A 43,451-nucleotide genomic window follows, 5' to 3' on the forward strand; every position below is an offset into this window, starting at 1 on the left:
GCCGCTGCGGACCGGTGCGGGTTCGGAGGATTCGCTCCACTTTTCCGTCACGGACAGATCGAAGTGGTCCGCCACTGCGTTGAGGGAACGGCGAATATCCACGGACTTCCAGCCGCCGTGGCGATTACCGTCAATGAGAAGTTCAACCCGTGAAGACATAAGGCCCGCTTGCTTGTGGCCCCCGGCGCGGGCTGGCCGTCGGGGGCCTTCAAAAAAACTCTGGTAATCAGCCCGTAGAGTCGGTTTAATGGTGGCCTGATCACGCAGTACCAAAGGGCCTGAAGCCCTTCAGCCTTTTCTCTATTCCCCCAGCACTTCCAGTTCATCGCCCGCCGGCACACGCCCCGGATGGGCTACCCGATTGCGGGTAACAATCTCGTCAGCACGAGCCGCATCCCCATAGAGCTTCTGTGCCACCACCAGCGCCGGCAGAGGCTGCTGTAGCGTCACTGAACGCAGTTGAGGAAGCCGGGCTCCACGTTCCTCCAGGTCACGCACCACGGCAGCCCGGACGGCGGTCAGGCGGGTGTAGACCTCATTGGCGGGGATAAAATCGGAAGTGAGCTGCGTCTCGATGCCGGCAGTGATGGTATCCCGGGCACCGATCGCGTCGTCCGCTGCGCTCCAGTCCGTATCGCCTGCCACCTGGGCAGCCTGCAGCACGGCCGCCCGACGCACCAGGTTGTTACCAGCACGGATCGCGGTCATTTGCAGCTGGCGGGGTTCCGGATCCAGGGGTGACGTCACCGGCGGTTCATCGCCGGCACTGAACAGGTCGTCGTAAACACCCAGGGCGCGTAGAGGCTCATTGATCAGATCACGCACCGAGGCAATGCTTTCCAGGATCTGTGCTCCGAGTTCTGCCGGCGTCCGGATCAGCTCCGATATGGGACCCGTAACATCGCCCACCGTGCTTTCAATGCCTCGCAGTGCGTTCTGCAAGGCAGTCTCGACGGCCGCCACCCGATCGGTGGCCAGGTCCAGGACGTTGTAGTTCTCCTCAAAGTCATCGAGCACCGCCTGTTCCGCCTCGGCCACGGTGCGCTGCACCTGGCGCTGGGTGTCCTGGGTGACCCTGGGCAGGCGCGGTTGGTCATCCGCACGGACCACCGTGAAGGACACGCGGGCAATACCTCCCTCCCGTGTGGTCTCGCGGATCCGGATACCACCGACCAGCACGACCTGGTGTGTGCCGTAATAGGGATGGACCAGCTCACCCGCACCTGGTGTTTCCGCAGCATCGGCCAGGCGCTGCCGGGCCAGATCGTAATCCGGACCGATCAGAAAGCCTTCGATCTGCCACTCACGCTTATTCCGGCCCAGATCCTCCGCGTATGGCTGATCCCGTAGCGGATACTCGTGGACCTCCACCCTACGGCCAGGGTTTTGGCTGGTGCGTTCCAGGTGAATCTCAATGCCTCGAAAGGTGGCGACGGCTTCACCGATTCGATCAGACCAGGGCATGGGAACCTCTCTTGTTACGTTTGGCGGCGGGTGTCACGGCATCATGTATGACATGCCGCGTTCGACCTCCATGTCCGGGCCGTCGTTACCCCGTGTCGGCGTTACTTCGGTTACTCTGCCGTCCTGGTTAACCTCGATCTTCAGGGTGCCGGCATCACGGCGTTCATTGATGGCCACCGCCCTCTGGGCTTCGTCATTGCCGAAAAAGGCCAGGGTCTTGGCGACGGCCTCTCCGATCGAGTCGCCAATCTTTCGGCCAGTCTCAGTGCCGAGCGGGCCCTGGTCGGTGAGCAGGTAGTCACTGATCATGGTTCCGGCCCCATAGCCGGCAGCCCCGGCGCCAGTAACCGCCACTCCAGCGGTACCCAAAACTCCGACGCCGGCGGTCGGTAACATCCGCAGGGACGGCGCCTTCCGAGCCATGCGCCAATTGCTTACCCGGTTCGATCGGCGGCTATTGCCAGTCGCACGACCGCCACCCCGGCGCCTGCCACCTTCACCAAAACCGCCTGGCATGTTGACGACGTACACAGGAACAGGTGCCGCACCGGCGACGGCGCCACCAAGGGCACCGGCGACCCCACCTCCACGACGCCCACGGCCCATCAGCCGGCGACCGCCCTCGAACAGGTCTGCCCCCAGCTTTGTCACATAGCGACCGGCAGCAGCGGCGCCGACGATGCCGACAAGGGCACCTCCAATCTTCAGCCACCGGTCCACTGTCTCAGGATCCAGGCTGTTAAGGGCGTCAGCCGCCGATTGGACGGTGTCCGTCAGGTTGTCATCCGCAAAGTTGTTCCAGGCTGCCCCGAGGCTTCGCATCGCCCCGGCCATTGATCCTGCGGCCCTGGCCGAGTCCGTCATGGTCGCGGAACCGTCACCATGCACATCCATGAACTTCTCCAGGCTGGCAACGGACCCAGTCCGCTGGAACTCCCCGGCAGCGGCGTTGAAGGACCGCATTGCCTCCGCATCAAATACCGAGGAAAGCCGGGTCGTCTGGCCATCCACGGCCTGGATTATCTCCACCATCAGCTCGTTGATGGGCCGCAACACCTGGCGTCCCTTTTCCAGCTCTTCAGGGTCAAACACCTGGATGCCGCCCCGCTGCAAGGCCTTCACCTTGTCGGCATTCTGGAGCGTACGCAGTAGTGCCTCAAAAGCGGTGGCCGCCTGTTCCGAGCTGCCGGTACCCATGCGAATCACCTGCAGCGCAGCGCCCATTTCCTTGATGGCTCCGGAGCCTTCACGGCCCATGGCGGTGTAGGCGGTAACCACTCGTGGCCCGAGGGATGCCAGGTTCTGGAGTGTGAAAGCACCTTGCTTGCCCTGTTGGTTCAGGGTGTCGATGACCCGGAGTACTTCAGCGGACTCGCTGATATCCATCTTCTGGAACTCGGCCATAATCTCGCCGATGTTCTGGCCAGCCGCCCCAGTGGCGGAGATGGCCAGGCCGATGTTGCGGATGTTCTCCCGGGCGAATTCCAGATCGCCGGTCTTCTCGACGATGGACTCGATGGCGCTGGTGATCTCGGAGGGATCCACGCGGATATCCGGGGCCCGGGCGGTCTCGAAGATTGTACGGCGCAGCCTCTCCATCTCTTCCTCGGAGCGCTGGGCCTGAATGCCCAAGCGGGTGAACCGTTCTTCCATGCGGGTCAGGGAGCGCAGAGTACCGAAACCAGCGGCCCCGGTGATCAAGGCGGTATAGCGATTACCCATGCGATCCAGGCCGCGCCCGACTGCCCGGGCGGAACGGCGAACCATGCCAAGCTGGCGATTGGTCTGGCGGCTGAAATTGCCCATGGCGCGGGAGTAACGGTCCGCCCGCTGCTCGAAATTACCGGTCAGATTAAGGGCAACACTGGCGGTCATTTCACTCATGGGTGTCTCTCGAGATTCGGAGGGTGTTGATCAGGCGGCGCAGGGGCAGGCTATCGATGTCGTGTGGGGCCCAGCCGGTGGCCCGGGCTACCCACACAGTGGCGCGGTCAAGATTCGGCCTGGCCCTCATCAGCTCGCCCCCGCTGCGCCACCTCGCGGGACGCAATGGAGGCGATCACCGCCTGTTCCAGCTTCATGCTCTCTTCCTGGAGCAGCTCCAGGTCGACCGGGTGCAGCTTGCGCATCTCCTTGAGGGAAAGCGGTCCGTCCAGGTCGCCGATGCAGACGATCTGACGGCGCAGGGTATGGATACCCACCGCGCTGGGACTGGTCACCAGTTGGGGACCTTCCTCCGTCTGGATCACACGCTCGGCCTCGGCCTGGGCATCGAAGATATCCCCAGCAGTCAACTCCCGGATCCTGGCCTTTTTGTGAGTCTTCTCACCCACCACCAGGCCTTCTTCCAGTTCAACGTCTACCTCAGCCATCACACACGCTCCAGGGCCAGGCCAGACATCTCAAGCTGAACGGTACCGGCCCCCATATCCAGTGGTGTGGGGCTGGCGCAGAAAGCCCCACGCAGCATCCAGGTCTGGCCACTATCGGTTTCCAGCAGGATGGTGGCGTCCGTCAGGTTGGACAGCCGCACGATGTCGGTGTCCTGGGTGTGGTGGATGACAATGCTCAGCGTCGGCGCCACCGGGTTCTCGCTGAAGCCAACGGTGCGGCGGCCGTTCATCTTGGCTTCACGCTCAAACCCACCCGGGTTGAGGGTACCCTTGCCGTCGGTCAGCAGCTCTTCGCCACCCTCACGAACGGTCACGTTGCCGGTGATTTTCATAACGGTTTACTCCTGTCTCAAACCGGTTTTACGCAGCCCTTAAAGGCTACTTCCGGAACTGTGTCTGCATGGCGTGGATGCGGTACTGACCAACCAGCTTGGGCGAGTCGATCACGTTAAGGCGGCCCGGGTTCTCGGTGTCCACCGCCGCGTCCAGTGACTCGGCATAGCCCTCGTAGTCCTGGGTCCAGCCCCGGCTGATGAAATCCCGGTACAGGCTCAACAGCTCCGCCTTCACCACGTTGGGCGTGACGATCGGCTGGCCTGCGCCGAAGTTGCCGGCATCGGCGTCCTCGGCCAGCTTGTGGCGCGGGTACCGCTGGAGGATCCGGGCACGCTGGTCATAGCGCACACGTTCCAGGGTTTCCGCCACATTGATGTCCAGGTAGGAATCGCTGGGCACGCCGCTGTCGGTCTCCTGGAAGGTGGTCACCTGGCGCTCGATGCTCACGGTGCCATCGCTGGCCACCTTGAACGTGGCAATGCCGTCGTACAGCAGCAGGTTGCGCTCGGTGTCGGTGAAGCGATCGGCTTCCTTCGGGCCCAGGATCAGGGGCAACTGCAACGTCTGCAGCGGGCGGGCCGGATCGGTGGCGAGGGCCTGGCCGGCCACGGCAGCGTTTACCGCACACCACAACCAGGTGGGGCTGACGGCCTGACCCGTCCCCATCACCGTCAGGTGCGGGCTGTTGTGGTCGCCACCGAAGGTGCCGGTTTCACCATGGGTGCCCCGGAAGGCGGCAAAGGCCCGGCCACCAATCTGGCGCATCGGCCCATAGCGATCGTCCAGCTCATCCTTGAGCGCGGTCAGGTTGGCGGTGTCGGTGTAGGGGCAGGCAATCCAGTTGTACTGCTCCGGACCCAGGGCAGCGATCGCGCCGACCAGGTCCGGGTTGCTGGCGCCGCCGGTCATCTCGGTAATGGTCGGGGTAACGCCGGCAATACGATCCTCGCCCAGGGCGGCAAACCGGATATCGATATCGTCCCCGGTCTCGCCGGCCCAGCGGCATTCCAGGTCCACTTCCGAGGCGGTGGTACCATTGACGGCGGCCGTCACCGGCAGCCGGGTGTCGGCATTGATCGCATCCACCAGCGCCTGGGCAATGGCCTCGCCATCGTCTCCCACCGCCACGCCAATGCGCACCCGGTACCCGGCGATGTACAGCACCATGGCGCCGGCGGCGCTGGCACTGCCAGCCAGGGCGATCTTGCCCGTGGCCTTCACACCGCCGGACCCAGACTCCACGTCATCCAGGGGCAGCGCCCAGGTTTCCAGGTAGGGCTGCGCGTTCAGCGCATGGCGCAGCATCTCGGCCAGCATGGAGCCCCGACCATAGTAACGGTCGGCCTGGTCCGGATTGGTGACCCGGCTCAGCTCCAGGGCCTCCCGCTCGCCGGTGTCCAGGCGCTGGCCCATCACCAGCAGCCGGCCCTGGAAGGCGGAGTTGCCCGCCAGGCGGTCGTCGAATTCGATGTAGACGCCAGGCACCCGCAGCTGTGCGGGGATATCGTTGAAAATTCCGGCACTGATCATGGCTTATGCCTCCTTGATCTCAGTGGATTTGGCTTTGGCCTTCGCCTTCCGGGGGGCCTGGGCGGCCACCACGTCCTTGTCCCGCAGGCGGCGGCGCCAGAATGAGTTCAGAGGCACGTGGCGTCCTTCCGCCGGCAGCGGCCTGCCGTTCTCCTGGCGGATCCGCAGACCTTCACGGGGTTTCACGTAGATGGTGTCTTTGCTCACAGTCATTACTCCTGGGGCAGTTCAACCCGGTCTTCGGCAACCGGGCCGTCACCCACTTCATGGGTGGCGGTATAAAGGGTGAAGTCCGCCAGTTCGGCGATATCCGTGGCCCGCAGGCTGATACCCTGCTGCCAGCTTACCGCCCACAGCGCCATGCCATGGCGGTCCACGTTGCCGCTGTACAGGTTCTCGGCGGCCACACGCTCGGGTTTCTGGGCGTTGTCCAACGACCAGGTGTTTTTCCGCACCAGCCGCAACAGGGCCTCGGAAAAGTCCAGGGCGGCCACATCCCGGGTGGCCTGGGGCGTGTCGCGGGTAACCAGGTAAGCCACCCAGCGCACCTCGGCAATGCGGGTAGCGTCATCGGCAATGGACGGTACCGAGACAGCAGCCACCAATACGGCGGGGGCCTGCTTGCTCCAGCGCTTCAGCTCGCCCAGGTCAAAGCGACCACCGTGGGCTTCACAGGTGTACAGGCCCGGCACGGCATCCTTGATCGCCTGCACGATGGTGTCCCGTGCCTCTTTGATATCGCCGCTCATGCCGCCTCCAGATGGTTGTCCAGCCAGCGGTCAGCCACCGCCTCGATCTCGTCCAGGTTGTCCTGGTTGAAGCCGAGGGATTGCCGGGCCGGAATACCCGCCGGCCCCGGCGCCATATCCGGGGTACCCCCGAAATTGTGGATGGCGAAATACACCAGGTTGGAGCCGGTCAGTGCCTGGTCACCGTCAATTTCGCTGGTCACGCTATCGATCAGTCCGCCGTCACCTTCCAGCAGCGACTGGCCACCGTGCCGGGTGGCGGCATAGTCAGAGGTCCAGGCCTGCCAACGCTCACCGTCCGGGGACTCCTTTTCCTCGCTGATCCGCCGGCGGACCTGGCTCTCAACGACACCGGCCAGCTGCTCCAGCAGCTCGCGCCGATTGACCCTACCCAGGCGCTCAATCCGCTCCTGCAGACGGCCCACACTGGCGAGGTCGAACGTCAGGCCGATGCTCATGTCAGCCTCCGGTCACGGCCCCAGCGGCGGGGCCGGGAAGTCACTTCGGGCTTGATGCTCACCGGGCTCTGCTGGGGGATGCCCAGGCTGACCTCGCCCCTGGCAATGCGACGCAGCAGGGCGATGGCGTTGTCGTAGCGGGTCTTGCGATGCTCGGTGGCCGTGTCGGCCTCCGGTGACAGCGTGTGAAAGGCAATGTCCACCGCCAGCTTGGTCAGGATGCGCGGCACCGTGGGCAGCGGCAGCTTGTACTGCTGGCCCACGTAGGTATCGATCTCGGCGTCTGCATCCAGCAGGGCCTTGTCGACAACGTCCGTGTCCATCTGGCCATCCCGGTCCCGATCGGACGCCACGAGGACGGCATCGTCCCCGAAGCGGTCAATCAGATCCTGGAGCGTGGCGTAGACAGCCATATCAGGCCTCCTGGTCCCCGCCCGTGGTCAACGGGCGAACCACCAGGCGCGGCTCTTCCTGGATGGCCTGCAGCTGCTCGTCGGTCAGCCGGCGAACATCCAGGAAGGTCTCGGTGCGCCCGAACTGGAAACCGGCCCGGCGGAAGCTGGGGGTGGTGGATCGAACCCCGATGCGCTTCACCTCCGGTGATTCCTGGGTCTGCGTCTCGCCGCCCGTTTCCGGTTTCGCTTGCGGATCCTTGGTGTCGCCACTGTCGCCCCCATCCGCCGGTGATGCCTGATCGCCTCCTGCCGCGTCCTGGGCCTCGGTGTTGCCCTGGTCCTGGCTATCCTCGCCGGCCTGATCCTGGCCCTGGTTGTCCTCGCCCTGACTGGTGTCCTCGGGCTTGGTGGCATCCTGGGTCTGGTTGTTGTCCTTCTCGGCAGTGGTGTCCTTGCTGGCCTGGTCCTGGGCCTGCTTGTCCTCGCCCTGGGTGGTTACCTCGGGCTTGGCGGTGTCCTTTTCGGCAGCGGTGGTCTTGCTGGCCTGGGTGGCCTGCTTGGTGGAACGTGCCTTGCTGGTTTTGGTGGCAGCCATGGTGCCCTCCCAATGATTGTTCGGTTCAAAAATGGCCGGGCGCACCCGGCCATTTTCAGATCACGCGCCGGCGGGGCTTAGCCCTGACCGGTGGAGCCGTAGGCCATCTGCCAGAAGCTGAACCCGGCAGCACCACGGGCTTCCGCGCCGTAGCGATACTTCTTCTGCAGGAACACGCTGTCGCTATCCATGTTGGTCTGGGAGACGAACACGGGTGCCTTGCGTTCCTGGAAGATGAAAGGCTTGACCGGCTTGGTGGTGTCCAGCAGGAACCAAGCGGTGTCGGAGGTCAGGCGAGAGGAGACCACCACTTCGGCCGCATTCTTGTACGGGTTGGGCTTGCCGTCCTCCAGGCGGTCGACGCTCACCAGCGCCTTGGCCGTGTCCTCCAGGGCCGCCGGTACCAACAGCAAATTGGGGTTGATGTTCAGCGGACGTTCCTCGTCGTCCTTCATCTTGCGCAATGCCGTCCTGGCCGCCCCAAGGCTGGCCTGTGCCGCTGCCAGGGTGGCGTGGCTCAGGGCCGCAGTCCCCTTGTTGGAGACGCTGATGGTGGTGCCATCCTTCTTACCCACCGGGTGATCGGTGTCGAAGAAAGGCTGGCCGTCGTAGGCCAGTTCGGTGAAGCCGGCGTTGACCAGGTCGAACACCAGCTCGTCCGGCAGGTGGGCGGAACTGTAGCCGGCCATCTCGGCCTCGGGGCCGTAGATGCCCAGGGTCTCGTCCTCGATGTCGTTACGGTCCACCTCAATGGTGGCCTCGTAATCATCGTTGATGATGGTGTAGCCCTGCGCCTTCAGCTGCTTGACCACCTTCTCGCCCGCCCACTTACGCATGGCCGGGAAACGCTCCATCCACTTGTAGCGGTTCTCGGAGGAGCTGGAGGTCACCTTCATGGCGATCTTTTCCCACTCCGGCTCTGCGGCCTTCAGGGCGCGGTTGAACGTGGTCTTCAGGTTGAAGAACACGCCGTCGAGTGCTGCCTTGTTTACGATCACTGTTGTTCTCCTTACTGGACCCAGACGCCGGCAGACTCGACAACCAGCACGGTACCGGACTCGGAACGAGTGCCAGTGCCATCCGTGCCGGCGACGGTCTCGTCGTCCAGGATGTAACAGGGTTTACCGACCAGGTCCTGGCCGACGGGATCGGCGTCGTCGTTCTTCCAGAGGAAGGCTTTGCCACGACGGACAAGAACAGTCTTGTCGCCATCGGCGCCGTCGGTGTTGTCCACGTGCGCCTCGGCCCGGCCAATGTAGGTCAGGCCAGTCGCTTCATTACCAGCCACCAGGAAGCCGGAGGCGTTTACGGCCACCTGGGCCCCCAGGAAGATCTGCTGGCCCGCCGCGATGGCGAAGGGCATCAGCTCACCGTCACGGCTGGCGGTCATGCGGTCTTGAGTCAGTGGCATCAGTTGACCCCTCCGTATTTCTTGAGGTCCTCTTCAGAGTTGCCCATCATGCCGGCAATCTGGAGGGTCTCGGTGTTGAGCGCCTTGTCAGCCCCCGGTGTCTTGCGGCCGTCCAGGCCGGAATCGCCGGTGATGGCCGGGGCACTTTCGACGAAGGCCTTGAAGCGATCCAGGCCACCCTCGGTGCGGCACTGGGCCTTGTGGTAGTCGACCGTGGCCGGGGCAATCTTGCCGTCTTCCACCGCCTGGTTGATGGCGGAATCAATGGCCTCGTCCTCGCGCTCCTTGCGCAGGGTGTCCAACTGCTTTTCCGCATTGGTGGCACGCCGCTGGGCCTGGTCGAAGTCGGCACGGGGCACGTACTTGTCGAGGCTCGGGGTCGACTCCCGGTTTTTCGCGGTCTCCAGGTCTGTCTGGAGCTGGTTGAGGGCAGTGATTGCCTGATCCTCAGTCGCATCCTCGGGCAGACCCAACCGCTTGAGCAGTTCTTTCACGGTGGATTCCTCTTGGTGGGGTTGCTGGTTATGGAGTTGCTGGTTATGGGATTGCTGGTTGAGCGCCTTGAGCACCAGGTTGGGTTGGTTGGTAAGGCCCGCGTTGGTAAGCCGGACAATCAGGCGCTCGTCGCGGGTGAACAGGAATACGGGGGACAGGTAACGGTACTCTTTGCCTTCGAGCTGGGCGGCGGCCTTCTTGGTCCACTCCACCCGGCCCCACACGGCACCATCGCGCACTTCCATCTGCTTGACCCAGCCCGCCGCCGGGGCGTCCTCACCCTTCGGGGCGCGGTGCTCACTGGCATGCTCCCAGTCAATGACCATGTCAATGCCGGGGTGCATGGAGGCTTCCACCACCGCCTGTGGATCGCGGTTGCGCCAGGTGCGGCCGTCGCGACCAGTCAGGATCTCCCCGGCAGGCAGCAGCTCGACCCACTCCGGCACTTCGCCGGGGGGCAGTTCAACGTTCAGTGCCAGGCGATCGCCCAGTACCGGTTCGGAGTTGATGGCCTTGGCCAGGCCAGTGAGGCGGAGTGCGTTTGTGTTGTCCATGCCGCCACACTATCGGCGGTAGGGTGCAGGCATGGGCCTGAGACAATTCAGGGGTGTTGGTCGGGTGCGGGATAGTGTCGGGGAAACCGGGTCACGGATCCGGCGGGAAGGTGGAAAACAGATTATCGGACCCGGCCATCGGTTGGCAATCGCCGAGAACGCATTTAAACCCCATTTAAAAACGACGAACGGGGTTTGACCCCGGCCATGGTAGCGCCATGGCCGTTATCGGTCTTCTAGGGCGTCTGAGGGCGCTCTGTGATGCGAGCAAGATTTGACCAGATCAGAGCTGTTCTGAGGCGCGGATCACCTGGCCACGGCTGCGGGCCTGTTCCAGCTCCTCGTCAGTGGCCACACGGTAGTCGGTAAGGTACAGCTGCCGGTTCTCACCGCCGCGCCGGACGGTGGCCAGCCACCATGGATTGCCGGTGTCACCTTCACGGCTTCGGAATACCATCAGCCGGTCATCGTCCTGGGCGATCAGTATACCCCGGTTGATCACGTCCGGCAGCCGCCTGTAGTCCTCGACGGCCAGGCTGTCCGGATCCGGCAGGCGTCCCGGTGCCAACCGCACCACCTGAGTGTCGGCATCCAGGGCGCCTTGGGCGCGGCGATCGATCACTCCGGCGGGAAGTTCACCATCAGGGCGGCGTACCCAGTCGGTCAGGATTGGGCTGTCCATCACGTCGCGGGTGGTGACCTGGGCCAGGCGCTGGTCCAGAGTGTCCACCTTCCCGGTCATGCGATCACGCAGGACACGCACACGATCCTGCCCCGGGTTGCCAGCCCAGGCCGGGTGCAGGCCCTGGTCCACCTGGGTGATCTCACCGGTACGCTTATTGGTGTAGCTGACCATCCTGGTGGGCGGGGGCTCACGGCGTACCGGCATGGTGCGCCGCTGGCGCCGTCCTGTGGGCAGGCCGGTCTCCGGGTCGGTCTCCAGTTCCGCTTGCGGATCCTGCACGCCCTCACGCTCCAGGCGTTCCGCCTCCATCCGCGACACCTGGCGTACCCGGCACTTGCAGCCGTAGCCGTTGGGTGTCATGCGGGTTCTCCACCAGGGGTGGTCTACCGGCAGCAGCGTCCCCGCCCAGGCCACGTGCTCTTCCCGGTGGTTCTCGCTGGGGCCCAGCTCATACAGCAGGTATGGCAGGCTTTCCTTGGTGCGCTGGATACGCTGCCACTGGCCCGCCGAGCGGGCACTGCGCAGGTTGGAATCGTAGATGGTCTTCAGCCGGCGTGGGGAGCCCAACTGTACCTGGCGTCGCTGGCCGGTGTTGGGGTCGACCTGCTCCTTGATACCCCACCAGCCTTTCTCCTGCAGCTTGGGTTTGACGTTCCGGGCAAAGTCCCGGAAGGTCTTACCCTCGGCCAGCGCCTCGTCCAGGCCGGCGCGGATATCGTCCAGGATGTCCAGTTTCATGGCCTTGGCCACGGTGAACGAATGGGCGTGCTCCTGGCCCCAGACATCCTGGAAGTCAAACCCGACCCGCAGATCCTTGTCGCGGAAGTAACTCAGGGCATCGCGTGGTACCGGTCCGGCGTCAAAGTTGGCCATCAGTCATCCTTCGCATCGCCCAGGCCCCGGGCCTTGAAGGTGCTGGACGCGAGCCGACGCACCAGCTCGGTCTCGTCCATCTCCTCCAGCACCTCGCCAAGCTGCTCCAGGAAGTCGTTTTCGTCACCGCCTTCATCGGCGATGCGCCGGGCCAGGCGTTCAATCGGATCAATCATCGGCGCCAGCTGGGGCTGCCAGTCGTCCTCCGCCTCGGCGATATCGGCGAAGTCCGGATCTTCCTCATTGACCACGGACTCACGGTTTTGAGCCCGCTTTAAAGCCCGGTTAGCGGCGCTTTGCTGGCCCGGTAAAACCGCACCAGGTGGTTGCAGAACCTCCGCATCGTCATCCGGATCCGGCAGGCCCAGCTTGTCGGAGACCACCGAGCGCTCCACCCGAAGCCCCAGCGGTACCAATCTTTCCACTGCATCGACCAGCTGCTTGAGGTCTTCCGGCTCCGGTATGTGGATCCGGATGGTGGGATACCGGCGCTGAACGCCGTAGTTCAAATCAATGAACGGCTTTACCAGGTCACGGGCCAGGGTGTAGTTCAGGTGCTTGGCGTCCGCCCGCTGGATGTCTTCCCGCACATCGTTGTGCACCGTGGCCTGTGCCTGGCTGGAGCCATCGTCCGTGGTCATGGTCTGGCCCAGCACCGCCTTGCTGGTCTGCTTGTCGACCCACTCCGCCAGGCCCTGGAACAACTCGGCACCACCCCGGGTATTGGCAATCTCCTGGAACTCGATCTTCATGCCCTCGGGCAGGATCGCGGCGGCATCCGATCCCAGGTTGGCGACGGCCGCCCGCAGGATATCCACCTCATCCTGCTTGGCATTGGCGTTGTAGCGGCCCAGGCGCAGCGGCATGCCAAACACCTCGGCGAAGGCCAACCAGTCGGTCAGGGTGTAGCTCTTGGCCATGTACGACACCGCCACCAGCCGGGCCAGGCCACCCCGCAACGGGATGCCGGTCTTGAGCCGGGGCCTGTGTACGATGAACTTGTAGGGCTTCAGGGGGATGCCCTCGGCCACGTTCTCCGGGTCGATCAGGCGCAGCTCGCGGCCTGTGGCCTGGTCAAACCGGAAGAAGCGCGGATCCCGCCACACGTATTCGCGGGGCCACCACTGGCCACTGCGGGTGTGCCACATCATCTCGGCCACCGAATACCCTTTACCCAGGCCGTCCAGCAGGTCCTCGATCAGGCTGCCGAAGGCGGCATCGCGCACCAGGTCCCGCACCGCATCCGCCAGGCGCACGTCCGCCGGGTCATCGGATGCGGACTCCACTACCACGTCCAGGCCACTGACCGCCCGTTTGCGGGTGCCCAGTACCGAGGCATAGTGGGGTTCGCGTTCCTCCATTTCCTCGGCCAGGGTCAGGTAGTCGTGGCCGTCGTTGTTCTCTGCCGCCCGCAGGATCGACCCGAGCCGGTCCGGGGTCAGGTTGCTGGCGATGCCGTTGTGCCATACCTGGCGTACACCGGTGAGCGATGGCGCTGCCAGTTCTTTCTTCAGGTCGGCCTTCCGGATCGGACGGCCGCTTGTGTCCACAATGGGTGATTCCGCCATTACAGCAGTCCTCCTCGGTTACGGAAGCCAGCGGTGGCGCGCACCGGGCGGTGGTGTCGTTGGTCGGGCCCGGTGCGGACCGCCTCATAGCCGTATTCCAGGGCGGCCTGCTGGAAGCTGGCGTAGTAGGCCAGGGCCAGCGCGATCGCGGCGTCACCGTGGCGTTTCTTGTCTTCGCCGGTCTTCGCGTCCGGCAGCTTGGGGATGCCCTTGATCACCTGCAGGGCGCGGAGGTCATCCAGCACGTCGCTGTCTCGGGGAATCTCGATGCCATCGTCTTCAAAGGCGGACTTGAACCGGGGCATGGCATCCAGGTACCAGGCCTGGGAAAGCATGACCGCCTCGATGCGATCGGGGCCGTACTCATAGACGGCCTGCTCAGCCAGGTACTGGCCGTTGCCCCGGGCATCCAGGGCGCCGTACTGCAAGCCAGGCAACCGGTCAACGATGTAGAACAGAACCTGTTCCTGCTGCTTGAAAGGCACGTTCCTCAGCTCAACCAGGAACGGTGTCCGCCGCTTGAGTTGCTGGCTGATGGCCATGGGGGCGATGACCGTCAGGTCACCACTGCGCCCGAAGTCCTCACCAAAGCAGTGGCGCTCTTCCGGGTTCAACGCCTTCAGCAGCGGCAGCAGCTCGCTCTCGCACCAGTCGTGGACCTCGGCCTGGCGCAAGTGCTCCGGCCAGGCATTGAACTCAGCGGTCCCTTCAAAGCGCACCACCGGGGCATCCACCATCCGGGCCTCGATCAGGGCACGGGATATGTAGGCGCCGCCACCGGATTTCGGAACACAGTAGTATTCCTCCAGGGCGTCCTCGCGGGTGGCTGTGTCCCGCAGCAGGTTGTCCTTCCACTGTTTCTCGGCTTCCAGGCTCCAGGGTTTGCCGCGCACCTGGCAGATACGCTGGTACAGGCCCTGGTCACAGGCATCGTCCAGGGTAAGCCGGTGGACGCTGTAGCGTTTCTTGCCGGCGCGGCTGTCCTGGATCAGTTCGTTGAACAGGTTCTCGGCACCGTTGTGAGTGCTGATCAGGCGAACCTTCGAGCCCCACATGGTCAGTGCCAGGGCGGCCTTGAGCACTTCGGCCAGCTCGGCATGGAAGGCGGCCTCGTCGATGGTGACGTTACCCTGGCGGCCCCGCAGGTTGCTGGGGCGGCTGGACAGTGCCTGGATCTTGAAGCCACTGGAGAAGCGGATATTGAAGGTGAGGATATCCTTGTCCTCGTCCTCGATGACCTCTTCCTGGACGGTGGAGGCGGCCCGGTCGAAGGCCCGCGCCCACATGGCGCAGGCATCGATGAACTCGATGGCCATTTCCTTGTTGGAGCCGACGTAGAAGTGGTTGGTCCCGCCGGCGGATTTTGCAGCGCTGGCCGTCAGCACGGCGTCCGCCGCCTCGCCCCAGGTCAGGCCGGTGCGGCGGCTTTTCTCGGCGATCTTGAGTTCGGACTCGTCCTCAATCCACGCCTTCTGGTACGGCAGCAGGACCGAGTCAGGCAGGGTGTCACTCATCACGCAATGCCCAGGATGTCGCGCTTGATAGCGTCGATGGACTCGCGGGTCATGCCCTGGCTGGCCATGGCCCCTTCGGCGGCCTCGGCGGCTTCCCGGGCCACTTCCAGTCGCAGCTCCCGCGCCCACTTCTTCTGGCCCAGTGAGACCCGCCCGATCTCGGCCAGGGCCCGGGTCACGCTGCCCAGCTGCTTGGCGGCCTTGGCCGGATCGTCCTCGGCTTTGCGCATGGCAATGGAGATCCGCAGCAGCTGGTCCTGCACGATGCGGGCGGTGGCGTCGATCAGGTGGCCGCTCTCGTCCTCCTGGTCCGTGGCCATGGCCTTGGCCAGTTCGGTGGTCTTGCGCACATCCCCCATGGCCTCCTCGAACTCTTCCTGGAGATCCTGGCCATACCGGTGCACGGCGGAGCGTGAGAGCTTGAAGCCGCGCTCTTCCAGCCAGCCGGTCAGGCCGTCGTAGTTCTGGAAGCCGGTGCTGACCAGCCGCTCATTCAGCTCCTCACGGAGATCCTGGGGCAGATCGTAAATCTTTGAGCGCGGCGGCATGGTTATACCCCCGGCCTGGGCTGGGCGATACCCGGTACCCGGGCCCGGCCCTCGGCCACATCACCACCACGGCTGGTCAGGGTGACGATCCAGCCAGCCCGGGGCTGCTGGCAGATCACCAGGCCCTGTTCCTCCAGCCAGGCCAGGTCAGTGTGCAACTGATCCCGGCTGACCACGTGGCCGTAGTTGCCGCCCAGCTCATCGCTGAGACTGTACTCATTGGTGGTGAACTGGTTACGCCGTGACAGGATGCGGAGAATGCCCAGACGGCGACCTTCGGTCTGAAAGTCCTGGTAGCTCATTTGTGGTCTCCCTTGTTGTTCAGCAGGTACTGGTTGACCATCGACAGCTGGTGCGAGAGGGCGCGCATCTGACCGGACACGCCGGACAGGTCCTCCGCCACATCGTTAAGCCGTTCGTAGACCTTGGACAGATCCTGGTGCGTGGGCGCTCCATCCAGCTTGCTCTCGAAGACGTCCTGCCGCCGCTCGGAACGGCTGACCCGCTCCTCCAGGTGGTCGTACTGTTGCTCCATATCACCGCGCACCGTGTTGATCGCACTGGCATTGGCCTTGGATTTGTTGGTCAGGTGCGTGTAGATGAATAACGCAACTAGGGCGACCAGCTGGATAAACCCCATCCAGAACCGGGCAGCCTCGTAGTTGAACTCCAGCAACTCCATTACGCCCCCCTGCGGTCATGGTCGGTTTGGCACTCAACGCATCGCACAGCGTTGGGGTTGGCCTCCAGGCGGGCCCCGCCCAGGGGGCAGTCACAGTCCAGGCACAGGCGCTGGCCGTTGTATTCCAGCGGCGCCTCCAGGTGAACTTGGAGCGCCTGCTCCACCCCGGCCCGGGTGAGGCGCTCGGTCAGCGCCTGAGCTTCCTCATAAGCTTTCTCATCGATCGCCACTACTGATCCTCACCTTCTGATTCGGCGGTATTTGGTTCGTGTTTTTCTTTGCAGCGTTCGTTGCGCTGCCTGGCCGATGCCAATTTCTCCCAGCCCCGGGAGCCCCAACGATGCAGGCGGGCCACGTAATCGCTCACATGGCGCTGGGTGTAGTCTCCGGTTGGCCGCACCGGTTCGGGCTCCGGCTTTGTTATGCCCTGATTCAGGTCGCAGACAACGGGAGCCGGCATGTGTTCGGGTGTGGGGATCGGTTCGGGGGTGGTGCCGCAACCGGCCATCGCAAAAGCAAGTACCAATACCAGCAGCCACCTCATGGAAGGCCCTCCAGGGTCTTTCGAAGTACCGGTGCCACCGGTCCATCGTCGCTCTCAGGTGCCGTTTGTATCCGCTGCCACAGTTCCTCGTAGGCGGCATCCTTCTGTTCCAGCCGGGCTTCCAGTTCGAGCATTGCAGCTTCCGCCGCTCTGACGTCCTGCCGCACCTGGTCCAGTGCCTGCTTCCGGCGTTCCGCTTCTGCCTGCCAATGGCTGAGGCTGCTGCGCAGGTCGGTTGATTCACCGCGCGCTTCGGCCAGGCGCTCTTCCAGCCGGCCGGTCTGCCAGTCATGCCAGAGCCAGCCACCACCCATAGCCAACAAGGCGGCCAATGTGCCACCTCCCAGCCATCGCATGACCACACCGCTGATTATCTTGAACATGGGTCAATCCCCTGCCAGCCGGCCTTGGCGTAGCGCGGCGTCAGTTCCCGGAGTATTCGCCGTGGGTAGTGGCGGTTCTCCCGCTTTGCCCAGTCGGCGCGATTGGTGAAGTGCTCAACGTGACCCCACCAGAGATCGGGGTTGTGACCGGCAGCCCTGGCCAGACGCCGGTCACGTGACACCCACCCTGGGCCGCCGTTATAGCCACTCAGGGTGAAGGCCCACAGGTCACAGGCAGGTACATCGCGCGCGTACCACGGCTTTACACGCTCCATGATATGGCGGTCGTAACGGACCATCGCTCGCATTGCCCAGCCGGGGGAGTACGGCGCGGCCTGGCCAAGGTCGGGGTAAATATCGGCGATCCAGTCGGCGGTGGCTGGCATGAACTGAGCTATACCCTGGGCGCCAACAGGGCTGTCAACGCCGGGGCGCCAGCCGCTCTCCTGGTGGATTTGTGCAGCGTAGACGACCACCAACCCGTCCAGGCCTTGCTCCTGCTGGACAATGCGGGTCAATTCACGCTGATAGTGATCGGCAGCACCAGGTATCCCCTGGGCGTTGGCCGCAGCGCAGAGAAAGAGTAGTAACAGCGCCACCAGCAGTGCCTCAGCAAGACATACCCGAATGTAGGTACCGGTCGGAACAAGCGCGTCGCGTTCCATGTCCCGCACAACTCGATGGAACAGCGGCATGGTCAGACCCCCAGTCCAAGGGCAAGGATGGCAGCGGCCATGATGAGTGCGCGTCGCATCATGCTGCCAATGATCAACAGTGCAGTGTCTATGTCCTTGTGACAGATGTCGCCAGGACGGCCGTAGTAGAAGATCGAGCGGTCAATCCAGTAACCGAGGTATGCACCGGCTGACAGCTTGGTCAGGCTCCAGAGCAGAACGCCCAACTGGTGTGGGTACAGGAAGCCGACAACGGCAGCCATCACAATCGTGACGATCAGCCAGGGGCCAGCGCGGAACTTGTCGAGAAAGGTTTGTTTATCCATGGCCGCAGGTTAGCGGCGGGGAGGGTCAGGTCTGGGCCTGAAGCCCTTCAGGGGCGTGACTTGCACCCCTGAAAGACGATGGGCAAAGATTACTCAGACCTGGAAGATATGGCAAGTTATCAGTAGCCAAGCGTCAGCTGTCGGGCCTCAACACCTGCTCTAAATCGTTCAGCAGCCGTTCATCGTAACGATCAAAGAAACCCTGCAACCGTGCGACGTTGTTACGGTCGACCAAGTGCATGTCAAAGGAGGGTGAGGTCAGGTCCGTGATCGCGCTCCGGCAGGCCTGCACCTCTCGCAGTTCCTCCATCAATTCCTCTGGGGTGGGCTTCTTCGGCATAGACATCTCCTGTTGTGTACGACTGAAACAGAGCATAGTGCGATTTTTCGAAATCGTAAGCAGAAATAGTTTAACCGCTCAGAACACCGGAAAACCGCGCTTACCCCCATTGGCTTACGGGGTGTCGAAAATTAGGATACAGCCGGTTTTTCAACTGCAACCTGAGGAACAGACATCAGCTAATGCGGAAACACAGGAGAGTTTTGTGGAGGGGTGACGCCGGGCTAATCGGCTATGGCCAACCATATCCGAGGCCCAGCGAAAGCGAGTCAGTGCGGGGGACTCCTACTGGATCTGGTCCGCTAACTGGCACCTGGATACCCAGTCTTCACGGCCCGACTCAAATTCATAGCCCTGGAATTCCTGTCCAGTAAGCTTGGTGAACCGCTCTTCCGCACGCTTGTAGGCGGCGTTTACCCATTGGCTTCTTGCCTCATATTCGGAATCACTCAGCGTGCTGGTCCGACCATAAATTCTGTTGGCCGCCAAGGAGACCATGCCTTGGGCAGTGAAGGTATCGCACCACTCCTCAAAGTAATCTTCCGAAGCACTGGCTACGGTCGAAGTCATGACCAAGACACAAGATAACAGCAGGTATTTAATCGACATTTCGTTCTCCTCAAGTGATGGTTAACTCAGTGTAACCGTTGGTCACGACTCATTGAACATATCCGCCTGCCGATCATCCGGCACACTCTCGGCCAGGATCTCCCACACCCGCCGCTCGGTGAGACGGTACCGCAGCGCCAGGCGTCGAACCGAGATACCTTCCACCTGGTGTTCCTCCCGCATCTTCCGGTTGCGTGCGGCCTTGGTGGCGGCGCTGCCGGTGGGTACGTCGACGCGCTCCAGGGCGTAGTGCTGGGACAGCGTCCGGGCGGCTTCCACGCCGAGCAGTTCCGCCAGTGGGTGGTCGTCCCGCATCTTGGCCGGCACCGTCAGCCGGGTGCCCCCGTAGACACTGACCAGTGCCTGGGTGGCTTCCAGGCCGATCACGTCAATCAGTTCCTTCAGCGATGTGGGTAGGTAATCGGTATCCCAGTCGGTCATATCAGCCTCCGGATTTCGGCCTGGTGGTGTACTTCTCGGGGTCAACACCCAGCTTGCGCATGTGCTCTTCCCACTTGCGCTGGGATTCCTCCGGGCTCTCTTCCATGCCCTGTTTCTTCTCGGTCACGTTGGGGCGGCGGTTCTCCGTCTCAGCCGCTGGACGTCTGGCTTCCGGCGCCACTGTGGCCAGCACCTGCTTCAGGTAGTTGTGATTCTTGAGGGGCTTGGTCTCGCCCCGCTGGCGCTTCTCGTGCAGGCTGCGGATGGTGTCCTGCAGCGCCGCTGTCAGGCTGTCCCGGTCGGCCAGCGCCAGGGTCTCCTGGGCCAGCTTGAGGGCCCGGGCATTGCTCAGGTCGCTCTTGGCCGGGCGGAACAGGCCCAGATACTGGACCAGGGGCCGGGCCAGCGGTCGGCCAAGGCCAGACAGAACACCCAGCAACTCGCTGCCGGCGTCGTCCTGGATCAGCGCTTCCAACTGGATATGGCTGTGGCAGATGGGGCAGCGGCCTAACTTCATGCGCCACGCTCCGCGTAGTGGTCAGCCAACAGGTCCAGGGTCAGTCGATGGCGACGCCAGCCCTTGCGGATGTTCGGGAATTGCTGCTCCACGTCTTCCAGCGTTAACCCGCTCTCAGCCAGTTGCCGCTCCAACAAGTCCAGCTTGCGGCGCTTCTCCAGCTCCACGTCCAGTGCCGCAATTAGCGACCGCAGGTGTTCCGGCTTCTTCAGCCATGCCACCCTCTCGATACCGGTCTGGCGCTGGGCGATCGCGTCGGCGTAACTCCAGGGCGCCTTCAGCTCGGCCAGCAGGGCCTCCACCTTCTGCAGCATCGGCTCCCAGTCCAGGTTGTGCGGGGTACCCGGGTGCTGCGCCACCCGCTTGCGGGGCCGGGCCTTGAAGCCCCGTTCCTTCATGTGCTGCAGCACCTGGTACAGCTCCGCCACAGTGCAGTCGGCGCAGGACCGCTTGCCGCCCGTGGCCAGGGCAATGGCGTCACGGTAGGTCTCCTCGTCCAGGCCCAGCTGCTTGCGTGCGATGTGGACCTGGGCGGTGACCTTTTTGCGGTTGTCCTTAGCCACCGGATACACCCCTGTCTTTGCCGGGCCGTTGTGCCCCAATATCGAGAGCTTCCACTTCGACAAGCTTGCGCGATAGCCAGCGAATCCTCTCTTTCGCAGCAGTGAGGTTTCCGATGTGTGGGTACAGGTAAACCTCGTTCGCCAGCTCGTCATCGGTCACGTCGCCACGGCACAGAGACGCCCGTTCCCCGTTGTATCTTTCGCCGTGCGGGTCAGGCTCGCCGTTCTCTCGCCACCGGGCTGCCGGCGTTCCACCAGCCGGGGCGGTGGGGGCGGCGGTGAGCATGGCCTCTCCAAGATCAGCCAGCATGTTCATGGGGTGGCTGTCCGCCAGATTGTCGTCTCGCTTCCAGCAAAGATGCGCGTCTCTTGGGGAGTCGATTCGGATATGGTTGTCAGCATCCTTCCAGACTGCCCACCCCTCCGGCACCACCCCGGCGCTGGCCTGGGCGCGTGCTTGCCATGTCAGCCATGCGCGATTTGTCTCGTGGCACAGGTACTGCTGATCCTCGTCTCTGGTCATAGGGTATTTAGTTCGGGCCAGATCAAAGACCCCGGTATTCATGGTCCGACGCCAGAACGCCTCAAACGCTTCCCGCTCAATATCGTTACTCACGGCTGAGCCTCCTCTTTAATCTCCAGATCCGGGAAGTGTTTCCTCAGGTGCGCCACTGCGGATCCCTCGGTACCGAAATCTGGGACAAAGCCAATTACCTGGGGCGTCACCATCCGATCGGCTTTTTTCTTGCCGAATACTTTCTTGAGCTGGTTGTAACCTTTTCGCTTGTAGGCAGCGCGCTTCATTGGTCGCCAGAACCGCGCTTCCGGGTGCACCGGTTTCCCGTCTTCCACCTTGGTCCATTCGCCTCGCTGGTAGTCGTCCACATAAACAACGACGAAGATACGCTTCCCGTCGTGGACCTTCCTGAGGGTGACTTTGTGGCCATCGGCCTGCAGGGTGACCTGTCCGCCCAGGTGCTCCAGGCGCTTCTTGATCTCGTTCCACTTATTCATCTCTGTCGCTCTCCTCGACGGGGGATTCTTCGTAAGCAATAACCACGGCAACGTTGACGAACTTTGCCCCCGCGCTGGCACCAAGCATTCCGAAAAAACCCAGTACCCACGCAGCGGAGGCCACTAGGAACAGGGGCTTCAATTCTTTGTAAATCCTTCTCATGCTGCCGCTCCCGCCCTGCGTGCCTTCCTGGAAGGCAGCTGTGCATAACAGGCTTTGCATGGCTGTTGGGTCTTTCCCTTGCTGAGGTAGAAGAACTCAGCATCATCCGGCCAGTAGTCACCGCACTTGGTGCACTTGCGTTCCCGGCCCAGTTCGGTTGCTCGAAATCGCTGTGCCATGTCGTCCTCCCGTCAGGTGGCTGCTCATCAGTACCGGACCACCACGCCCGGCAGACGCCCCGCAGGGCGTTTCGCTAGTGGGATTTCTGGTCCTGCGCATCCATGCGGACTACTTCCTCGGACCTGACGTCCAGCTGGTCACGGATCGCCTTGCGGATGGCCTCACAGCCCACCAGAGCGAGCCCCTGGACCATCGTCGGTTTTTCCAGGTTGGCCTTCTCCTCGCCAAAGCGCAGCGCCAGCTGGATCCCATCCTTGGTCGGCAGAATGGTGATGGTTGCCGGCTTGCCGCAGTCGGCCAGCCACTGCTCCACGTTGTTCTCAGCCATGGTTGAGTGCCTCCCTCAGCGCCTTGGCCGGCTTGAGCTTCGCACTGACCGAAGCCGGTATCAGGAGAGTTTTGCCGGTCTGGGGATTGCGGCCCGATCGGGGCCCACGCTCCACCGGTACCAGCTTGCCGATACCCGGCAGCGGCACTTCGCTGCCAGCGGCCAGGCGGTCCTGGGCGATCTCGCCCAGGGCGTCGACAACGGCTTCCATGTCGGCCTTGCTGATCTCCATGTTCTGGCGGCGTCCGTGGTGGCCGGCGATCAGGGCTTCAATCAGTTGGTTCTTGTTCATGGTGTTCTCCTCGTTGGTCATCGGGTAACTCCTTGCGTGGTGGTGTGGCGGGCGCTCAGAGCGCCGCCACATCCAGTGGAATTTGCCGGTAGGGGCCGTCTACCCCCTGGCGCTGGTAGAAGCGCAGGTAGCTCTTGCTGCCGGTCACCTGGATGGAATCCATGATGGCCTGCATGGCCTTCTGCCATTGCTCGTCCTGGATGTTCAGGCTGCGCAGGCCCAGCACCCGGGCGGTGCTGATCTTGCCCTCCTTGTCGGTCTGGAAGGCGTGTTCCACCAGGGCCTGGACCTCGCTGCGGCTGCCGGCAGTCCACTCGTGGATGCACTGGTCGATCAGCTCCTTGGCCACCTGCAGGCGCTCGTCGAACGCCAGGTGGTCGGCCACGGCCCGCTTCACCTGGTACTGGCCATCGAACGAGGCCAGGGTGACATTGCCCTTCTTGCCGCCGTAGCTGGTGTCGTATTCCCGGGCCGACAGCTCCAGGAAGGCATCCACCTCATCGGTCAACAGGGCTTTCACCCGGCGCATTTCGGCCTGCAGAGCCAGCACCTGGCTGATGACGTTCTGCACCAGGTCGTCCCGCAAGCGGTCGACGTCCTTGATTTGCTCCACGGGCACCAGGTGCCCCTTGGCGTTACGGCGGAACTGGTCCGCGTTGTGTTCAGTGCTCATGGTTCTCAGCCTCGTGTGGGGGTTGGTGTGGTGTTGCGGGCCCGGCGGAATCCACAGGCAAACCCGCGACGCTTCGGAAACCGCCGGTGGCGCATGGGCTCAAACGGCCGCACGTTGTTGCGTGGGTACTCGTCCAGCTCCTTTTCCAGCTGGGCCTCGATCTCCTGGCGCTGTTCTTCCCGCACCAGGTCGGCGAATTTCTCCAGGCGTTCCCGCTGGATTTCCTTGCGCATCAGTTGGGTGCGCACGCGGGTCTGTGCCGGCAGCAGGGGAAACGGGCGGGTCAGCAGGTCCTGGTACCGGGCCGGGTCGGCCAGGTACTGGTCCAGGCTCACGCCCTGTTTGTGGAGCATGGCGGCGGCGTATTGGTCCGCGTGGTACTCCAGGTAGGCGGTTGGGTACATGCGTGTCACAGATCACCTCCCAGGTCGGCCCAGGCATCACGGATGATGGGCAGGCTCAGGGGCTCGCCCACGTTGTTGGCAAACAGGCTGGCCAGGCGCAGGGTCTGGCTCAGGCCCCTCAGTGCGCCGGGGCGCTTGCCAATGGCCATGCAGAATTTGCGGCTGTCACGGTCGGTGATGCCCCAGGCGTCCAGGATGGCGGTGATATCGGCATCGGTGGGCTTGCTCAGGCGCACCCGCTTGGCCACCCGGCTGAACAGCTGGGCGAAGCCAATGGCCCGGGTACCGCCGGTCAGCTGGGCATAGACGATTTCGTTGCCGGCCAGGCACACGCCCACACCGGTGGCATCGTGGATGGAGCGGATGGAGTCCAGGGCCCGGTGGCACAGGTGCTGTGCCTCGTCGATCACGATCAGGCCCCGGGTACCCTGTACGCGCTCGATAATATTGCTCTCGATCACGTGCACGGCACCGGTGGTGCGCAGGTTCAGCGACTGGGCGATCCGGGTCAGGATCGGACCAGGCCGGGCCACGGTCGGGGTGGCCGTCACCACCCACACGTTGGGGGCCTGGTTCTGGTAGGTGCGGATGGCGGTGGTCTTGCCGATGCCGGCGCCGCCGTACACCACGCTGATGGATCCGGCCATCTGGGCAAAGCTCAGGGCCGAGAGCACCGAGGCCGCGCTGGGGGTGCGCACCCAGTCGGTATCTTCGGGGAGCTTGCCGTCCAGCTCCGCCTCAGACTCGCGGGAGTCCAGCCAGCGCTGGATGGCCTGCTCGATCTTCCCGTTATCGCCGGTGTAAGTGCCCTTTAACCACTGGTTGAGACGGGCTGCATTGACGTTGGTGAGTTTGGATACCGCTGCCTGGGTCAGCCCTTCGTCGGCAATGATCTGCTCGACCTGGGAGACCAGGGCCTCGTTGCGTCTGGCTTTCATGATTTGTCGCTGTTCCCGTGTCATGTGCTATATTGACCTCTCGCTTTTTAAGTGATGGCCCTTCGGGGCCGGTTCGGGCCCGGGAGCTGCCACTCCCGGGCTTTTTCATGCTTCCCCTTTGAACTTCCTCAGATGCCGCTCCATGGCGTCGTTGAATCCGTACTTGTCCGCCGGTGACTGATAGGGCTGGTCGACAATGTCGCTGCCGGCCACGGCCTTCTGTACCCGCCCGAAGTCACCACGCCGGACATTGGTGTCCGCTTCCGGTACCGAGTCCTCCGGCTCCGGCAAATACTCGGAAGCCTCCAGGGCGGACATCCGCTTTTCGGCCTGGGAGGCCAGCTTGGCGGCCTTGCTGCGGCGCTTGTTCTCGCGGTTCCACTCGCGGCCTGCGTTGGTGTCACCGAAGCCGGCGGCCAGCAGGCAGTCAGCGGCGCCCAGGTAACGGCCGTCGTTGCGGTAGATGTGGACCTGCTCGTGCAGCTGGTCCGGATCGAAGCGCACCACGACACGCTGACCGGCGTAGTCCACCAGGAAGTCCGAGCCGTAGCGGTTCTTGCCGTTGGGGCCGTTGCCGATCGTCAGGGCCACGGTGGCGTCGCGCTGGACCAGGACCGACTCGGCCTGCATCAGCCACAGCCGGCGCTGGGCGGCGGTGGCCCGGCGGATCTTGTCGGCATGGCGCTGGTAGCTGTCCTGGAAGGCCTGCTGGAAGCTCCTCACGCCGGCACAGATCTCGGTGCGGCGGTTGGCCTTGGCGTTCCAGTGGTCGATGGCCTGCCGGAGGGTCTTGATGAACACCTCCCACTCCACGGCGGTCTCGCCGTAGTTGTCGGGTTTGTCGGTGGTGTTCGGGCCGGTATAGGCACCTGAGAACCGTGGGTGCTTGTCGACATAGTCCCCAAGGCCGCCCACACCGAAGGCCCGCTCCACCGGCTTGGCCTGGCCCCAGCCCTTGCCGGCAACCACCGATGTCCAGTGCACCTGGATACCGAGCTGCGGCAGCAGGCCCAGGGGGTCGGTCTCCTTGACCTTGAAGCGGTAGCGGTTGGATACCCCGCCGGTGAGCCACTTGTTGGCGGCGGCCCGGGTGTTGTCGATGGTGACGTGCTCAGGGATCCCGTAGTGCTCGATGACATCGCCCAGGGCCAGGCGGATCATGTCGGTGTTCTCGCTCTGGTCGACGCGGTAGCCAACGATCTGGCGGCTGTAGATGTCCTGCCAGAACCAGGTCTTCGGGCGGCCAATCTCACCATTGGGCAGGCGCACGAATACGTTGTGCTGGTACCCGTCGCCGTTGATCCAGTACAGGGCGTGCAGGTCCCGGACGGTTCGGGTCATGGAGGGGTACAGTCGCAACAGGGCGTTCTCGCCCTCGCGGTTGAGTACCCGGATGTGCCGGGGGATCTGCTTGACCTTGCGGTTGATCGTCCGCAGCGCCGGCCAGCTCCAGCCATTGGCCTTGGCCATCTGGTCCACCAGGTCGTAGCACTGGGCGACCGTGCGCCGTTCGGGGGTCAGGTAGAAGGCCTTGAACCGGTCCCAGGCTTCCTCGTCACACTCGGCTTCCGGGCGACCGCCCTGGTAAGCGGGCATCAGGGCCGCCAGCCGGTCTTCCGGTGCCACCGAGTTCGCGAGTTTTTCCCAGCGGTACAGCGTGGCCCGGGATTCCTGGTAGGTCTCCCTGGCCTGGTTGATGGCCTCGGTCTTGGTGGCCCCGCTGTCCTGCAGGCGCTGGATGGCCTCCAGGATGGAGAGCCGGCGCTGGGCCTGGTCCTTCATGGTGTTCGGGGCGGCGTCGTACACTTCCCACAGTTCCTCCCGGCCCGTGGTCGCCGTGGCCACCGGTGCCGGCTTGCGGGTTGCCGTGGTACCCGTGCCGTGCTTCTTCAGCAGGGCGGCCTGGGTCTCGATCGGAAGGGAGGAGAAGGCGTACTCGCGGCCACCGCCACGACCTGACCGCTGCCGATCTTTCCAGCCGTCGCGCTTGGCCCGACGAACGACGGCGCTGTGAGTCGCCGGGACACCGGGGAGGCCTGCCAACTCTTTGGCGGTAAACCATTCCTGGCTCATGCAGCACCTCCAGTAAATTGGCGGGGGCTCACCGCTCCGCTATGGTTGATAGTGCCAACCGAACCAACCAACAAAGGGGAGCCCCCATGACAGACAAACAATTCAAAGCCATCGTCGGCCTGATTAGCGGCCTTGAAACTGCCGTTGTGGTATTGGCCGACGCGATGCAAAAACAAGGCGCCATAAAAGACGTTGAAGGCGTTGCAGACGTATTCGAGCAGCAGATTCAAGCGCTGCCCGATGACCAAGAAATGGTGGAACTGGTGCTGAAGCATGTTGTTAGTGGCCTCCGCCATGCTGACCACGATCCGTCGACCGAGATCTCTCGGGTGCTGCACTGAGTGCTTGATAAAGCTCTTTCTGAACGTTGTTCAGCCATTGAGCAGAGATGGCACTTTTACCGACGCGGCGATTGCGAGCTTTGAACTGTGAATAACGCTTTCCGGGTTTAAACTTCATTCTGCGTCTCCCTCAAACAAAGCCAGTTCCGGTGCCGCTGCTTTCTCCACATTGCAGCGGTGGCCGGCCAGCTGACCCATGGCAGCGGTAAGCCCCCCCATCACTTCTTCGCTTTCCAGGTTGCCCTTATAGAACTGCGCCAGCAGGCTGACCGTGTCATTCAGAACGGTCTGGAGCGTCAACAGGTCGTCCTGGTCGGCGGCCTGTCCGGTGGGGATATCGATCAACAGTTTCTGGGCAGAGGCGCCAATGTACTGGGTGACAAAGGTCGCCCCGCACGCGTGTTCGAAGGGACGGATGAGGGTGGCCGGCATACGGCCGTTTTCAAGATACTTGTACAGGGTCCATTTGCTGGGGATGCCCATCAGGTCGGCCACCCGTTCAACGGACAGGTTTCGCTTCTCCCTGCCATAGTCGAGGCACAGTTCCATGGCATGCCTCAGTGATGTGGGGTTGGCCCGTTTCCAATTCCGGCGGCGCATTTGAATTGCCTCTCTATTACCAGGTCCAAACAAAACCCGAAGTTGCTCTGGCGGCTGTGAGCCATGGCTATCTATGCTGGTCACGAATCCGCACCTTAGGGATCGCGTTATGCTGCTTGTGAGTTCTGGGTTTTTGTTCGCTGCTCTACACCTTGCAAGGTGTTATGCTTTGCTGTGCGCTGGGCATACCGTGCCGGCCAGATGGTCTCCGGCGGTTTGCCGATGGCCTTTGCAATCAGTGCCTCGCCTTTTGGCCAGGGCCGATTCAGGGCGGTTATCAGAGTGGTCTCTGCGGAATAGCCGTGGTGCTTTGCCAGGCGTCGAAGACTCCAGCCGGCCTTGCGCAGTTCGGCGACGATGTCGGCGCGATGCCAGTCCTTAGGGCTGGTTTTTTTGGGGCTCTTTTTTTCACTCATGTAGTAACGCTCTTTGTGGGGTGCGTGTCCTTCATGAGTTAATTATTGGCCACGAACGTGGACACTGTCAACACGTTAGTGGGCGTCAATGTTTGAATGGTCTATACGATTGTGGATATACACCTATTAAGTATTTATAAAACAGTGGGTTGCGATCAACTATGACGCGTCATACTTTGAAGGATCAGGACGTCAATGTTCAGGTGGAGAAGGTTGACGCGTTTCGAGAGCGTGTGGCTGAGGCCATAAAGAAGGCTGGCGGCTCCACGAAGATGGCCAGTAAGGCAGGGATATCCACGTCCGTACTGGCGAAATGGAGGTCTGGTCAATCTGACCCTTCTCGAACAAACTTAATCAAAATGGCTCGGGTATCTGGCGTATCCCTGGAATGGCTCGCAACGGGCGAGGGCGATCCGGAGCATGGAGCCTCAGCTCCTGTGGAAGCGCCCCAGTCCGCTCCAGACCTGGATGCCATGGAAGAGATCACCACAAAGGTCCTGGCGCTCCTGGAGCAACGACGGCCCGATCTGTCCGCCAAGGCCCGCGCGCGCATCATCCGCCTGGTCTACGAGTTCTATATCAAGCAGGAAAAGCCAATGGACGAAGCCAGCCTGGACAACGTGATTGAGCTGGCCGCATTCCGTTAACAACAAGAGGTACGAAAGCAGTGCTGGACGATTTGTTGAGTAAAATCAATGAGGTGATCGAGCAGGAGGAAGAAGGCAAGGGCAGGGACAAACGCGGGTCGACACAGATCGTTGTTGGCGATATCGTGAACAACCGAGGCACCGTGGTCATTGGCGACGGTAACCAGGATATCGGGAGAAGGGAGAGCGACCAGCCAGGCAACCGGCGAGACAACAGCAGCCACGGGCGCAGGGCATCAGACAAGGCGATTCGTGACGAAGTCCAGGAACTGCGCAGCCAGGTGGACCATTTAAGGAAGCTGGTTTTAAAGAACCCTTCCGAGGTTTTTAAAGACGGTAACCCCACCAGTAATGGCTGTCTCACTTCCGATGGCGCAAAAGACCAGAACGCCCGAATGTCTCAAACCGACGCCTCGATTTCTCACCGCCCATCAAACGCCCCGAAACTCCCGCCATGCCTGGCCTCGTCCCACATCATCACATTTCATCCCACGTTATCCCGGGTGTCTCATACTGATTGGCTGCACACAACCTGACGGAATGCACAGATACAGGGAGATCTCCATATGCCGGCACTGGAAAAAGAGCAATGTGAGGCCTGCCGGGCCGATGCGCCGACTGTTACCCCGGAAGAGCAGGACACCCTGATGCAGGAATTGCCCGATTGGGAAGTCATCAAGGTGGACGGGGTCAACCAGTTGCGCCGGGAGTTCCGCTTCCGCAATTTCGTCCAGGCCCAGGCCTTCACCAACCGGGTGGCAGACCTGGCGGAGGAAGAGGGCCATCATCCTGCCATTCTGCTGGAGTTCGGCAAGGCGACGGTGCGCTGGTGGACCCACAAGATCCATGGCCTGCACCGTAACGATTTCATCATGGCGGCGCGAACCGACAGGTTGTTCGAGGAATAGCCAGTACCCTGTCCTGGTGTTCGCCGGTCAGGGGACCAGCAACACCGGGTGGCGGCTTTCCCGTACAACGGTCTCTGCGGTGTGCCCGAGGGGGAATTGGTCCTCGGGCGTGCTGCCGCGCTTGCCGATCAGGGTCAGTGCCGGCTGGCTGTCCCTGATCAACGCCAACAGTTCCCGGGATGGATGCCCGGTGAGGATCCTGGCATGGACCGAGGCCTTGCTGTTGGCAATATCGTGAACCAGCCTGTCCACCTCATCGGCTTCCGGCGGTGCGTCATCCGGTCGCACCCAGACCACCCGGCCTTCCTGGCCATCGCTCGTCAGCATCTGGAACAGCTCCTCGCAACGACGGGCATTCTCGGAACCGTCGGTGGCGAGGAACACCGGCGACTGGGGGGAGGAGGGCTGTGCCTCAACCGGCAGGATCAGCAGGGGGCGCCGCGTCATACGGGCCAGGTTCATGGTGATATTGCCCCGGAACAGTTCGCGACCGGCCGAGTGATGGGTGCTGCAGCAGATAACACCATCGGCCTTGTGGTGGCGGGCCAGTTCCAGTACGCAGGAGGCCACGAACCCGTGGCGGACCTCATAGTCGGTATCCACCCCCCAGTGTTCGGCATACTGCCTGGCCAGATCCCTGAGTTTGCTCTCCACGGCGCTGTCGCTGTCCCGGATGTGTTTTCGGGTATGGGGCTCAACCACATAGGTGAGCGTCAGCCTTCTGGTCCGAAGTCGCTCCAGCAAGGGGGGCAACTGCTTGATGGCCTGTTCCCAGTTGTCGGAATAATCAACGGTCAGAATCAGATGGCTCAGCATATCCAGCACGCTCCTTGGAAGCATCATCAGATAGTCATGGGAAATGCCTGATATGACATTCAGGACCCTTTCAGGGACTTCCTGATATAAAGCTAGCACATTGTGGTGACGGTGCTATTCAGGAAACTTCCAGAGACGCGCCTGATCCGGACAGGATGCTGAAACCTTTCGCCGACAGTTGAGGATCGATATGGAAGCGGACGCCTTCACTGGTCCTGAGCAGGCCGGATGGCATGATGCCCATCATGCCGTGAAAGGTATTGGAAAAATGGGCCAGGTCGGAAAACCCCGACGCCACGGCAGCCTGGGTGAAGGTCTGGCCATTGGCGATGGCCAGTGTCGTGGCATGCAGGCGGTGCCATTGCCGGTAACGACCGGCGGAGATGCCAAGGTACTGGCGGAACAGTTGGATCACCCGGGGCACGGAGAGATTGACCGTTGCCGCCAGGTCTTCCGTGGTGATGTTCTGGGTTCGCCCTCCCCGGATCATGCTGATGGCCCGGACGACCCTGGGGTCGACACCGGCCGGGTCCAGCCGGTTGGTGTCCGGCAATCCCTGTTTGACCAGGGTGCCCAGTACCGCCTGGGGAGACAGGGAGGCTCCCAGGACATGCCGTGCCAGGGACACCAGGTGATCTTCGCCAGCCAGGGGCCAGAGGATATCCCGGGTCTGGCGGTCCGCACTTCCGGACAGGGCGGTGAAGTCGTGCAGGAAGGGATCAAGAAACAGCACCATAACGGATGGGCTGTCACTCTCAACCCATATCGGCAGGCCGGGCCTGACCAGGCAGCAGCGGGTGTCCACCGTCTCGTCGGCGTGGGTCTGCCGGTGTACCCGCAGGTTGCTCTCCACGCCGACCAGCAGGGCCGCGCTGCCGTAGCTGCGGTAGCGCGGTGCCAGGGTGGGACCGGCGTAAAGTACGCGGTTATCCCAGATATAGATGTGAGTGGGCACACGGCCGACCGGAGATTGCACGGGGTTCCCTCCATGGGAAGAAAGTCTTTCCAAACTCCCTGAGAAGCCCCTGAACGGGTCCCGGGCGCGAGACGATGTTCAGCGCCTGTCAGCGGCTCTCTGTCATCCCTATATCCTACCCGGTATTGGCTGGAAGTGAGGTTATACCGGCGTGACCAAGTGCTCAGATGGTGTCGAATTATCATTGCGCACAAATGATGCGGTCATGGTCACGGGTATCCTACGGGTTCCAGTTTCAAGGGCGGCTCCGGTCCGTGCCTTCTGCAGTATGGACAATGCATAACGCAAACAGGGTAGCCAGGGAGCAGTAGGTTGCCTTCAGGGAGAGTTCAATGGAGAGTTCCAATGAATAAGAACATCAGGCGACCGCTTATGAGAGGGCGGGCCTCGGCATGTCGTTACTATCTGTCCGGCCTGGCCCTGGCCATGGCTGCGGCCAATGCGCCGGCGGCAGTCCTTTTCGAAGAGAATTTCTCGGATGGCCTTGGTGCCTTTAGCGACCAGGGCCGCGTCTACAACATGACGGCGGGTGAGGTGGCCATGCGTGGCGGCGGATCCACCGAGACCCGGGTCCGTTCCGGCCCCATCGCGATCAACGGCGCCAGTGACCTGACCCTGTCCTTCTACCGGGACATTTCAGGGTTTGACAGTGTGGAGTCACTGACGGCCTTCGTGTCCAGCGACGGCAGTACGTTCCAGTCCGTCCAGTCCGTCAGCAGCGGGTCTGGCGTGGTGACCGTTGATATCGGTGATGTGGCTGATGGCCAGGACCAGATATACCTGCAATTCGCTATCAATGCGTCCAGCTTCTTCGAGCGGGCGGGCCTGGGCAGCATCCTGCTTGAGGGCAATGCGTCGGATAATCCGGATGACCCTGATGACCCGGACGATCCCGATGATCCGGACAACCCCGGCGGTGATGACGAACCCATGCCGGAAGCCGGGGATTTCGTCACCTTCGAATCCGGACATGTGCGTCCCATGGCCCTGTCCTCCGACGGTAACCACCTCTATGTGGTGAATACGCCGGACAACACCGTGCAGGTCTTTGATGTGTCCGGGGCTTCCCCGACACCGGTGGAAACCATTCCGGTGGGCCTGGAGCCGGTTTCCGTAACCCTGCGTAACGACGGTGAACTGTGGGTGGTCAACCATCTGTCCGACAGTGTCAGCATCATCGATGTTTCCGGTGCTACTGCCCGCATCGAGAACACCCTGCTGGTGGGCGACGAGCCCCGGGACATTGTCTTCGCCGGCAATAACGACCAGTGGGCCTTCATTACCGCCGCCCACCGTGGCCAGAACGTGCCGTTCGATCCCGAGTTGACCACGCCGGGCGTCGGACGTGCGGATGTCTGGGTGTTCGATGCCAACAACCCCGGTTTCCAGCTTGGTGGTGAGCCTGTCACCATCCTCAACATGTTTGGTGACACCCTGCGCGGCCTGGCCCGCAGCCCGGATGGCAGCACGGTGTATACCGCTGTCTTCAACTCCGGTAACCGGACCACGGTCCTGGATGAGGAAATTCCCGATGGCGGTCTCGACAAGCCTGGGCCCCAGGTTGCCGCTGACGGCACCGAGCAGCCCCGTACCGGGCTGATCGTGCAGTTTGACGGCCAGAACTGGATGGGGCCGGGTGATCCTGTCAACGGCGACGCCCCCCGTAACTGGAACGATCTGGTGAAGCTCGAGCTGCCGGATTATGACGTGTTCGAGATCGACACCACCGGGTCCGTGCCCCGGGTGGCCTCCCGAACCAGTGGCGTGGGTACCACGCTGTTCAACCTGGCGGTCAACCCGAGCAACGGCAATGTGTACGTTTCCAACCAGGAAGCGAACAACCTGACCCGTTTCGAGGGTCCCGGCCTGGCCTCCACCACCGTGAACGGCAATTTCGTGGAAAGCCGGATCACTGTGGTGGATGGCAATAATGCCCTGCCGCGCCACCTGAACAAGCACATTGACTACTCCACCGGGCCTGGCAACGGTACGGCAAGCGAGAAGGAGCGTGCCGTCGCCATCCCGCTGCAGATGGCAGTGTCGTCTGATGGCGAGGACCTGTTCATGGCCTCCATGGGGTCCAGCAAGCTGGTGCGCTATGACACCGGTGCCCTGGAGAACGACAGCTTCCAGCCCAACACCAGCGATCAACTGGTGGTCAGTGGTGGCGGTGCCACCGGTGTGGTGCTGGATGAGTCCCGTGGACGCGCTTTCGTAACGACCCGTTTTGACAACGGCGTATCCGTGGTGGATATCGAAGGTTCCATGAGTGAGCTGGCCCACGTGACCATGGATAACCCTGAACCACAGAAGGTGGTCGAAGGCCGTCGGTTCCTGTACGACGCCACCTACACCTCAAGCCGTGGGGATTCTTCCTGCGCCGGTTGTCATGTGTTCGGGGACATGGATCACCTGTCCTGGGATCTGGGCAACCCGGATATCGCCTCAGAGGACAACCCCAACGAGTACAATCAGAACGTACCGGCCTTCGGTCGTAACCTGACCTTCCACGCCATGAAGGGCCCCATGGCCACCCAGAGCCTGCGCGGCCTGAAAGGCAATGGCCCCATGCACTGGCGGGGTGACCGCACCGGTGAGGACCGGGATCCGGGTGAAACCCTCGAAATGGCGGCGTTCAAGGAGTTCAACGAGGCCTTCCCGGGTCTTGTGGGCCGCTCCTCTGAACTGACGGACGCGGAAATGACCAGCTTCGCGGAATTCGCGCTGGAGCTGACCTACCCGCCCAATCCAGTCGCGGCGCTGGATAACAGCCTGAGTCCGCGCCTGCAGGAGGCCATGGAGGTCTACACCACCGTGAACTCCGACTTCGTGACCAACTGTAATGGTTGTCACGTGCTGGATCCGGATCAGGGTATGTTCGGCACCGACGGCACCATGTCTGTGGAAGGGGGCGATGTCGATGAGGATATGAAGATCCCGCACCTGCGAAACATGTACCAGAAGGTTGGCATGTTCGCCAAGAACGGAGCGGATCGTCCGGAGCGTGGTCCCCAGATTCGTGGCTTCGGCTATGATAATCAGGGGGCGTCCGGTTCCGTGGACAACTTCCTCAGCGCGCCGGTGTTCCTGCTGCTGGGTGAGGAGAACCGCCTGATGGTCCAGGACCTGGCCCTGGCGTTCCCGTCCGAGGTGAACCCCATCGTGGGTCAGCAGGTGACGTTGAACCCGGACAACCGCAATCGCTCCGACGTACAGGCCCGTCTGGACCTGCTGATCGAGCGGGCGCTGGTGACCAACCCACGTCCGGAGTGTGACCTGGTGGCCACTGCGGTGCTTGATGGCCAGACCAGGCGTTGGGTGTTCAATGCCAACGAGAAGTTCGTACCGGGTGATCGTGCCACGCCGTCCCTGAGCCGCAGTGAGCTGCTGTCCCGGGTGAACGACGAGGACACCTCGGTCACCTTCACCTGCACGCCTCCGGGCAGCGGTGTTCGCAACGTGGCAAGCAACTGATCCGTCAGTTGTCTTGTCATCGGGCCAAGGCCTGAAAAAATAGAACCCCGGCCTGCGAGCCGGGGTTTTTTCGTACTCCTCCAGGCAATAAGGACGGCTTATTCAGTATTCCTGCCCGATGATTTCGATATCTTCCTGCATGTCCTTCCAGGCACGGTTAAGGTTCTCGACCATCCTGTCGGTGTCCGATGCCTTTTCCGAGAAGATCAGTGTCAGGGGCCAGTCCAGGAGATTGTCATACTGAAGGTCGGGCAGGGGGTTATCCTGGAGCAGGTTGTCCATGGGGGACTGGAAGTTGACAAGGTAGTCGCCACGCCTGAATGCCAGCATCCGGAGGGCAGAGAGATGGCTTGGGGCTATGGTGATCTGGGTATCCGGGTCTTCCTTCAGTGGGTCCAGCAGGCGCCAGTAGGTATAGCCCCGGATCAGGATCAGGCTTTCACCCCGGAGGTCCTCGATGGAGGAAATCCGGGCCGCACCCTCCCGGGAGTAAGCGTTGAGCCGGATACTGCCGGTATGGAAATCGGTTTCCCGGGTGTAGGGAGCCAGTTTGGGAACGCCGGCCGACCCGAGCCACATGTCGATATCACCGTGTTCCAGATACAGGTAGACCCGTTCTATGGGGAGTTCCTGCCAGGTGATATGGTATCCGGCCCGGTCGGCGACAGTCTCGGACAGGTCAATGAAGGTACCTTCCACCTCGCCGGTGTCCGTGGTGTAGGCCAGTGGCGGGAACTCAATAAAGGCACCACGGATAACCGGGCGATCCTCAGCGGTCGCTGCATGGAACGGGAAGCTGACCAGTGCCGCGGCGAGGGACACTGCGCCTATGGTGCGACGAAGCTTGCTCATGAGCGGATCTTTATAATTGGAATTATCGTGCGATTAGCATGGCGAACTTACTTGAGTTTGTAAATTATCGGGAAGCAGAAGCATGACAGCAGAACATCTGCGAAGCCGGGCCGGGTTTCCGGTCTTCGATGAGATTACCACACGATGGGCGGACAATGACCTCTACGGACACGTCAATAATGTGACCTATTACGCCTGGTTTGACAGCAGTGTGAACCGTTACCTGATTGAGCAGGGTGGCCTCGACATTCATAACGGTCAGACAATTGCCTATGTAGTCAATTCCTCCTGTGACTATTTCCGCCCCATCGCCTATCCGGAAAGGGTGGAGGCCGGGCTGCGGGTGGAAAGGCTCGGGAACAGTTCGGTGGTCTACAATATCGGCGTTTTCCGTCAGGGGGAGGAGGAGGCCTGTGCCGTGGGCCGCTTTGTCCATGTTTTCGTGGACCGGAAAACCGATCGCCCGGCGCCGATTCCGGACCAGATCCGGCAGGCGCTGTCGGATCTGGTACCTGACACCGACCAGGCGGATCAGTAACCGCGGGCGCTGGAGGTGCTCCTCCGGGGATCCGCGGCGCCCCACAGTTGCCCGTCATCATCCACCTGGATGCTCTGGATGGCACCCATGGCGGCCCGGGGCGTGATGGTGTGCCCCATGCTCTCCAGCAGGTCGATGGTGTCCGGGCTGATGCCCTGCTCGATACGGATCTCGTCCGGCAGCCACTGATGGTGGATGCGGGGCGCCGCCACCGCCGACTGGATGTTCAGGCCATGGTCGACCACATTCATGATCACCTGCAGGGTGGTGGTGATAATGCGGGAACCGCCAGGGCTGCCGGTCACCAGGACATTCCTGCCGTCCTTGCGCAGAATGGTGGGCGACATGGAGCTGAGCATGCGCTTGCCGGGCTCGATACGGTTGGCTTCGCCGCCGATCAGGCCGTAGGCATTGGGAACACCGGGCTTGGCGCTGAAATCGTCCATCTCGTTGTTCAGCAGGAAGCCGGCGCCAGCCACGGTAATACCTGAGCCGTAGCTGAAGTTGATGGTGTAGGTATTTGAAACGGCGTTACCCCACTGGTCCACGATGGAAAAGTGAGTGGTCTCGTTGCTTTCATAGGGCTGTGGCTTGCCGGGAGCGATCTGTTCAGAGGGCGTCGCTTCATGGCGGTCGATCCCATTCCTGAGATGCTCCGCATAGGCTTTGCTGGTCAGTCCCTCCAGCGGTACCTCGACAAAATCCGTATCCCCCAGGTATTCGGAACGATCGGCATAGGCCCGTTTCATGGCCTCGGCCATCAGGTGGATGGTCTGCGCCGAGTTATGGCCGTAGTCGCCCATGGGGTAGCCTTCCAGGATATTCAGTATCTGGACGATATGGGTGCCTCCACTGCTGGGTGGTGACATGGAGAAGACTTCGTGGCCCCGGTAGCTGCCCCTTACCGGCTCGCGGATAACCGGCTCGTAGCCGGCCAGGTCTTCCAGGGTGATCAGGCCGCCGCCGCGCTCCATCTCGTCGACGATCAGGCGGGCGGTTTCCCCTTCGTAGAAATCCTCGATGCCGTGGTCGGCAATGCGTTGCAGGGTGGCTGCCAGCTCCGGCTGCCGGAAGACCTCGCCGGGCTGGGGCGCGCTGCCGTCCTCCCGGTAGAAAGTGGCCCGGGTGGCGGGCCAGGGCGTCAGGCGGTCACGGGCCTGTTCCAGGCCCTCGGTGAAGCGGTGGGGTACCTCAAAGCCATCCCGGGCCAGGGCAATGGCGGGGGCCAGGGCCTCGGCAAGGGTAATGGTGCCGTATTTCTCCAGGGCCAGGGCAAACCCCGCCACGGTTCCCGGTACGCCCGAGGCCAGATGACTGAAACGGCTGCGCTGGGGCACCACATTGCCGTCGCTGTCCTGGAACATGGTCCGGGTGGCCGCCGCCGGGGCGGTTTCCCGGTAGTCGATGGCCTTCACCGGGCCGCCATCGCCTGGTGCCACCAGCATGAAGCCGCCGCCACCGATATTGCCGGAGCGGGGCTGGGTCACCGCCAGGGCAAAGCCGGCGGTGACCGCGGCATCCACGGCATTGCCACCGTCCTTCAGGACCTCCAGAGCCACGTCGGTCGCCTTGTGGTGACTGGTGGCCACCATGGCCTGGCTGCCTGGCACGGGGTGGTGACGCTCTCCCTCGAGGATGGCCTGGGCGTTGCCGTACCCTGCCAGCAAGGTCAGCAGGACAAGTATGGGGAGGCGATATGGCCGGGGGCGTCGCATGGGTCACTCCTTGTCTGTTGTCATCGGAACCGCCGGCTACATCTTCGTTCCGGCGCCGGTTTAAGCTATGATAGCCGGTCATTTTTCCATATGGGCACCGGTCGTGAATCAACCCGGTTTTCCGTATTCTCCAGTTCCCTTATAGGACAGGTTCATGGAACACACATACCGTCTGGTGATTTCCTGCCCGGACCGGGTGGGTATTGTGGCAAAAGTCAGTAACTTCTTGTCCACCTACAATGGCTGGATTACCGAGGCCAGCCACCACTCCGACAATCAGGCTGGCTGGTTCTTCATGCGTCATGAGATCAAGGCCAGTTCCATTCCCTTCGGTCTGGACCAGTTCCGTACCGCCTTCGAGCCCATCGCCCGGGAGTTCGAGATGAGCTGGCACATTGCCGACTCGGCCCAGCCCAAGAAGGTGGTGCTCATGTGCAGCAAGGAGTCCCACTGTGTGGCCGACCTGCTGTATCGCTGGCACAGCGGTGAACTGAACGTGGATATCGCGGCGGTGATCTCCAATCATGAGGATCTGCGTCGCATGGTTGAGTGGCACGATATCCCCTACCACTGTATTCCGGTCAGCAAGGAAAACAAGGCCGAGGCCTTTGCCGAGATTAACGGCCTGTTCCAGTCCTATGGGGCGGATGTGATCGTGCTGGCGCGCTACATGCAGATCCTGCCCGCCGACGTGTGTGAGCAATACAGCGGCAAGGTGATCAATATCCATCACTCGTTCCTGCCGTCCTTTGCCGGCGCCCGGCCCTACCACCAGGCCTACAGCCGGGGGGTAAAGCTGATTGGCGCCACCTGCCATTACGTGACCCAGGACCTGGATGAAGGCCCCATCATCGAGCAGGATGTGATTCGCATCAGCCACAGCGATGCCATCGAGGACATGGTGCGGCTGGGCAAGGATGTGGAAAAGAATGTCCTGGCCCGTGGCCTGCGCGCCCACGTCGAGGACCGGGTCATTACCTACGAAAACAAGACCGTGGTTTTTGACTGAGCCGACTACCTGATTGTGGTAGTATTGATCGCTTAAACAACACGACTTCCAGCAAATTCAAAGGAACCATTCTCGATGGGTGAGTTAGCCAAAGAGATCCTGCCGGTCAACATCGAAGACGAGCTCAAGCAGTCGTACCTGGACTACGCCATGAGCGTCATCATTGGCCGGGCTCTTCCCGATGTGCGTGATGGCCTCAAGCCGGTGCACCGGCGTGTTCTGTTCGCCATGTCCGAGCTGGGCAACGACTGGAACAAGCCGTACAAGAAGTCCGCCCGTGTGGTGGGTGACGTGATCGGTAAATACCATCCCCATGGGGACTCCGCGGTCTACGACACCATCGTGCGTATGGCCCAGCCGTTCTCCCTGCGTTATCCGCTGGTGGACGGGCAGGGCAACTTCGGTTCCATCGACGGTGACAACGCGGCGGCCATGCGTTACACCGAGATCCGCATGGAAAAGCTCGCCCAGGCGCTGCTGGCGGACCTGGACAAGGAAACGGTGGACTACGTCGACAACTACGACGGCACCGAGCGAATTCCGGACGTGCTGCCGACACGGGTGCCGAACCTGCTGGTCAATGGTTCTTCCGGTATTGCCGTGGGCATGGCCACTAACATTCCGCCCCATAACCTGACCGAAGTGGTCAGTGGCTGCCTGGCGCTGATTGACAACCCGGACACCACCGTCGACGAGTTGATGGAGATCATCCCGGGGCCGGATTTTCCCACCGAGGGCATCATCAACGGTCGTGCCGGCATCGTCGAGGCCTACCGTACAGGCCGCGGTCGTATCTACATCCGCGCCCGTCACGAGATCGAGACCGACAAGAAAACCGGGCGCGACGCCATCATCATCACCGAGCTGCCATACCAGCTCAACAAGGCCCGCCTGATCGAGAAGATCGCCGAGCTGGTGAAGGAAAAGCGCCTGGAAGGCATCACCGAGCTGCGGGACGAGTCCAACAAGGAAGGCATCCGGGTGGTGATCGAGCTGCGCCGGGGCGAGAACCCGGACGTGATCGTCAACAACCTGTTTGCCCAGACCCAGCTGGAAACCGTGTTCGGCATCAATATGGTGGCGCTGCTCAACGGTGAGCCCAAGATCCTCAACCTGAAGGAAATGCTGGAAGCGTTCGTGCGCCACCGTCGGGAAGTGGTCACCCGTCGCACCATCTATGAGCTGCGCAAGGCCCGGGAGCGGGGGCATATCCTGGAAGGCCTGACCGTTGCCCTGGCCAACATCGACGAGATCATTGAGCTGATCAAGGCGTCGCCGTCCGCGGCCGAAGCCAAGGAAAAGCTGATGGACAAGGGCTGGGCCCCCGGCGATGTGCTGGCCATGCTGGAGCGGGCCGGCAAGGACGCCTGCCGCCCGGATGACCTGCCGGAAATCTATGGCCTGCGTGACGATCTCTATCACCTGTCACCGGAACAGGCCCAGGCCATCCTCGACCTGCGCCTGCACCGCCTGACCGGCCTGGAGACCGAGAAGCTCCAGAACGAATACAAGGAAATCATCGAGAAGATCGCCGACCTGCTGGACATCCTCGGCAATCCGGAACGCCTGCTGCAGGTGATCCGTGACGAGCTGGCGGCCATCGTTGACGAATACGGTGACGAGCGCCGCACCGAGATCATCAGCTCCCGCCGTGACCTGACGGTGGCGGACCTGATCGACGAGGAAGACCTGGTGGTCACCATCTCCCACGGTGGCTACGCCAAGACCCAGGCGGTGGAGGATTACCAGGCCCAGCGCCGGGGTGGCCGTGGTAAGGCCGCCACCTCCATGAAGGATGAGGACTTCATCGAAAAACTGTTGGTGGCCAATTCCCACGACACCATCCTGTGCTTCTCCAACCGTGGCAAGGTCTACTGGCTGCGGGTGTTCGAGATTCCCCGGGGCAGCCGTGGTTCACGCGGCCGGCCTATGGTGAATATCCTGCCGCTGGGCGAGGACGAGCGTATAACCACCTTCCTGCCGGTACGGGACTACCCGGAAGACCACTATGTACTCATGGCTACCTCCAACGGCGTGGTCAAGAAGACGCCGCTGCCGAACTTCTCCCGCCCCCGTTCCAACGGCCTGATCGCCCTGAACCTGGACGAGGGCGATGCCCTGATCGGTGCCGCCATCACCAAGGGCGATTCCGAGGTGATGCTGTTCTCCACCGCTGGCAAGGCGGTGCGTTTCAACGAGGAAGCGGTACGCCCCATGAGCCGGACCGCCCGTGGTGTTCGCGGCATCCGGATGCCGGAAGGGCACCATGTGGTCTCGCTGATCATCCCCCAGGATGGTGGTGTCATCCTTACGGCCAGTGAAAATGGTTACGGCAAGCGCACGACATTTGACGAGTTCCCTTCCTACAGTCGTGGCAGTCAGGGCGTTATTGCCATGCAGTGTTCCGAGCGTAACGGCAACCTGGTGACGGCGCTGCAGCTGTTCGATGGCGACGAGATGATGCTGATCTCCGACAAGGGCACCCTGGTGCGTACCCGTACCGACGAGGTGTCCGTCCTCAGCCGGAACACCCAGGGCGTCCGCCTGATCCGCCTGACCCAGGAAGATGAGCGTCTGGTGGGTGTGGAACGGATCGCCGAAAGCGACGACGAGGAAGCCGAAGAAGCGGAAGCCGGTGAGGATTCCGGTGCGGAAAACGGCAGCAACGACAGCAATGGGGAAGCCGCCGATGAGTAGGGCGTACAACTTCTGCGCCGGCCCGGCGACCCTGCCGGAGCCCGTGCTGCGGCAGGCCAGAGATGAAATGCTGGACTGGCGCGGCACCGGCATGTCGGTGATGGAGATGAGCCATCGCAGCGATGAGTTCGTGGAAATTGCCGAAACCGCCGAGAAAGATCTGCGTGAACTGGCCGGTATTTCAGAGGATTACAGCGTACTCTTCATGCAGGGTGGCGCTTCCAGCCAGTTTGCCACCGTACCCCTGAACCTGCTGGGTGACCGGGGCCGGGCGGACTACATCAATACTGGCATCTGGTCGAAGAAGGCCATTGCCGAAGCCAGCCGTTACGCGGATGTGAACGTGGCCGCCAGTAGCGAGGACAGTGGTTTCACCACTGTGCCCCTGCAGGAGACCTGGAACACCAGCGCCGATGCAGCCTATCTCCACTACACACCGAACGAGACCATTGGCGGGCTGGAGTACGATTTCATTCCGGACAGCGGTGATGTGCCCCTGGTGGCGGACCTGTCCTCCACCATTCTCTCCCGGTCACTGGATGTGTCGAAGTTCGGCCTGATCTACGCCGGTGCCCAGAAGAACATCGGCCCATCGGGTCTGGTGGTGGTGATCATCCGCAAGGACCTGCTGGGCAAGGCCCGACCGGAAACGCCGACCATGATGAACTATCAGGTGCTGGCCGATAATGGCTCCATGTACAACACCCCGGCAACCTACTCCTGGTATCTGGCCGGGCTGGTGTTCAAGTGGCTGAAAGAGCAGGGCGGTGTCGCGGCCATGGAGCAGCTCAACCGTCGCAAGTCGGCCAAGCTCTATGACTTCATTGACCGCAGCGACTTCTACGCCAACCCCATTGATCCCCGCTTCCGTTCCTGGATGAACGTGCCGTTTACCCTGGCGGACGACGGCCTGAACAGCGCCTTCCTAAAGGGCGCCGAGGCCCGGGGGCTGCTGAACCTCAAGGGTCATCGCAGTGTGGGCGGCATGCGCGCCAGCATCTACAACGCCATGCCGGAAGCGGGCGTGGACGCCCTGATCGACTATATGGCCGGATTTGTGAAGGAGCATGGCTGACCATGAGTGACGAGCAGACCCGGCTGGCAGAGCTCCGGGACCGGATCGACAGCCTCGACCAGCAGATCATGGACCTGATCAGCGAGCGGGCGACATGCGCCCAGGAAGTGGCCCATGTGAAGACCTCGGCCAACTCCGGCGAGGATGTCTTCTTCTATCGCCCGGAGCGGGAAGCCCAGGTGCTGCGCCGCATCAAGGACTCCAACCCCGGCCCGCTGGCGGATGAGGAAATGGCTCGGCTGTTCCGGGAGATCATGTCCGCCTGCCTGGCCCTGGAACAGCCCATGCGGATTGCCTTCCTTGGCCCCGCCGGCACCTTCACCCAGGCAGCGGCGCTCAAGCATTTCGGCCATTCCGTGATCTCCGTGCCCATGCCCGCCATCGACGCGGTGTTCCGGGAAGTGGAATCCGGCGCCGCCCAATACGGTGTGGTGCCGGTGGAGAATTCCACCGAAGGCATGATCAACCATACCCTCGACATGTTCATGTCGTCACCGCTGAAGATCTGCGGCGAGGTGCAGCTGCGTATCCACCACCATCTGATGCGCTCGCCGGACAGCGGCGACCAGCCCCTGACCCGTATCTACTCGCATCAGCAGTCCTTTGCCCAGTGCCGCCAGTGGCTGGATGCCCACCAGTACGGGGTGGAGCGGGTCACGGTCAGCAGCAATGCCG

Annotated in this window: 55 protein-coding genes, 1 other RNA gene and 1 pseudogene (1 of these 57 only partly in view); 11 read left to right on the plus strand and 46 right to left on the minus strand. The window is 62.4% G+C overall.

The genetic code is table 11. From position 1 onward, the window contains the following. From RO069_RS00735 to RO069_RS00930, 40 genes are all read right to left on the minus strand, one after another. Positions 1–159, minus strand: the start of a protein-coding gene (locus RO069_RS00735; RefSeq protein ID WP_328184619.1) for a phage baseplate assembly protein. It extends 882 nt beyond the left edge of the window; only the first 159 of its 1,041 coding nucleotides appear in the window; its start codon is at positions 157–159; its stop codon lies off the left edge, out of view. A gap of 141 nt (positions 160–300) precedes the next feature. Next, positions 301–1,464, minus strand: a complete 1,164-nt coding sequence (locus RO069_RS00740) for a DNA circularization protein (protein ID WP_328184621.1) — start codon at positions 1,462–1,464, stop codon at positions 301–303. A 33-nt stretch (positions 1,465–1,497) separates the two neighbouring features. Then, positions 1,498–3,348 (minus strand): phage tail tape measure protein, encoded by a 1,851-nt coding sequence (locus tag RO069_RS00745; protein ID WP_328184623.1) that lies wholly within the window; start codon positions 3,346–3,348, stop codon positions 1,498–1,500. Between the two features lie 107 nt (positions 3,349–3,455). Continuing rightward, positions 3,456–3,836, minus strand: a complete 381-nt coding sequence (locus RO069_RS00750) for a phage tail assembly protein (RefSeq protein WP_328184625.1) — start codon at positions 3,834–3,836, stop codon at positions 3,456–3,458. After that, positions 3,836–4,189, minus strand: a complete 354-nt coding sequence (locus RO069_RS00755) for a phage tail tube protein (protein WP_328184626.1) — start codon at positions 4,187–4,189, stop codon at positions 3,836–3,838. The genes RO069_RS00750 and RO069_RS00755 overlap by 1 nt, the downstream gene beginning before the upstream one ends. 46 nt (positions 4,190–4,235) lie before the next feature. Next, positions 4,236–5,723, minus strand: a complete 1,488-nt coding sequence (locus RO069_RS00760) for a phage tail sheath subtilisin-like domain-containing protein (RefSeq protein ID WP_328184627.1) — start codon at positions 5,721–5,723, stop codon at positions 4,236–4,238. A 3-nt stretch (positions 5,724–5,726) separates the two neighbouring features. Further along, complete coding sequence (locus tag RO069_RS00765) at positions 5,727–5,930, minus strand: DUF2635 domain-containing protein (protein WP_328184628.1); 204 nt, start codon at positions 5,928–5,930, stop codon at positions 5,727–5,729. Positions 5,931–5,935: 5 nt separating this feature from the next. Further along, positions 5,936–6,472 (minus strand): hypothetical protein, encoded by a 537-nt coding sequence (locus RO069_RS00770; protein WP_328184629.1) that lies wholly within the window; start codon positions 6,470–6,472, stop codon positions 5,936–5,938. Next, positions 6,469–6,930 (minus strand): phage virion morphogenesis protein, encoded by a 462-nt coding sequence (locus RO069_RS00775; RefSeq protein ID WP_328184630.1) that lies wholly within the window; start codon positions 6,928–6,930, stop codon positions 6,469–6,471. Before RO069_RS00775 ends, RO069_RS00770 begins: the two co-directional genes overlap by 4 nt. Then, positions 6,927–7,343 carry a gp436 family protein gene (locus RO069_RS00780; RefSeq protein WP_328184632.1) on the minus strand — a complete coding sequence of 139 codons (417 nt, stop codon included), beginning with the start codon at positions 7,341–7,343 and terminating at the stop codon, positions 6,927–6,929. The genes RO069_RS00775 and RO069_RS00780 overlap by 4 nt, the downstream gene beginning before the upstream one ends. Before the next feature lies 1 nt (position 7,344). Then, positions 7,345–7,920: an HI1506-related protein gene (locus RO069_RS00785; protein ID WP_328184633.1), complete on the minus strand. Its 576-nt coding sequence runs from the start codon at positions 7,918–7,920 to the stop codon at positions 7,345–7,347. Between the two features lie 77 nt (positions 7,921–7,997). Then, on the minus strand, positions 7,998–8,918 hold the full coding sequence (locus RO069_RS00790) for a Mu-like prophage major head subunit gpT family protein (protein WP_328184634.1): 921 nt from the start codon (positions 8,916–8,918) through the stop codon (positions 7,998–8,000). A gap of 11 nt (positions 8,919–8,929) precedes the next feature. Continuing rightward, positions 8,930–9,331, minus strand: a complete 402-nt coding sequence (locus RO069_RS00795) for a hypothetical protein (RefSeq protein ID WP_328184636.1) — start codon at positions 9,329–9,331, stop codon at positions 8,930–8,932. Further along, positions 9,331–10,380, minus strand: coding sequence for a phage protease (locus RO069_RS00800; protein ID WP_328184637.1), 1,050 nt, complete (start codon positions 10,378–10,380; stop codon positions 9,331–9,333). Before RO069_RS00800 ends, RO069_RS00795 begins: the two co-directional genes overlap by 1 nt. 283 nt (positions 10,381–10,663) lie before the next feature. Continuing rightward, positions 10,664–11,938: a phage head morphogenesis protein gene (locus tag RO069_RS00805; protein ID WP_328184638.1), complete on the minus strand. Its 1,275-nt coding sequence runs from the start codon at positions 11,936–11,938 to the stop codon at positions 10,664–10,666. Continuing rightward, complete coding sequence (locus RO069_RS00810; protein WP_328184639.1) at positions 11,938–13,506, minus strand: DUF935 domain-containing protein; 1,569 nt, start codon at positions 13,504–13,506, stop codon at positions 11,938–11,940. The genes RO069_RS00805 and RO069_RS00810 overlap by 1 nt, the downstream gene beginning before the upstream one ends. After that, on the minus strand, positions 13,506–15,020 hold the full coding sequence (locus RO069_RS00815; RefSeq protein WP_328184640.1) for a terminase large subunit domain-containing protein: 1,515 nt from the start codon (positions 15,018–15,020) through the stop codon (positions 13,506–13,508). Before RO069_RS00815 ends, RO069_RS00810 begins: the two co-directional genes overlap by 1 nt. Further along, positions 15,020–15,568, minus strand: a complete 549-nt coding sequence (locus RO069_RS00820) for a DUF3486 family protein (protein ID WP_328184641.1) — start codon at positions 15,566–15,568, stop codon at positions 15,020–15,022. Before RO069_RS00820 ends, RO069_RS00815 begins: the two co-directional genes overlap by 1 nt. A gap of 2 nt (positions 15,569–15,570) precedes the next feature. Further along, positions 15,571–15,870, minus strand: coding sequence for a VpaChn25_0724 family phage protein (locus RO069_RS00825; RefSeq protein WP_328184642.1), 300 nt, complete (start codon positions 15,868–15,870; stop codon positions 15,571–15,573). Next, positions 15,867–16,250: a DUF2730 family protein gene (locus tag RO069_RS00830; protein WP_328184643.1), complete on the minus strand. Its 384-nt coding sequence runs from the start codon at positions 16,248–16,250 to the stop codon at positions 15,867–15,869. Before RO069_RS00830 ends, RO069_RS00825 begins: the two co-directional genes overlap by 4 nt. After that, the gene (locus tag RO069_RS00835; protein ID WP_328184645.1) at positions 16,250–16,480 is read right to left on the minus strand and encodes a TraR/DksA C4-type zinc finger protein; all 231 of its coding nucleotides are present in this window, start codon (positions 16,478–16,480) and stop codon (positions 16,250–16,252) included. Before RO069_RS00835 ends, RO069_RS00830 begins: the two co-directional genes overlap by 1 nt. Beyond that, entirely contained in the window at positions 16,480–16,794 is a 315-nt protein-coding gene (locus RO069_RS00840; RefSeq protein ID WP_328184647.1) for a hypothetical protein, read from the minus strand. The genes RO069_RS00835 and RO069_RS00840 overlap by 1 nt, the downstream gene beginning before the upstream one ends. Continuing rightward, positions 16,791–17,177, minus strand: coding sequence for a hypothetical protein (locus RO069_RS00845; protein ID WP_328184649.1), 387 nt, complete (start codon positions 17,175–17,177; stop codon positions 16,791–16,793). Before RO069_RS00845 ends, RO069_RS00840 begins: the two co-directional genes overlap by 4 nt. Continuing rightward, positions 17,165–17,872, minus strand: coding sequence for a transglycosylase SLT domain-containing protein (locus RO069_RS00850; RefSeq protein WP_328184650.1), 708 nt, complete (start codon positions 17,870–17,872; stop codon positions 17,165–17,167). The genes RO069_RS00845 and RO069_RS00850 overlap by 13 nt, the downstream gene beginning before the upstream one ends. Positions 17,873–17,874: 2 nt before the next feature. After that, positions 17,875–18,177: a putative holin gene (locus tag RO069_RS00855; protein WP_328184652.1), complete on the minus strand. Its 303-nt coding sequence runs from the start codon at positions 18,175–18,177 to the stop codon at positions 17,875–17,877. Positions 18,178–18,310: 133 nt separating this feature from the next. Further along, positions 18,311–18,517, minus strand: a complete 207-nt coding sequence (locus RO069_RS00860; protein ID WP_328184653.1) for a hypothetical protein — start codon at positions 18,515–18,517, stop codon at positions 18,311–18,313. A 285-nt stretch (positions 18,518–18,802) separates the two neighbouring features. Beyond that, the gene (locus RO069_RS00865; RefSeq protein WP_328184655.1) at positions 18,803–19,126 is read right to left on the minus strand and encodes a hypothetical protein; all 324 of its coding nucleotides are present in this window, start codon (positions 19,124–19,126) and stop codon (positions 18,803–18,805) included. A gap of 42 nt (positions 19,127–19,168) precedes the next feature. Further along, positions 19,169–19,567 (minus strand): Mor transcription activator family protein, encoded by a 399-nt coding sequence (locus RO069_RS00870; protein WP_328184657.1) that lies wholly within the window; start codon positions 19,565–19,567, stop codon positions 19,169–19,171. Position 19,568: 1 nt separating this feature from the next. Beyond that, entirely contained in the window at positions 19,569–20,084 is a 516-nt protein-coding gene (locus RO069_RS00875) for a hypothetical protein (RefSeq protein WP_328184658.1), read from the minus strand. Next, the gene (locus tag RO069_RS00880; protein ID WP_328184660.1) at positions 20,081–20,647 is read right to left on the minus strand and encodes a gp16 family protein; all 567 of its coding nucleotides are present in this window, start codon (positions 20,645–20,647) and stop codon (positions 20,081–20,083) included. Before RO069_RS00880 ends, RO069_RS00875 begins: the two co-directional genes overlap by 4 nt. Beyond that, a complete protein-coding gene (locus RO069_RS00885) occupies positions 20,640–21,263 on the minus strand; it encodes a hypothetical protein (RefSeq protein ID WP_328184662.1) in 624 nt (207 codons plus the stop codon). Before RO069_RS00885 ends, RO069_RS00880 begins: the two co-directional genes overlap by 8 nt. Then, entirely contained in the window at positions 21,260–21,661 is a 402-nt protein-coding gene (locus tag RO069_RS00890) for a hypothetical protein (protein ID WP_328184664.1), read from the minus strand. The genes RO069_RS00885 and RO069_RS00890 overlap by 4 nt, the downstream gene beginning before the upstream one ends. After that, positions 21,654–21,824, minus strand: coding sequence for a hypothetical protein (locus RO069_RS00895; protein WP_328184666.1), 171 nt, complete (start codon positions 21,822–21,824; stop codon positions 21,654–21,656). Before RO069_RS00895 ends, RO069_RS00890 begins: the two co-directional genes overlap by 8 nt. Before the next feature lie 193 nt (positions 21,825–22,017). Next, positions 22,018–22,080: hammerhead ribozyme type II (locus RO069_RS00900), an RNA gene on the minus strand. Continuing rightward, positions 22,078–22,332, minus strand: a complete 255-nt coding sequence (locus RO069_RS00905) for a hypothetical protein (RefSeq protein ID WP_328184667.1) — start codon at positions 22,330–22,332, stop codon at positions 22,078–22,080. Before RO069_RS00905 ends, RO069_RS00900 begins: the two co-directional genes overlap by 3 nt. Next, the gene (locus RO069_RS00910; RefSeq protein ID WP_328184669.1) at positions 22,325–22,624 is read right to left on the minus strand and encodes an HU family DNA-binding protein; all 300 of its coding nucleotides are present in this window, start codon (positions 22,622–22,624) and stop codon (positions 22,325–22,327) included. Before RO069_RS00910 ends, RO069_RS00905 begins: the two co-directional genes overlap by 8 nt. A gap of 55 nt (positions 22,625–22,679) precedes the next feature. Then, on the minus strand, positions 22,680–23,297 hold the full coding sequence (locus RO069_RS00915) for a DUF3164 family protein (protein WP_328184671.1): 618 nt from the start codon (positions 23,295–23,297) through the stop codon (positions 22,680–22,682). Between the two features lie 5 nt (positions 23,298–23,302). After that, positions 23,303–23,710 (minus strand): hypothetical protein, encoded by a 408-nt coding sequence (locus tag RO069_RS00920; protein WP_328184673.1) that lies wholly within the window; start codon positions 23,708–23,710, stop codon positions 23,303–23,305. Beyond that, the gene (locus RO069_RS00925) at positions 23,707–24,639 is read right to left on the minus strand and encodes an AAA family ATPase (RefSeq protein ID WP_328184674.1); all 933 of its coding nucleotides are present in this window, start codon (positions 24,637–24,639) and stop codon (positions 23,707–23,709) included. The genes RO069_RS00920 and RO069_RS00925 overlap by 4 nt, the downstream gene beginning before the upstream one ends. A gap of 105 nt (positions 24,640–24,744) precedes the next feature. Beyond that, the gene (locus RO069_RS00930; protein WP_328184676.1) at positions 24,745–26,712 is read right to left on the minus strand and encodes a transposase domain-containing protein; all 1,968 of its coding nucleotides are present in this window, start codon (positions 26,710–26,712) and stop codon (positions 24,745–24,747) included. An 86-nt stretch (positions 26,713–26,798) separates the two neighbouring features. Here RO069_RS00930 and RO069_RS00935 point away from each other — a divergent pair, with 86 nt between their 5' ends. Next, positions 26,799–27,053, plus strand: coding sequence for a hypothetical protein (locus RO069_RS00935; RefSeq protein ID WP_328184677.1), 255 nt, complete (start codon positions 26,799–26,801; stop codon positions 27,051–27,053). A gap of 114 nt (positions 27,054–27,167) precedes the next feature. Here the strand turns inward: RO069_RS00935 and RO069_RS00940 are convergent, their stop codons facing one another. Further along, entirely contained in the window at positions 27,168–27,653 is a 486-nt protein-coding gene (locus RO069_RS00940; protein ID WP_328184679.1) for a hypothetical protein, read from the minus strand. 107 nt (positions 27,654–27,760) lie between these two features. Next, a complete protein-coding gene (locus RO069_RS00945; protein ID WP_328184681.1) occupies positions 27,761–28,069 on the minus strand; it encodes a helix-turn-helix domain-containing protein in 309 nt (102 codons plus the stop codon). 161 nt (positions 28,070–28,230) lie between these two features. On the opposite strand from RO069_RS00945, the pseudogene RO069_RS22070 reads away from it, so the two are divergent. The 4 genes and pseudogenes from RO069_RS22070 to RO069_RS00960 form a co-directional block, all read left to right on the plus strand. Then, a pseudogene (locus RO069_RS22070) lies at positions 28,231–28,473 on the plus strand (helix-turn-helix domain-containing protein); the annotation flags it as partial. 33 nt (positions 28,474–28,506) lie between these two features. Beyond that, positions 28,507–28,716, plus strand: a complete 210-nt coding sequence (locus RO069_RS00950; RefSeq protein ID WP_328184682.1) for a hypothetical protein — start codon at positions 28,507–28,509, stop codon at positions 28,714–28,716. Positions 28,717–28,736: 20 nt separating this feature from the next. Then, positions 28,737–29,252 (plus strand): hypothetical protein, encoded by a 516-nt coding sequence (locus RO069_RS00955; protein ID WP_328184684.1) that lies wholly within the window; start codon positions 28,737–28,739, stop codon positions 29,250–29,252. Positions 29,253–29,282: 30 nt separating this feature from the next. After that, positions 29,283–29,624, plus strand: a complete 342-nt coding sequence (locus RO069_RS00960; RefSeq protein ID WP_328184686.1) for a 4a-hydroxytetrahydrobiopterin dehydratase — start codon at positions 29,283–29,285, stop codon at positions 29,622–29,624. Positions 29,625–29,651: 27 nt separating this feature from the next. Here RO069_RS00960 and RO069_RS00965 read toward each other — a convergent pair whose 3' ends face one another. Further along, positions 29,652–30,440 carry a universal stress protein gene (locus tag RO069_RS00965; RefSeq protein ID WP_328184688.1) on the minus strand — a complete coding sequence of 263 codons (789 nt, stop codon included), beginning with the start codon at positions 30,438–30,440 and terminating at the stop codon, positions 29,652–29,654. 118 nt (positions 30,441–30,558) lie between these two features. Next, positions 30,559–31,416, minus strand: a complete 858-nt coding sequence (locus tag RO069_RS00970) for a helix-turn-helix domain-containing protein (RefSeq protein WP_328184690.1) — start codon at positions 31,414–31,416, stop codon at positions 30,559–30,561. A gap of 345 nt (positions 31,417–31,761) precedes the next feature. Between RO069_RS00970 and RO069_RS00975 the strand changes: the two genes are divergently transcribed. Then, positions 31,762–34,890, plus strand: a complete 3,129-nt coding sequence (locus tag RO069_RS00975) for a YncE family protein (protein ID WP_328184692.1) — start codon at positions 31,762–31,764, stop codon at positions 34,888–34,890. Positions 34,891–34,992: 102 nt separating this feature from the next. On the opposite strand, the gene RO069_RS00980 is transcribed toward RO069_RS00975, so the two are convergent. Beyond that, entirely contained in the window at positions 34,993–35,742 is a 750-nt protein-coding gene (locus RO069_RS00980) for a substrate-binding periplasmic protein (protein WP_328184694.1), read from the minus strand. A gap of 82 nt (positions 35,743–35,824) precedes the next feature. Between RO069_RS00980 and RO069_RS00985 the strand changes: the two genes are divergently transcribed. Beyond that, on the plus strand, positions 35,825–36,280 hold the full coding sequence (locus RO069_RS00985) for an acyl-CoA thioesterase (protein WP_328184696.1): 456 nt from the start codon (positions 35,825–35,827) through the stop codon (positions 36,278–36,280). On the opposite strand, the gene ggt is transcribed toward RO069_RS00985, so the two are convergent. Further along, positions 36,274–37,995 (minus strand): gamma-glutamyltransferase, encoded by a 1,722-nt coding sequence (ggt, locus tag RO069_RS00990; RefSeq protein WP_328184698.1) that lies wholly within the window; start codon positions 37,993–37,995, stop codon positions 36,274–36,276. The genes RO069_RS00985 and ggt overlap by 7 nt on opposite strands. Positions 37,996–38,149: 154 nt before the next feature. On the opposite strand from ggt, the gene purU reads away from it, so the two are divergent. From purU to pheA, 4 genes are all read left to right on the plus strand, one after another. Next, positions 38,150–39,004 carry a formyltetrahydrofolate deformylase gene (gene purU / locus RO069_RS00995; protein WP_328184699.1) on the plus strand — a complete coding sequence of 285 codons (855 nt, stop codon included), beginning with the start codon at positions 38,150–38,152 and terminating at the stop codon, positions 39,002–39,004. 75 nt (positions 39,005–39,079) lie between these two features. Then, on the plus strand, positions 39,080–41,701 hold the full coding sequence (gene gyrA, locus RO069_RS01000) for a DNA gyrase subunit A (RefSeq protein ID WP_328184700.1): 2,622 nt from the start codon (positions 39,080–39,082) through the stop codon (positions 41,699–41,701). Beyond that, positions 41,694–42,776: a 3-phosphoserine/phosphohydroxythreonine transaminase gene (serC, locus tag RO069_RS01005; protein ID WP_328184701.1), complete on the plus strand. Its 1,083-nt coding sequence runs from the start codon at positions 41,694–41,696 to the stop codon at positions 42,774–42,776. The genes gyrA and serC overlap by 8 nt, the downstream gene beginning before the upstream one ends. 2 nt (positions 42,777–42,778) lie before the next feature. Further along, a partial coding sequence (pheA, locus tag RO069_RS01010) for a chorismate mutase (protein WP_328184703.1) occupies positions 42,779–43,451 on the plus strand: 673 nt, incomplete at its 3' end.

Source organism: Marinobacter sp. OP 3.4 (assembly GCF_036224885.1).
In the GTDB taxonomy this organism is placed as follows: Bacteria; Pseudomonadota; Gammaproteobacteria; order Pseudomonadales; family Oleiphilaceae; genus Marinobacter.

Excerpts from the sequence above, each read along its gene's own strand:
- RO069_RS00740 (WP_328184621.1), bottom strand. The coding sequence starts at position 1,464 with ATGCCCTGGTCTGATCGAATCGGTGAAGCCGTCGCCACCTTTCGAGGC.
- RO069_RS00745 (WP_328184623.1), bottom strand. The coding sequence starts at position 3,348 with ATGAGTGAAATGACCGCCAGTGTTGCCCTTAATCTGACCGGTAATTTC.
- RO069_RS00750 (WP_328184625.1), bottom strand. The coding sequence starts at position 3,836 with ATGGCTGAGGTAGACGTTGAACTGGAAGAAGGCCTGGTGGTGGGTGAG.
- RO069_RS00755 (WP_328184626.1), bottom strand. The coding sequence starts at position 4,189 with ATGAAAATCACCGGCAACGTGACCGTTCGTGAGGGTGGCGAAGAGCTG.
- RO069_RS00760 (WP_328184627.1), bottom strand. The coding sequence starts at position 5,723 with ATGATCAGTGCCGGAATTTTCAACGATATCCCCGCACAGCTGCGGGTG.
- RO069_RS00770 (WP_328184629.1), bottom strand. The coding sequence starts at position 6,472 with ATGAGCGGCGATATCAAAGAGGCACGGGACACCATCGTGCAGGCGATC.
- RO069_RS00775 (WP_328184630.1), bottom strand. The coding sequence starts at position 6,930 with ATGAGCATCGGCCTGACGTTCGACCTCGCCAGTGTGGGCCGTCTGCAG.
- RO069_RS00780 (WP_328184632.1), bottom strand. The coding sequence starts at position 7,343 with ATGGCTGTCTACGCCACGCTCCAGGATCTGATTGACCGCTTCGGGGAC.
- RO069_RS00785 (WP_328184633.1), bottom strand. The coding sequence starts at position 7,920 with ATGGCTGCCACCAAAACCAGCAAGGCACGTTCCACCAAGCAGGCCACC.
- RO069_RS00795 (WP_328184636.1), bottom strand. The coding sequence starts at position 9,331 with ATGCCACTGACTCAAGACCGCATGACCGCCAGCCGTGACGGTGAGCTG.
- RO069_RS00800 (WP_328184637.1), bottom strand. The coding sequence starts at position 10,380 with ATGGACAACACAAACGCACTCCGCCTCACTGGCCTGGCCAAGGCCATC.
- RO069_RS00805 (WP_328184638.1), bottom strand. The coding sequence starts at position 11,938 with ATGGCCAACTTTGACGCCGGACCGGTACCACGCGATGCCCTGAGTTAC.
- RO069_RS00810 (WP_328184639.1), bottom strand. The coding sequence starts at position 13,506 with ATGGCGGAATCACCCATTGTGGACACAAGCGGCCGTCCGATCCGGAAG.
- RO069_RS00815 (WP_328184640.1), bottom strand. The coding sequence starts at position 15,020 with ATGAGTGACACCCTGCCTGACTCGGTCCTGCTGCCGTACCAGAAGGCG.
- RO069_RS00820 (WP_328184641.1), bottom strand. The coding sequence starts at position 15,568 with ATGCCGCCGCGCTCAAAGATTTACGATCTGCCCCAGGATCTCCGTGAG.
- RO069_RS00825 (WP_328184642.1), bottom strand. The coding sequence starts at position 15,870 with ATGAGCTACCAGGACTTTCAGACCGAAGGTCGCCGTCTGGGCATTCTC.
- RO069_RS00830 (WP_328184643.1), bottom strand. The coding sequence starts at position 16,250 with ATGGAGTTGCTGGAGTTCAACTACGAGGCTGCCCGGTTCTGGATGGGG.
- RO069_RS00840 (WP_328184647.1), bottom strand. The coding sequence starts at position 16,794 with ATGAGGTGGCTGCTGGTATTGGTACTTGCTTTTGCGATGGCCGGTTGC.
- RO069_RS00845 (WP_328184649.1), bottom strand. The coding sequence starts at position 17,177 with ATGTTCAAGATAATCAGCGGTGTGGTCATGCGATGGCTGGGAGGTGGC.
- RO069_RS00850 (WP_328184650.1), bottom strand. The coding sequence starts at position 17,872 with ATGCCGCTGTTCCATCGAGTTGTGCGGGACATGGAACGCGACGCGCTT.
- RO069_RS00855 (WP_328184652.1), bottom strand. The coding sequence starts at position 18,177 with ATGGATAAACAAACCTTTCTCGACAAGTTCCGCGCTGGCCCCTGGCTG.
- RO069_RS00860 (WP_328184653.1), bottom strand. The coding sequence starts at position 18,517 with ATGCCGAAGAAGCCCACCCCAGAGGAATTGATGGAGGAACTGCGAGAG.
- RO069_RS00865 (WP_328184655.1), bottom strand. The coding sequence starts at position 19,126 with ATGTCGATTAAATACCTGCTGTTATCTTGTGTCTTGGTCATGACTTCG.
- RO069_RS00870 (WP_328184657.1), bottom strand. The coding sequence starts at position 19,567 with ATGACCGACTGGGATACCGATTACCTACCCACATCGCTGAAGGAACTG.
- RO069_RS00875 (WP_328184658.1), bottom strand. The coding sequence starts at position 20,084 with ATGAAGTTAGGCCGCTGCCCCATCTGCCACAGCCATATCCAGTTGGAA.
- RO069_RS00890 (WP_328184664.1), bottom strand. The coding sequence starts at position 21,661 with ATGAATAAGTGGAACGAGATCAAGAAGCGCCTGGAGCACCTGGGCGGA.
- RO069_RS00895 (WP_328184666.1), bottom strand. The coding sequence starts at position 21,824 with ATGAGAAGGATTTACAAAGAATTGAAGCCCCTGTTCCTAGTGGCCTCC.
- RO069_RS00905 (WP_328184667.1), bottom strand. The coding sequence starts at position 22,332 with ATGGCTGAGAACAACGTGGAGCAGTGGCTGGCCGACTGCGGCAAGCCG.
- RO069_RS00910 (WP_328184669.1), bottom strand. The coding sequence starts at position 22,624 with ATGAACAAGAACCAACTGATTGAAGCCCTGATCGCCGGCCACCACGGA.
- RO069_RS00915 (WP_328184671.1), bottom strand. The coding sequence starts at position 23,297 with ATGAGCACTGAACACAACGCGGACCAGTTCCGCCGTAACGCCAAGGGG.
- RO069_RS00925 (WP_328184674.1), bottom strand. The coding sequence starts at position 24,639 with ATGAAAGCCAGACGCAACGAGGCCCTGGTCTCCCAGGTCGAGCAGATC.
- RO069_RS00930 (WP_328184676.1), bottom strand. The coding sequence starts at position 26,712 with ATGAGCCAGGAATGGTTTACCGCCAAAGAGTTGGCAGGCCTCCCCGGT.
- RO069_RS00935 (WP_328184677.1), top strand. The coding sequence starts at position 26,799 with ATGACAGACAAACAATTCAAAGCCATCGTCGGCCTGATTAGCGGCCTT.
- RO069_RS00940 (WP_328184679.1), bottom strand. The coding sequence starts at position 27,653 with ATGCGCCGCCGGAATTGGAAACGGGCCAACCCCACATCACTGAGGCAT.
- RO069_RS00945 (WP_328184681.1), bottom strand. The coding sequence starts at position 28,069 with ATGAGTGAAAAAAAGAGCCCCAAAAAAACCAGCCCTAAGGACTGGCAT.
- RO069_RS00960 (WP_328184686.1), top strand. The coding sequence starts at position 29,283 with ATGCCGGCACTGGAAAAAGAGCAATGTGAGGCCTGCCGGGCCGATGCG.
- RO069_RS00965 (WP_328184688.1), bottom strand. The coding sequence starts at position 30,440 with ATGCTGAGCCATCTGATTCTGACCGTTGATTATTCCGACAACTGGGAA.
- RO069_RS00975 (WP_328184692.1), top strand. The coding sequence starts at position 31,762 with ATGAATAAGAACATCAGGCGACCGCTTATGAGAGGGCGGGCCTCGGCA.
- RO069_RS00980 (WP_328184694.1), bottom strand. The coding sequence starts at position 35,742 with ATGAGCAAGCTTCGTCGCACCATAGGCGCAGTGTCCCTCGCCGCGGCA.
- RO069_RS00985 (WP_328184696.1), top strand. The coding sequence starts at position 35,825 with ATGACAGCAGAACATCTGCGAAGCCGGGCCGGGTTTCCGGTCTTCGAT.
- ggt (WP_328184698.1), bottom strand. The coding sequence starts at position 37,995 with ATGCGACGCCCCCGGCCATATCGCCTCCCCATACTTGTCCTGCTGACC.
- purU (WP_328184699.1), top strand. The coding sequence starts at position 38,150 with ATGGAACACACATACCGTCTGGTGATTTCCTGCCCGGACCGGGTGGGT.
- gyrA (WP_328184700.1), top strand. The coding sequence starts at position 39,080 with ATGGGTGAGTTAGCCAAAGAGATCCTGCCGGTCAACATCGAAGACGAG.
- serC (WP_328184701.1), top strand. The coding sequence starts at position 41,694 with ATGAGTAGGGCGTACAACTTCTGCGCCGGCCCGGCGACCCTGCCGGAG.